This window comes from Amycolatopsis sp. NPDC114503 (assembly GCF_055633655.1).
Genome location: NZ_JBVKDT010000001.1, coordinates 246039 through 301111 on the forward strand (window position 1 = coordinate 246039; position 55073 = coordinate 301111).

Here is a 55073-nt window from a genome sequence, read left to right on the forward strand (position 1 = left end):
GGCGATCGGGAACGTGACGGTTCCCGATCGCCACGGTGGCGGCCGCTCTCTTCGAATCAGTACTGCTCGTACCTTCGCGGTTTTTCGTCGAGGTTCGAGTAAAGGCCCGCACTCCGGATCGGTGAGACAAAGTAGATGCGCTCGCCGAAGGCACCGGTCGGAAACGTGGCAGCCACGGCTTTGAAGTCCTCCGAAATTCAGCCAGCCGGCTGGCAGCTTGCACGCTGACCACCCCTTCCTCTCGGCAGCGGACCGCCCGCGTCCCCGCAACGGAACCACTTCTACCGCACCTTTAGCTCACCGCGGAGAAGAACGCTCGAAGATCTCCGATCAGCAGGTCGGGTTCTTCGAGCGCCGGGAAGTGCCCGCCGCTCGGGAATTCCGTCCACCGCACGATCCGATCGGTGCGCTCGGCCAGTGACCGCAGCGGAAGCCCGATGTCGTCCGGAAACACCGCGACGGCGGTCGGCACCGTCGACGACGGCAACTCGGCGCCCCACTGGACGTCCTGGTCGGCGTAGATCCGCGAGGACGACGCGGCGGTGCGGGTGAACCAGTAGATCGAAACGTTGGCGAGCAGATCGTCACGGTCGATCAGGTCGTGGTCGGTGTTCGAGAAGGCACGGAACTTCTCGGCGATCCAGGCCAACTGCCCCGCCGGGGAGTCGGTGAGACCGTAGGCAAGCGTTTGCGGCTTGGTGGACTGGATCATCGCGTAGCCGATGCCCGTCTGCTGGAAGGCCCGCGATTTCTCCAGCGACCGCTGCCCTTTCGCCAGCTCCGCCCCGCTGAGCCCGGCGAGGTCAGCCTCGTCGCGAGCGACCGCGGACGGCAGCATCGTCACGTGCGCGCCGATGATCCGGTCGGGGAATTGAAGGCCGAGTTCGCGGGAGATCAACGCGCCCCAGTCACCGCCGTGCGTGCCGAACCTCTCGTACCCGAGGCGAGTCATCAACTCGGCCCAAGCACGCGCCGTCCGCGCCGGGCCCCAGCCGCGGTCCGGTGTCGGCCCGGAGAAGGCGAACCCGGGCACGGACGGAACGACGACGTGAAACGCGACGGCCGGGTCGCCGCCGTACGAGCGAGGGTCGGCGAGGGGGCCGATGAGGTCGAGGAATTCGACGACGGAGCCGGGCCAGCCGTGGGTGAGCAGAAGCGGGACGGCGTCCGGTTCGGGGGATTTCAGGTGCAGGAAATGGACGTTGGCGCCGTCGATCGTGGTGGTGAACTGAGGGAAGCCGTTGATGCGTTCTTCCTGCGCGCGCCAGTCGAAACCGAGCCGCCAGTAGTCGACGAGGTCTTGGACTTCGGCCACCGGAATGCCCAGCTCCCATGCCGGGTCTTCGAAGGGGTCCGGCCAGCGGGTGTCGGCGAGACGACGGTTGAGGTCGGTCAGGTCGGATTGCGGGAGGTGGATCCGGAACGGGGTCTCGGTCATGAGGAAAAGCTACGAGGGATTGCGGACAGGTTCGGTCCTCGATCAGAACCCGGCCAGAACGTCCAGCACCCGGTCCACTCCCCGGCCGTCCACAGCAGACCGCCCGGCCTCCGAAAGCCGTGACCGCAGCGAAGCGTCCGACAGCAACTGCCGCAATGTCTCCGTCGCCTCCGGCAGCCGCGCACCCAAGGTATCCGCCGAACCCAAGCCACACGCCAGGCCTCGTTCCAGCGCCGCCCGATACCCGGCCGCCTGGTTGTCCACCAGCCGCACCGCGGCCGTCGGCACCCCGAGGCAGCACAGCTCCAGGAACGTCACCCCGGACGCGCTGATCGCGACATCCGTCCCGGCCAGCAGGTCCAACAGTCCGGCGTGCGGCGCGGCGACCCGGATCACCTGTCCATCCACAGTGGACGGCAAGGTCGGCGTACCGCGGACCAAAGCGTCTGCCGCGAAAGGCAATCCCGTGTCGGCAAGCGCCTGGAGCAACAGCGAAACCGTCGAAGCCCACTCGGCGCCGCCGCCCAGGACCACCGTCACCTGCAATGGCGACGAAGCGCTCCGCCGCGAACGCGCGCGCAGCACGACGTCTCGAAGCGGCGTGTACTCCACACCTCGCAGCAGCAAGCCCGAACCGTCCTCGGGACGCGGACCCGGCGCAAAGCCCGAATCCACCACCACATCCGCCGGACGACGGCCGAACACATCGTCCTCAATGGATACCAGACGAGCGCCGGCGGCGTTGACCTCGGCACGGACGTCGCCGATCCCGTAGTGGTCCACGAGCACCGCGTCGAAGCCGGAAACCAAGTCAGCCAAGGGAGAAACCGGCAACCGCGGTACCGAAAGCTCGTCGAATCGGGCGGACAGCCACTCCGCGTTGGTCGTGGAGCCGGCGAAGTGCACGTCCCAGCCCCGCGCGACCGCGCGCTCGGCGTAGGCGACCACCCGGGAGATGTGCCCAGCCCCGATGGTCGGCGAAGCGTCCGCCCGGAGCAGCAGCTTCACTGGCCGACCTTCTTCTGCTCGACGTGTGAGTTCAACGCCACCAAATCCGGCCGCGAGCGCAGCAGCGACACCACCGAACGCCACGAACCCGGTTGGTCGCCCAGCTCGGCCACGAGAGCCGAGATCAGCTCCCAGTCCTCCGCCGTGTCCAAAGTGACGCGCAGGTCGTCAGCCGCCGGGCTGACCACGACGCCGGTGCAGGAGTACCGGTCGGGCTGCCGGTAGATCGCCGACGTCACATGCTCGCGATCCGCCCCGGTCGCGGTCGCCACCTGCTCGGCCAGCACCTCCGCGCGCACCAGCTCCGCGTCGAAACCGCGCGGCAGGGTGCGGACGAGCGTGGTCGAGACGTAGTCCAGCGACGGTTCGGCCCGCCATACCGCGACCAGCCGGCCGATCAGGGCCGGGTCGAGCAGCGGGCAGTCCGCCGTGAGACGGATCACCGCGTCCGCCAGATGCTGCGACAACGCGAGCCCGAACCGGGCCACGACGTCGTCCAGCGGTCCCCGGACGACGTGCGCGCCACACCGCTCCGCCTCGGCGGCGACCGCGTCGTCGGAGGCGTCCTCCGAGGTCGCGACAACCACCTGGTCGACGCCGGGAGCAGCCGCCGCGGCCCGGACGACCCAGCCCAGCACGCTCCGCCCGGCGAGCGGCCGCAGCACCTTCCCCGGCAGCCGGGTGGACGACGACCGGGCCTGTATCACGGCGTTGACGCCAGGGCCTGCACGCATGGGTGACATGATGGCCTGCGGCGCCCCGCGCCGATCCACGAACCCCGATCGCGGAGGTCATCGATGTCCGAGCTGGATGGTTCCAGCATCCTGCTCACCGGCGGGACCGGCTCCTTCGGCAAGGCGTTCATCGCCTATGCGCTGGCCGAGCTGAACCCCAGCCGGCTCGTGGTGCTTTCCCGCGACGAGCTGAAGCAGTACGAAGCACGACAGCTGTTCAACGACGACCCGCGGCTGCGCTGGTTCATCGGCGACGTGCGCGACCGCCGCCGCCTCGAGCGCGCCATGCACGGCGTCGACTACGTGGTGCACGCCGCCGCGCTCAAGCAGGTCGACACCGGCGAGTACAACCCGTTCGAGTTCGTCCAGACGAACGTCACGGGCTCGCAGAACGTGATCGAGGCGGCGATCGACACCGGCGTGAAGAAGGTCGTCGCGCTGTCGACCGACAAGGCGTCCAGCCCGATCAACCTCTACGGCGCGACGAAGCTGTGCGCGGACCGGATGTTCATCAGCGGCAACCACTACGCGGCCGCGCACCCGACGCGGTTCTCCGTGGTGCGCTACGGCAACGTGATGGGCTCGCGCGGCAGCGTCATCCCGTTCTTCCGCAAGCTCGCCGAGCAGGGCGAGTCGCTGCCGATCACGCACAAGGAGATGACCCGCTTCTGGATCACGCTCCCGCAAGCCGTGCAGTTCGTGGTCGACTCATTCGACCAGATGTCCGGCGGCGAGCTGTACGTGCCGCGGATCCCGAGCATGCGGCTGGTCGACCTCGCGCAAGCGATCGCGCCGGGTTCGCCGATGCACGAGGTCGGCGTGCGGCCGGGCGAGAAGCTGCACGAGGAGATGATCGCCCCCGACGACGCGCGGCGGACTCTCCGGCTGACCGACCGGTACGTCGTCCAGCCGCACCTCGCCGGCTGGGGCTACGAATCGCCCACCGCCGGGGAGCAGGTGCCCGAAGGCTTCGCGTACCGCTCGGACACCAACGACCTGTGGCTCGAGGCCGACGAACTCCGCGAACTGGTCGAGCAATATGCCTGAATTTCTTCCGTACGGCCGCCAGTCTGTCAGTGAAGAAGACATCGAGGCCGTGGTTTCGGTCCTGCGTGGCGACTGGCTCACCACGGGTCCCGCAGTCGCGAAGTTCGAGGCAGACCTCGCGGAACACACCGGCGGCACGCCAGCCGTGGCTGTCACGTCCGGCACCGCGGCCTTGCACGTCGCGTACGCCGCAGCCGGAATCGGCGCGGGTGACGAGGTCGTGGCGTCGCCGATGACCTTCGTCGCCACCGCGGCGACCGCCGCGCTGCACGGCGCGAAGGTGGTGTTCGCCGACGTCGAGCCCGACACCGGCAACCTGTCCGTCGACGCCGCCGCGGCCGCGATCACGAGCCGCACGAAGGTGGTGGCCGCCGTCGACTACGCCGGGCACCCAGCCGAACTGGACGTCTTGGCGAAGATCGCGCACGACGCCGACGCGCTGTTGTTGGAAGACGCCGCGCACTCTGTCGGTGGTTCGTGGCAAGGACGGCCGGTTGGCTCTCTTGCCGATCTGACCACGTTTTCCTTCTTCCCCACCAAAAACCTGACCACCGCCGAGGGCGGCGCGGTCGTCACCGGGTCCGAGGAGTTGCTGGGGCGCGCACAAGCGTTCCGCAACCACGGCTTGGTCCGGGACAAATCGCGTCAGCGGTACCCGGACGAAGGCGCGTGGCACCAGGAGGTGCACGAGTTCGGCCTGAACTACCGGCTGCCGGATGTCCTGTGCGCCTTGGGAAGCAGCCAGCTCACGCGGCTGACGGAGTTCAAGCTGCGGCGCGCCGAGATCCACGCGAGGTACAACGCGGCGCTCGCGGATGTCGATGGGGCCCTGACGCCGCCTCGCCGCGAGGGCGCGGATCCGGTGTGGCACCTGTACCCGTTGCGGGTACTGGACGGCCGGCGGCGAGCGCTGTTCGATCACTTGCGGGGGCTGGGGATCGGGGTGCAGGTGAACTACATCCCGGCGTATTGGCATCCGGTGTTCGAGGATCTCGGCTATCGGCGGGGGTTGTGCCCGAATGCCGAGGCGTATTACGAGCAGGAGCTTTCGCTGCCGTTGTTCCCGTCGCTAAGTGATGCCGACGTGGACCGGGTGATCGACGGGGTGCGCGGGTTCTTCGGCATCTGACTACGGATCAGAAGGCCGGAGGCCCGAAAATTCGCCCGACAGAGACCGTAAGCGCAGGTCAGCAGGGTTCACGCTAGCTCGCGATGGCCCCGCTGCCCCGCGCTGTCTCACAATATTTCACAGCCTGCCGCGGTCTCCGCCGCCTGACTCCGACTCGGGGCCAGTACACGGTTTTCGGCAAGTGACGTTCAGCCAAACGCCGGCGCGGCCTAGCTCCGGTCCGACGCGGCTGCCAGCTCAGCGTTCAAGCTTTCCGCACCCCGACCGTCCCGAATCACCTTCGCGTGCCACAACAACACCCCCGGCACCACCGCCAGCTCCAGCACCGTCGCAGCCCGGAACACCGGATGCGGCACCCCAGCCCGCCGCGCCGAAAGCAGCCGCGGCAACCCACCCACAGCAGCAGTCCCCAACACAACCCGAGTAGTCGCCGCACGTTTCTCCGGCCGACGGATCGACCACCACAACGCGACCCCAGCCGCCGCCCAGAACGTGTTCACGAACCGGTACTCGCTGTCGACGCTAGGCGTCGTCGCGGCACCGCCCGGAGCGCGTTCCGGCCCGCCGAGAATGCCGGTGAGCCCAGAAGCGACCGGGATCGCCCCCAGCACCCCGAGCGTGGCCAGCAACGCCTTCCGGGACTTCTCGCCTGCCATGCAACCGAGCCTAGATCAAATCCCAAGTCAATGCGGTCCCCTTGGCGGCGTCCACCCGGAACGTCCGCCCAAGCACGTTCACGATCTCCGCCGGAGCGAGCCCGCCGGCCGGGCGGATCGAGCGGACGTTCTGCGCCGTAACCGGATCCCCGGCCCGAACGTCCTCCACCACGTACAGCGAACGCCGCAGCCGCAGCCCTTCTTTCTCGCTCTCGCGCGGGCCCAGCACCGGCGAACCGAGCGCTTCCCACGCCCGATGGGTCTCCGTCACCAACGCGGCCAATTCCGCCGGCTCCAGCGAAAACTCCGAGTCCACCCCGCCGTCGCTGCGCGCGAGCGTCACGTGCTTCTCGATCGCCACCGCGCCCAACGCGACCGCGGCGACCGGCGCGCCAAGACCCGGGGTGTGGTCCGACAAGCCGACCAGCGTCCCGGTAAGCCCGGCCAGCAACGGCAAACCGCGCAGATTGCTTTCCGTCGGCGACGCCGGGTAACTCGCCGTGCAGCCGAGCACGATCAGCTGGTCGTTGCCTGCCGAACGAGCCGTGCGGACGGCCGCGTCGATCTCCGCGACGTTCGCCATTCCGGTCGAAATCACCAGCGGTTTGCCGGTGCGCGCGCACAGTTCGATCAGCGGCAGGTCGACGATCTCCGACGAGGCGATCTTGTACGCCGGTGCGTCCAGCGACTCCAGCAGCTCCACCGCGGTCGGGTCGAACGGGCTGGAGAACACTTCCAGGCCGCGTTCGCGGGCGCGAGCGAAGATCGGCTCGTGCCATTCCCAAGGCGTGTGGGCCTTTTCGTACAGTTTGTACAGATTTTCCCCGCCCCACAGGGAATGCCCGTCGCCGATCCGGAACGCCGGGCCGTCGACGTCGACGGTGATCGTGTCCGGACGGTAGGTCTGCAGTTTCACCGCGTGCGCGCCGGAGTCGGCGATCGCGTCCACGATGGCCAGTGCGCGGTCCAGGTCGCCGTTGTGGTTGCCGGACATCTCCGCGATCACGAACGGCGGCTGCGCCGGGCCGAGCAGGTGCTTGCCGATGCGGACTTCGGACATGGGTGGCGTCCTTCCGGTGGGGGTCAGTGCAGAGTCTTGCGCAGCCGGCGGAAGCCGTCGGCGGGGGGCGCGACCTCCAGGTAACCAGCCCGCTCGAACAACGCCGCCGACGCCGCGTTCTCCTCGTGCACCGCGGCCAGCACGGCCACCGCGTCCGTCCGAGCAGCCAGGGTCTGCTCGCCCGCGTCGAGCACGGGCCGCGCCAGACCGCGGCCACGGCTTTCCGGAGCGAGCGTGATGCTTACCTCCCACTCGCGGTCGCCCTCGTCGTCGAACCGCACCGTGCCCACCGGCTTCCCGGCTTCCTCCAGCACGAGCAGGATCCGGCCGGACGCCGCGAGCACGCCGCGCAGCCAGCGCAGGTGACTGTCCAGATCGATCACGCCGGCAGACCGCGACGCCTGCCGGGTCGCCGGGTCGTTGCGCCAGGCCAGCAACAGCTCAGCATCGGCCTCGGTCGCGTCGCGGGCGATGACGGACGTCACTGCGCAGGCGTGAGTTTCGCGTTCTCGAGACGGCTCAACCGCTCCTCGTACCGGGCCATCCCGGCCAGCCGGACGCGGATCTGCGCGTGCTGCCGCTGGATCTCCTCGACCAGCGAACGCGCTTCGAGAGCGCCGGCGTCGTCCGTGCGCGGAGCCATCGCGAGCTTCTCCCGGAGCGTCTCCAGCTGCTCTTCCTGCGCGGCGACGTGCGGGATCATCCGGTCCAGTTCACCGCGGATCCAGCGGAGGTCGCCGAGCGCGGTGTCCAGCTTCTCGTCGGTCTCGGCGAGCCGGCGGCGGTGGTCGACCGTGCAGTGCTCGAGCTCGTCGATGCGGGTCTCGAAGTCCTGGAGCACGTCGCGCGTCCGCTCCTCGACGCGATAATCGACGATCCGGGCGATCCGGGAGCCGAACAGGTTTCTGAACTTGGTGAAGGGCATGGCGGGAGTTCCTTCGACGAGTGCCGGTGGGCTTCAGCGGAGCAAAGTGGTGGTGCCGGTGCGGGTCCACGACTCCAGCAGCCTGCCCTCGGCGGCGATCTGGTGCTCCGGTCCCACGATGCACGAATCCCCGGCAGCGTGTTCCCACGAGGTCTGCTCCGGGTTGTCGATGAACGAGAACCCGGTGAGCACCAGCTGCGCCTCGGGGAACGAGGTGCGGGCGATCCAGGCCGCGAGCGTACCCGTGGTCGACCAGGTGGGTTCGGTGCGCGTCGGCAGGCCGAGCGCGTCCGACAGCGGCAGCACGACGTCGCGGTTCGACACCGGGACGAACCCGAGGTCCGAGGGCCACCAGCCGGGCAGCGCCTCCGGCTCCCAGTGCAGGCGACCGGGCTCGACCAGCAGATACAGCCGGGAGCGGTAGTCGCGGAACACGTGCCGGGTGGCGCGCACGGCCCGGTTGAAGACGACCGTGTGCACCTTGCGGCCGGTGATGTCCGGTCCGTCCGGTTCGTCGACAACGAACCCGTTGACCCGAATGACCAGGTCGCAGTCGTCCACCGCCTTGGCGCGGGCCGGGTCCGGCTCCAGCGGCTGGTTGCCGACCACGGCGACCGAACGCGGGTCCGGCCGGTCCGCATACGCCGAAAGAAGGTCGACCATGAGGCTCGCCGCACCGAGAGCAGCAGTCATAAGGGAAGAAACTACCAGGACACCAGGAGACACCTGGCTCGTATCGCCCGCATCCGCACAGCGGCCGCCGTGCGGTCGGGCTGGGGCGAGCCGAGGCCGGTGCGTCCCATCGGTACCCTCGTCCACGTGCATGCCACCAGCACGGTTCACGCAGCCGAACCCGATGTCTCGACTCCGGTTCCACCGTCGTCGGACAGCAAGACGTTCGGGCGTGCGATCGACGACATCAAGACCGGTTTGGCCTCCCGCGAGCTGTGGACCCACCTCGGCTGGCAGGACATCAAGCAGCGGTACCGGCGGTCCATCATCGGGCCGTTCTGGATCACCATCAGCCAGGGTGTCATCGCGCTCGGCCTCGGCCTGCTGTACTCGCAGCTGTTCCGGACGCCGATCGAGGTGTTCCTGCCCTACCTCTCCACCGGCTTCATCATCTGGGGCTTCATCCAGGGCTGCCTCACCGAAGGCATGGAAACGTTCATCGCGAACGAGGGGCTGATCAAACAGGTCCCCGCGCCGATCAGCGTGTACGTGCTGCGCACGATCTGGCGGCAGACGCTGCTGCTGGCGCACAACATGATCGTCTACGTCGTGCTGCTGATCATTTTCTTCTCGGCGCTCGATTCCCCGTATTCGCTCGGGTCGAAAAACGGCGCGTGCGTACCGGACAAGTTCTGCCACCCCGGCCTGAGCTGGAACATTTTCCTCGCCATTCCCGGGTTCATGCTGCTCGCGCTCACCGCGGGCTGGGCGGCGCTGCTGCTCGGCATCATCTCGACGCGTTTCCGCGACATTCCGCAGCTGATCAACTCGCTGATCCAGCTGATGTTCTACGGCACCCCGATCGTCTGGCCGGTCGACCAGCTGCTGTCCGGCGGCCCGCGGGACGGCGCGTCGTGGGCGCTGCCGATCATCAAGCTGAACCCGCTTTATCACTACATGCAGGTGGTGCGGTCGCCGCTCATCGGACAGGCGGTGAGCTGGACCAGCTGGGTCGTGGTCGGCGGGCTCACCGTGGTCGGGTGGGCGCTCGCCCTCGTCGCCATGCGCAATTACCGGTCTCGCGTCTCGTATTGGGTGTGACAGATGGTCAGCATTGACGTCCACAACGCGTACGTGGACTTCCCGATTTTCGACGCGAAGACGCGTTCGATGAAAAAGCGCGTGCTCGGCAAGGTCGGCGGCAAGATCAGCTCCGACCAGAAGGTGCCGATCATCGAGGCGCTGCACGACGTGTCGATCAGCCTCCGCGAGGGCGACCGGGTCGGTCTCGTCGGGCACAACGGCGCGGGCAAGTCCACGCTGCTGCGGCTGCTCGCCGGGATCTACGAGCCGACCCGCGGATCGTCGCGGATCGTCGGCCGGATCGCGCCGGTGTTCGACCTCGGCATCGGCATGGACCCGGAGATCTCCGGCATCGAGAACATCCTGATCCGCGGCCTGTTCCTCGGCATGAGCGCCAAGGAGATGGAGAAGCGGGTCGACGACATCGCGGAGTTCACCGAACTCGGCGACTACCTGCAGATGCCGCTGCGGACGTACTCCACCGGCATGCGGGTGCGGCTCGCGCTCGGCGTGGTGACCTCGATCGACCCGGAGATCCTGATCCTCGACGAGGGCATCGGCGCGGTCGACGCGGCGTTCCTCAACAAGGCCCGCGACCGGCTCAAGGACCTGGTCAAGCGCTCCGGCATCCTGGTGTTCGCGAACCACTCCGACGAGTTCCTGATGGAGCTGTGCGACACCGCGATCTGGATGGACGAGGGCCACGTCAAGAAGCAGGGTTCGCTGCGCGAGGTGCTCACCCAGTACAAGGGCCGCGACCCGTTCGAGAACATGAGCCAGGAAGGTCTCGAGCGCCTCGGCATCGAGCCCGCGACCACGACGAACGGCGGGGAATGATGACCGGCGAGACGCGAGAGCTGCCCGAGGGCGCCGTCGTCGGCGTGGTGGTCACGCGGCACCGGCGCGAGCTGCTCGCGGACTCGCTGAAAGTCATCGCCGCCCAGACCCGGCCGGTCGACCACCTCGTGGTGGTGGACAACGGGCCGGACAAGTCCGCGCGGGACGTGGTGGAGGCCTACCCGCTGCCGTACACGTACCTGCCGTCGCACCGGAACCTCGGCGGCGCCGGCGGTTTCGCGCTCGGCATGCTGCACGCGCTGTCGCTCGGCGCGGACTGGGTGTGGCTCGCCGACGACGACGGCCGCCCCGCGGACGAGCACGTGCTCGAGATCCTGCTCGAGGAAGCCGAAAAGCGCGGGCTCGCCGAGATTTCCCCGGTGGTGGCCAACATCGACGCCCCGGCGAAACTGGCGTTCCCGCTGCGCCGCGGCCTCACCTGGAAGCGCTCGTCGGCCGAACTGGGCACGGACTTCCTGCCCGGCATCGCGTCGCTGATGAACGGCGCGCTGTTCCGTTCGTCCACTTTGGACGTCACCGGTGTGCCCGACCTGCGCCTGTTCTTCCGCGGCGACGAGGTGGAACTGCACCGCCGCCTCGTGCGGTCCGGCCTGCCGTTCGGCACGTCGCTGCGCACGACCTACCTGCACCCCGACGGCTCGGACGAGTTCAAGCCGATGCTGGGCGGGAAATTCCACGCGCAGGACCCGGAGAACGAGGTCAAGCGGTACTACACGTACCGCAACCGCGGGTATTTGCTGTCCCAGCCGGGAATGCGGAAGATCGGGGCGCTGGAGGTGTTGCGCTTCGGGCTGTATTTCGTGGGCGTGAAGCGGGACCCGAAGGCGTTCTTGCAGTGGCTGAAGCTGGTGCGACAGGGGCGCGCGGAGAAGTTTTACCGGTACTGAGCCGGTCAGTCCGTTGTGGACAGTGCGCTGACCCCACCGTCCACAACGGACTCCCGAGTTATTCCCCGATCACCGGCGGCGCGGAGCGATGTCCGCCGCCGAACACCTCGTCGTCGTCCTCGATTTCCATCACGAACGCGGGCTGGTTGAGGCTTTCGTCGTACGGGCGGGCTCCGAAGCCCATGCCCGGCCGGGCCGGAGCGCCGCCCATTCCCCCGGCCGCGACATCGGCCGCTCCCGGCTCCATCGCGCCGTCGCCGGGGCCGAACGAGCCACCGCCGCGGCCGACCTTGCTCTGGTGTTCCTCGTCGGCGCCGAACCCTCCGCCGCCTCCGCCCATCGGCATGCCGCCCATCGGCATCGCGCCCATTCCGGCGGACCCGGCGTTGCCGCCGCCTGCAGCGGCCTGTGCCGCGGCCGGGGCGTAACCGGCAGCGGTGGTCGAGCCCGAACTGTCCGGCATCGGCTGATGCACCGCACCGGTGAACTGGCTCGGGCCGCTGACCGTCGGAGCGCTGGCCGCCGCGTGCCCGGCCGCGGCACCGCCGCCGGCGTCCGTCGCCGAACCGACGGTGGAGGTAGCGGGCGCCGGGCTGGCCGGAGGAGCGTCCGCGTGCCCGGCCGGAGGAGCGGCGTCGTGGTGCGGCCCCGTCGGCATCGCCACCGCGGCGCCGCCACCAGCCGCGACACCGAACTTGGGCGGGTGCGCGAACGCCGGCTGCTTCGACCCTGTCTCGTGCAGCGAAGCGTCGTACTTCGACATCGTTTCCGCGGCCTGTTCGTGCGCGGAACGGCTGTCCTGCTGTTTCTTCAGCGTCGCGTCGATCTCATTGCTCATTTCGAGCGGACTCGCGTGCGACCATTTGTCGAATTCCTCAGACCAGTCGAACGGGACCGCGTCCGGCATCGAGTGCTTCGCCACCTGCGCGGCGGACGCCTGTTCCTCGACGATCTGCGCGGCCAGTTTCGCATTCTGGCCATTCGCCTCGGCCCATTCGGCGAGGCTCACGAAATACGCCTGCGCACCGGCCGCGGCCTCGCCGCTCCACGCGTGCGCGGCCTTCTTGACGGCCTCGCCCAGCTGCGTCGCGAAATCCTCGAAAGCCTTCTGCACCTCGGTGTACGCGTGCGAAACCGAGGAAACCTGCTCCACGTCGAGATTCGTCTCGACGTACGACTTCAGCTGCTGATGCGGGTGCCCGAGGTAGTCGGCGTCCGACGGCGCGAGCCCCGGCTGCGGCGTGCTCATTCGGTGCTGCCCTTCACGGTGCGGTGGGAGTCGATGGCCTGGCTCTCGTTCTCGGTGTAGACCCCGCCGGCGCGCGCGAGGGCCTCGTCGGCCTCCTTCAGGATCCGGCCGAACTGGTCCAGCACGTCCAGCGCCGCCCCGGGCGCGTCGGCGCCGCTCTTGCGGTCGTGCTCGGCCACGGTGTGCCCGTACGGGTGGCTGCCGAGCTTCGGCGCGGTCGTCAGCGCCTGTGTCTGCGGCTTGAGCCGTTCGAGGCGCGTGACCATGTCGGTGAGCGCTTTGCGCAGGTCACCGAGTGCGTCGCCGTCGATGCTGAACCCGCCGGCTTTCGCGGTGCCGGCCAGCTTGTGCGTTTCGGCCGCGGCTTCGGCGATGCCCTTGGCGTTTAGCCCGCCTGCCGCCAGCGGATCAGTGCTCATGCGCCGGAGTTTACCGACGCGAGCCGCTCCGGTCAGGCGTTTGCCGAATAGCCTTCAAGCTGGGTGAACAGTTGTTGGGCCAGACGGGCATTGTCCGCCGGGGCGTAGGTGAGCCAGCGGTTGCCGTCGCTGGAATCGCGCGTGCTGAGCAGGTAGCGGCCGAGTTCGGTGTCGAACCACGCGAGCGACGGCAGCGCCCGCTCGTGGCCGTTGCCGTCGCTGACGTACGGCGTGAACTGGCCGACCGCCAGCCGCGGCTTCTCGAAGATCCGCTGGACAGCCCTGAGCTGCGGATTGTGCGTGCGCGGGCCGCTGACGCCGGCGAACGGGTCGTAGGCGTCGCCCCGCACCGGCTGCTTCGACGGCCGCGCGACGGTCACCGACTGCCCCGCCGCGGCGGGCGTGAGCGGCAGCAGGTCGACGATCGCCGGGACGATGCCGGTCGGGCGGACCTCCTCGAAGGTGAACATCCCGTCCCGCTGGCAGACGAGCACCGCGAACTGGCCGTTGGACGCCACCCGCGCGAACAGCTGCTCGTCGCCGAGCTTGGCCGCCGCGGACACCGCGAGGCCGGGCCGGGCGAACGTGGCGAGCGCGATCTGGACGTCGTCGTCGACCGTCCCGCGCCGCAGCAGGCCGCGGCTGTCGAGGTCGCGGAAGACGGCGTCGCGCACCGCGGCGCGTTCCTCGCCGGTGATGCCGATGTGCGGCACCACGAACGGCACCGGCGCGCGGCCGAGGCCGAGTTCCGCCAGCAGGAGATCAACCGCTGCCGGTGACAGCGTCAACGTGTACGGCACGACCCACCCCTAAATCCGGTCTCTCCCCGGCGAAACCGTAGTCCACTCCGCACTGTCGCGGCCATCGGCGCCAAGGGCGCGTCATCCGGAGCGCGGTGTTCGGATTCCGTTCAGGAAGTAAGCGGTGCGCCGGTCGTAGGCGGCCCGGGGAGGCCGTTCGCCGTGTTTGAGGGCGAGGGCGGTGTCGACGACGAAGGCGTGCAGGTCGCCCGCCGTGAACTCCGGCCGCACCGCACCGGACGCCCGCGCCGCCGCGACGAGTTCTTCGTTGGCCTCGCTCCCGACCCGGCAGATCTCCATCAGCTGCGGCGAGTTCGGATAGGTCTGCAGCAGGACGTCGTTGACGGCGGGCTGGCGGTACTGGAGATCGCGCAGCTCGGTGAGGTAGCAGCCGATCCGCTCGCCGATGTCGTCGATGGTCCGCATGCGGTCGATGACCGCGAACAGCTCGGTCGCGACGACCTCTTCGACGACCGCCTCGATCAGCCCGATCCGACCGCCGAACCGGTTGAAGATCGTGGCTTTGCTGACTCCCGCCGCCTCGGCGACCTCCTCCAGCGGGACCGTCAGGCCGCGGCCTTGGAAGGCACCGATCGCAGCGGTTCGGATCTGCTCGGAATTGCGCCTGGCGTCGGCGCGCAGCCGGGATTCCGCGGGCACCGCGACCTCGTCTCTCAGCGTAAGTTGACTACCTTGGTCAGCTTACCTAAAGTCGGCGGCTGAAGAAGTTGACCCGGGTAGTCAACTTACACCCCGAGGAAGAGACCAGGAAAAATGATCGTTGTCACCGGCGCTACCGGCGGGCTGGGCAGTGCCACCGTCGAGCACCTCCTCAAGCGCCTACCCGCCGGCCAGATCGGCGTCAGCGTCCGCGACACCGCCAAGGCGCGGCACTTCGCCGACCGCGGCGTCCGCGTACGGCAGGGTTCCTACGAGGATCCGGGCGACTCTTTCGCCGGTGCCGAGCAGGTCCTGCTGATCTCCGGCAACGACCCCTCCGCTGACCTGGTCGGCCTGCACAGACGCGCCATCGACGCGGCCGTCGCGGCCGGTGCCCGGCGGATCCTCTACACGAGCCAGCACGGCGCCGCCCCCGGCAACCCGTACCGGCCGTCGGACCTCCACCTCGCCACCGAGGCGATCCTCGGCGACTCCGGAGTCGCCTGGACCGCGCTGCGCAACGGTGCTTACGGCCCGCTCGACCAGGTGCTCGGCCCGTGGCAGCGGACCGGCGAGATCGCGCAGCCGGCAGACGGCCCCGTCCCGTACACCGACCGCGCGGACATCGCCGAGGCCACCGCGGCCCTCCTCGCCGGCGACCGCTCCGTCGACGGCCCCGTCACCCTCGCCGCTCCGACCGCCGTCGCTTTCGACGATTTCGCCAAGATCGCTTCCGGCCTCACCGGTCGCACCGTCAATCGCGTCGTCCTGGACGACGAACAATGGGTTGCCGAACAGATCGCGAGCGGTGTCCCGGAGCCGATGGCCCGGTTCATGCTCACCTGGTATCAGGCCACCAGGGCCGGTTATTTCGCCGAATCGGGTCCGTTGCTGACTGAGCTTCTCGGCCGCGAGCCGCGCACTGTCGCGGACCGGCTCGCTGAAACCGCCTGACGCCCTTCCGCTCTGAGCGGATCCGCTGTCGGCGAACCGCTCTTGCCGCCGATGATCACCCGCTGCTGCCATGGAGGCATGGCAGATCCCAAACCAGCACTGGTCCTGCACCTCTCGGCAGGCGGAGAGCCGCTGATCTTCCCGCTCACCGCCGACAGTTCCGAGACAGTCCAGGAAAAGCTCCCCGACCTCCTCAAACACGGCGGCGTCCACTCGCTCGAAACCCGGGACGGCAACGCTGTTTCCGTGAATTTCGTCCACGTGGCAGCCGCTTATGTCGACGATCTGAGCCGAAAGGGCAAATTCGGCCTGTCCGTTTAGCGACGGGCGAGTTCGAGCAGCCCGGCGCGGATCTCCGGTCTGCTCGCGGCCACGAGCAGGAACGTCGCCTCGCGCACCAGCCGTCCGGCGTGCGCCCCGGCCAGCACCGCGCGGCTGCCCGTCGCGGCGGCGAGCGCGCCCGCTGACCGGTACGCCAGGTCGGCCCCGGCCGCGCGGGCGGCCGGGAGCATGGCCGGGTCGGCGAGACCAGCGTTGAGCCGACGCCGGATTTCGTCCTGTTCGGAACGCAACGCCGTCGCTGTTTCCTTCTCCCCTGCCGCCTCGATCAAAGTGGCGCAACGCTCGGCCAATCCGAGTGGCGCGCACCCGTTGAGCCGCGCCGCGAACGTATTGCCTGCCACGAATTTGTCGTGGCTGACCTTGGCGAAAGCCGATTCGTCGGGAATGAAGTGGTTGTCGAGCTTCAGCCGTACCGTCGCGGTGCCTTGCGCGGCCATGAGCGTCAACGGCTCGGCGACCAGGCTGTGCCCGACAATCGGCGACACCAGGGCATTGACCACCGTGTCGCCTTCGCGACCGGACAGCTGCAGCAGGTCGATCGCGTCCCATCCGCTCACGAACGGCGCTTCGCCGTCGAACCGATAGCCGCCGTCGACCCGCTCAACCCGCACCCTCGGCGGCGTCGGGATCACGCCCGCGTACGCGACTCCGGCGCGCAGCCGTCCGCTGATCAGGTCCGGCAAATACCGCTCGCGCAGGTCTTCCCGGTCCGTCGCGGCCAGCCCGGCGACGAGACCGTGGTGCTGCAGCCAGGTGAACGCCGTGCTCAGGCACCCGCCGGCCAGCGCTTCGAGCACGCCGACCAGTTGATCGAGGTCGACCCCGGAATCCGGCGCGGCGAGACCGTAGAAGCCTTCCTCGGCGAGCGCGTCGAAATGCGACCGCGGCACCACGCCCAGCCGGTCCACCTCGGCGGCCGCGGGAAACAACAGGTCGTCGGCGAGAGCGCGCGCACGGGAAACCAGGTCGGCCATGAAACCAAGCTACCCAAAAAGACAAAAAGGGCGTCTCGCCGAACGCGAGACGCCCTTCTTGAACCAGCTCAGAAAATCACAGCTCGTAAAGCCGCTTCCAGTTGTCGCGCGAGGTCAGTTCCGGCATGGCGCGCTTGTACTGCTCCTGCACGCCCGCGCCTTCCTTGCGCAGCCGGTTGATCACCTTCGCGCCGCGCTTGGCCAGGTCGAACATCTTGACCTTGTCGTAGGTGCGCACGCGCACGCCTTCCTGCGACGCGTCGGTGACCACGGCGGTGTCGAACAGCGCGATGTGCCACCAGTGCGCCTCGTCGATCGGCACCGCGCCGAGCCCGAAGCGGCTGCGGCCGAGCACCTTGTCGAGGATGCGCTTGATCAGCACGAGCCGCTGCATGCTCGGCCGCGGCGCGCTGTTGATGATGCCGATGTCGTTGGACGCGATGCCCGGCACGTCAGTGGCCTTGTGCCGCTTGGTCTCCGGGTAGGCGTCGCGGATCCGGCGGATCTCCTTCATCGCCTCGACGCCGCCGTCGCGCAGGACCTCCGGGCCCTCCAGGAAGTCCTCGACCGCCTTGATCAGCGTCGCGGACAGGCCGTACTGCATGCCGAGCAGGTAGCGCACCAGCTGCGCCATCAGCACGCGCGAGAGCAGGTTCAGGTTGAACGGCGAGTGCAGCGCGGCGGTGATGATCGAGTTGCGCAGGTTGAAGTACCGGTGCCACTCGTCCCAGTCCTTCCAGTGGAAGTCCGCGTGCCACACGCCGGCGCCCGGGAGGGTCACCGTGGGGAAGCCGTATTCGCGGGCGCGGTAGGAGTACTCCGCGTCGTCCCACTGGAAGAAGAACGGCAGCGGGTAGCCGATCGCCTTGACGACCTCGTACGGGATCAGGCACGACCACCAGCCGTTGTACCCGGCGTCGAGGCGGCGTTCCTGGCGGTTCGGGTTGCCGTCCTCGTCGACGCCGAGCAGGTCCGCGGTGGACAGCGAGTGCTGCACCGGCTGTCCCGGCTCCAGCGTGTTCAGCCGGGCGTACTCGGCGCCGACGTGCAGCTGGTTCGGGTGCAGCAGGTTGAGCATCTGGCCGCCGACGATGATCGGGTTGGCCGAGCGGTTGGAGAACGCCGTCATGCGCACGACGAGGTCCGGCTCGAGCAGCACGTCGTCGTCCATGAACAGCACGTTCGCGTGTTCGGTGGCGGTGTGCCCGGCCACCTCGTACAGGCCGCGGGTGAAGCCGCCCGCGCCGCCGAGGTTCGGCTGCTTGATGTAGTGCAGCTTCTCGCCGAGGTCCTTCGCGACCTGCTCGAAGCCCTCGCGGGATTCGACGAGGTCGGTGCCCTGGTCGGCGACGTAGATGGCGTCGAGGGTGTCCAGCGAGGACACGTCCGCGGCGAGCGCCTGGAGGTTCTTCAGGCAGTCGTCGGCGCGGTTCATCGTGCAGATGGTGACCGCGGTCGGGCGGATCGTCTCCGGCGCGTCGACGGTCCAGCGGACCTGCTCGACCCGCAGCGTCTGGCCGCCCTCGGTCTCGAGGTCGAGCCACAGCGCGCCGCCGTCGTAGAACTTGTCCAGCTTGCCGGTCAGCTCGACCTTGGCGCCCTTCGCGCCGGAGACCTGCTCCGCGTCGACCACGCGCGGGTCGCCGAGCATGTCGGAAGCGCCGAGCGACAGCAGCCCGTCGCCGGTGACGACGGCTTCGAGCTTCACCTCGGCCGCCGTGGTCCAGCGCTGCCAGTAGCTCGCCGGGAAGCGGCCGAAGTAGGTGTTGCCGGTGACCTTCGCGGACGGCTCCAGCGTCACGCTGCCGCGATCGCGCTGGGCGTTGCCCTGCACGACCTCGGCGTACATGTCCTTGCTGACGATGGGAGCCGGCCCGGCGTACAGCCCGCGCTGGGCCGTGAGCCTGCCTTCGGGGGCGTGTTCGGCGAACCGCGTCTGGCCTGCGGGGGCCGCCTCCGCGACCGGGGCTGCTTTACCGGGCATCGAACTCAGTTCTCCTTTACCGGCCGTACACGGAACACGACCCACTTGAGCATCACGAAATTGATCACGGTGGCCGTCCCCTGGGACACGACCCAGGCGAGAGTGGCCTTCCACGCCATCTCCGGCAGCACGTTCAGCATGAGCCGATTCACGCCGATCGTCACGAAAAAGGTCACCGCGTACAGCAGAACGAACCCGCCGACCTGGGCGTTCCCCTCGCGCTTGCCCGCAGCGAAGGTGAAGCGCCGGTTCAAGAAGAACGCGGTGGTCGTGCCCACGACGAAACTGATCGCGCGCGCGATGTCCACCCACGGCGTGGCGTCCATGCCGACCGCTCGCAACAGCGAGTACGTGCCCAGGTCGAGCAGCGCGCAGAAGCCGCCGATCAGGGCGAAGCGGATCAGCTGGCCCAGCAGTCCGGGGCCCCCGGGCGCCTGCTGCGCTTGGTCACTCTGCGGTTCTGTAGCCACCACTTGGAATACCTTCTCGGCCTATTGCGTCAGTGTCCGTATTACCCACTTCGACGCTCGGACGCTTGTGCCTTGATGCGCAAAGTGTAGAAGCGGGCACTTCAGGGTCACGTTCCGGGCGGTGTTCGGCGTGGCTACCCTGGTCCGCGTGACCCAAGCACCCGAGACACAGCGCCGCACGCTCACCGGCTGGGGCCGCACCGCCGGGACCGTCGCCGACGTGCTGAGCACGCGCGACGTCGACGCTATCGCCCGCGCCGTCGCCTCCGCAGGCCCGCGCGGGGTCATCGCCCGCGGCCTCGGCCGGTCCTACGGCGACCCGGCGCAGAACGCGGGCGGCCTGGTCGTCGACATGACCGTGCTCGACCGCATCCACTCGATCGACCCGGACTCCGGCCTCGTCGACCTCGACGCGGGCGTCAGCCTCGACAAGCTGATGCGCGAGGCGCTGCCGTACGGCCTGTGGGTCCCGGTCCTGCCGGGCACCCGCCAGGTGACGATCGGCGGCGCGATCGCCAACGACATCCACGGCAAGAACCACCACTCGGCGGGCAGCTTCGGCAACCACGTGGTGTCGATGGACCTGCTCACCGCCGACGGATCCGTGCGCACGCTCACCCCGGAGGGCCCGGATTCGGAGCTGTTCTGGGCGACGGTGGCGGGGATCGGGCTCACCGGGATCATCGTCCGCGCGACGGTGCGGATGAAGAAGACGGAAACGGCGTACTTCTACGTGGACGCCGACCGCACCTCGAACCTCGACGAGACCCTCGGGCTCTTCACCGATGGTTCGGACCTCAACTACGACTACTCGATGGCGGTGCCGGACCTGATCTCGTCCGACAGCCGCCTCGGCCGCGCCACGTTCTCCCGCGGTTCGCTCGCCACGCTCGACCAGCTGCCGCCGAAGCTGCGCAACGACCCGCTGCGCTTCGACGCGCCGCAGCTGCTGACGCTGCCCGACGTGTTCCCCAGCGGGCTGGTCAACAAGCTGACCTCGACCATGATGGGCAACTTGTGGCAGCAGACCGTGCCCAAGAAGGGCGCGCGCGGCAAGATCCAGAACCTCACGCAGTTCTACCACCCGCTCGACATGCTGAGCGAGTGGAACCGCGGCTACGGCAGCAAGGGCTTCCTGCAGTACCAGTTCTCCGTGCCGTTCGGCGCGGAAGACCAGCTCAAGGGCATCTGCCGAGCCATCTCGCGGTCCGGGCACTACTCGTTCCTGAACGTGTTCAAGCGGATGGGCGACGCGAACCCGGCTCCGATGTCCTGGCCGACGCCGGGCTGGATGCTGAGCGTCGATTTCCCGATCAAGAACGGGCTCAGCCGGTTCTGCGAGGAAATGGACGAGATGGTCCTTGACGCGAACGGCCGCCTCTACACCGCGAAGGACTCGCGCACCTCGCCCGAGACCTTCGCGAAGATGTACCCGCGGCTGGAGGAGTGGCGCAAGGTGCGCGCTTCCGTTGACCCCGAAGGCGTTTTCGCCTCTGACATGAGCCGGAGGCTCGCACTGTGATCGACGCGGTCGGTAACCCCCAGTCCCTGCTGCTGCTCGGCGGCACGTCCGACATCGCGCTGGCGATCGCGGAGAAGTACCTCGCGGAGAAGCCGCTGCGGGTCGTGCTGGCCGGTCGTCCTTCGCCGCGGCTGGAGGAAGCCGCGCAGCGCCTGAAGGATCTCGGCGGCGAAGTGTCCACTGTGGCCTTTGACGCGAAGGACCTGGCGTCGCACCCGAAGGTGCTGGACGAGGCCTTCGCCGGCGGCGACATCGACGTCGCGGTGGTCGCGTTCGGTCTGCTCGGCGAGGCCGAGGAGCTGTGGCAGGACCACGGCAAGGCCGTTGAACTGGCGACGGTCAACTACACCGCCGCGGTGTCGGTCGGCGTGGCGCTGTCGGAGAAGCTGAAGGCCCAGGGCCACGGCAAGGTCATCGCGCTGTCGTCGGTGGCGGGCGAGCGGGTCCGCCGGTCGAACTTCGTGTACGGCTCGACCAAGGCCGGTTTCGACGGCTTCTACCTCGGCCTCGGCGAGGCGCTCGCGCCGCACGGCGTGCAGGTGACCGTCGTCCGGTCGGGCCAGGTCAAGACCAAGATGACCGCCGGGATGAAGGACGCTCCGCTGACCCGGACCGCCGAGCAGGTCGCCGACGTCGCGGTCGAGGCCGCGCGCAAGGGCAAGGACCTCGTCTGGTCGCCGTCGGAGTTCCGGCTGGTGATGTCGATCCTGCGGCACGTGCCGCGGCCGATCTTCCGCAAGCTCCCGGTCTGACGTTTTCGCGGCCCGGCCTCCACCGTTCGGTGGATGCCGGGCTGACCAGCTCGACGATGCCCTGACGGCGCCCGCGCGCCGAGACTCGGGGCATGGGGAACGAATTCCGCTCGTCGCTGGCCGCGCTGCTGATCGACCTCGGCGCGCCAGTCGGCGGCTACTACCTGCTCCGGGCCTTCGACGTCCCGCCCGTGTGGGCGTTGCTGCTCAGCGGCCTGCCACCCGCGCTGCGCGTGCTGTACACGCTGGTCACCCGGCGTCGCGTGGACGGGATCGGCCTGCTCGTCCTGATGTTCCTCGCCGTCGGCTTGGCCACCACCCTGATGACCGGCGACGCCCGGCTGATGCTCGTGCGCGGTGCCTGGTTCAGCACGCTGGCCGGGGTCTGGCTGCTCGCGAGCCTGGTCGTCGGCCAGTATCCGACGACGTATCAGGCGGCCCGCGCCCTGCTGCCCGGCCGCGGCTCCCGGCTGGACTCGGCGTGGGAGGCCCGTCCGTCGTTCCGCCGGGCGTGGCGGGCACTGACCGTGGTGTGGGGCGTCGGCAGCTTGGTCCACAGTGGACTGAGCATCGGGATGGCGTACACGCTGCCGGTCGACGACGTCCCCGCACTCGACGCCGGGCTTTCGATCGCGTTCTTCGTCGGACTGCAGGTGATCACGCAGATTCTGCTGTTCCGCGAAGGCACGCTGCGTCAGGTGATGCGTCCGTCTACAGTGGACTGATCCTCGGACGGCGGGCGCAGGCCGTCCACCAGCCGAGCCGGATTTACCCCGAGACCGTCGGCGAATTTGAGCAGGTTGTGCAGATTGATGTTGCGCAGCCCGCGTTCGACCTGGCTCACGAACGTCCAGTGCACTCCGGCCAGTTCGGCCAGCTGTTCCTGGCTCAGCCCCGCGTCGGTGCGGAATTCGCGCACGCGTTCGCCGATGATGCGAGTCGCGGCGGAGAGCGGAGGCTTGGCCATCGTCGGTTAATCACACACGTCTACCGCCGCCAAGGCCAGAGCAAGAATGATCAGAGCATTCATGCCTATAGCGTCTGCGTCTAGTCATCGGCGGCTTTTTCGCAATTGCTACCTGTTCTCAATTGCAGACACCAACACCACGCGGGTAATCAATCGGCTACCGTGCTAATGGCGATTGGAAGAAGGGGGCGCGGGTGGACGTCGAGCAACCGGTGACCCTGCCCGTCGAAGCACTCTCGGCCGTCTGGGACATGCTCGACCTCGGCGAACAGCATCCGATGCTGCGCGCGAGAAGAGTCTGGGTCAAAACCGGCGCACACCGCGAACTTCACGCCGCAACCGTCACTCTCCTCGCCCGGCTCGGTCTCGCGGACAACGACGCGCCGTCCGCGTATTTGCGCACCACTCTGCGAGTACTCGCCGACGCCGAGCGCGAGTACTTCGCCTGGTCGGCATTACGCGGCGGAATCCAGCGAACCGTCATAGTCGCGCAACGAGAAGAAGCCGCGATTCTGGTATCCGCGCAGGACGGCCTGATAGAAATCCGGCCGGCCGCCCCGACTCGGCTGGCCACGACACTTTTCGACAAGCTTCCGCAAATCCCCGGCGCGCCCGTGCGGTCCGTTTCGGTCACGTCCGCGGCCGACTCGGCCCCCGACCCGTTCGACGAGACCAACAGCCACGAATATCTCGCCTCGACCCTGAACCAGCCCGCCGACGCCACGCACGAGCTCTATGTCGCTCGCCGCGCGAACGGCCGGCACCTCACCGGCGGCCCGATTCTTGCCGCAGATGTGAAATCCGGCCGAATTCTCACCTACCGGACGACCGACGGTCGGACCGAACTCATCCCCGGCACCCCGCGAGCGATCGTGAAGATCCTGAACGACACCTTCGCCGCGCTTTAGCCCAGCACGACCGGACAATGCGGATTCGGTGCCTCCGCCAATTCGATCATCGCCTCCAGCCGCTCACGAGTGCGTTCGAGACCGGAGATGTATTCGTCCAGCCGGGCTTTCTCCGCGCGCAGCCGATCGCGCGACTCCGGCGTACTGACGCCCGCGTGCAGGCACGGCATCAACTCGCGGATAGTCGCGCTGGACAGCCCGGCCGCGTAAAGCTGCTGGATCAGCCCGACCCACGACACCGCGTCCTCGCCGTACCGGCGCTGCCCGCCGGACGTGCGCGTCGACTCCAGCAGCCCCTGCTGCTCGTAGTAGCGCAGCGAACGCACGCTGACCCCGGCGCGCTCCGCCACCTCGCCGATCCGCATCTTCGAACCTCCGCAGAGTGATCCGCACAACAAACACGAGAACCTGACACCGACGTCAGGATCCAGGATAGCCGTGTCCCCTTCCGACGGCTTTTCCCAGGAGAACCCTCATGCAGATCGCAGGCTCAACCGCACTGGTCACCGGTGCCGCACGCGGACTCGGCACCCACTTCGTCCGCGCCCTGCTGGACCGCGGCGCGGCGAAGGTCTACGCCACCGCTCGCCGCCCGGTCGACCTCGACGGCGCCGTGTCCCTGCGGCTAGACGTCACCGATCCCGGCTCGATCGCCGCCGCCGCGGCCGCCGCCCCGGACGTCGACCTGCTGATCAACAACGCCGGAATCGCCGGCTTCACCGACCTGGTGACCGGCGACCTCGCCGAGATTCGCCGGGAAATGGAGACGAATTTCTTCGGCCCGCTGCGGGTAATCCGCGCATTCGCGCCAGGATTGAAGGATGGCGCGGTTCTGAACGTTCTGTCCGCGCTTTCCTGGGCGAGCTACCCGGGCTCGGCGGGATACGCGGCGTCGAAAGCGGCGGCGTGGAGCCTGACCAACTCGGTGCGGCTGGAACTGCTGGCCCAGCGCACGCTGGTCAGCGGCCTGGTCATGGCCAGTACCGACACCGACATGATGGCGGGCTTCGACATCCCCAAGAACGACCCGGCCGAGGTCGTCCGGCTCGCGCTGGACGGCTTGGAAGCGGGGGAAATCGAGATCATCGCGGACGCGGACAGCGCGACGGCGAAAGCCGGGCTGTCCGAGCATCCGACCGTGTTGTACCCGGCCCTGCGGAGCGAATGAGGTCCCGAGGGCAGGGATTCTGCGCGAAAGGCTCGATCAATTCCCGGAGCCGATGTTGCCGCCATTCCCGTTGCCGAACCCGGGGCCGTTGTTCTGGTTGCCGAAGCCGGGGCCGTTGTTCTGGTTGCCGCCGTTCTGGCCGTCCGGAACGCGGTGGCGCTGGCCGGGACCGCCGTCGTTGAAGCGGTGGCCGCCCTGGTGCTGGCTCATGCCGGGGCGGCCGGGGTGGTGCGTCGCGGCCATGACGCCGCCGACGATTCCGCCGCCGACCGCCAGTCCCAGGACACCCACCGCGACCAGCTGCGTCGCCCGGTGGGCTACGAACCGGCGGAAACCGCTCTGCTTCGGCGGCGGCAGCGGCATGCCCCACGTGCCGGGTTGGGCGAATTGGCCAGGTTGGCCGGGCTGAGCGGGCTGGGCGGGTTGCTGAGCGGCCGGTCCGGCCTGCTGACCCGCTTGAGCCGCCTGTTCGGCAGACGACGCCGGTTGGCCCGCCTGCTCGGCGGACGGCCCAGGCTGGCCTAGTTGGCTGGTCTGCTCGGCAGACGTCCCGGGCTGGCCTAGTTGACTGGTCTCCCCGGCGGACGGCCCAGGCTGGCCCAGTTGGCTGGTCTGCCCGGCAGGCGGCCCGGGCTGGCCCAGTTGACTGGTCTGCTCGGCAGACGGCCCAGGCTGCCCCGACCGAGCGGCTTCCTCGGCCGACCCTGGCTGACCAGCCGAAGCGGCCGAGCCCGGCTGACCAGCCGAACCAGCAGAAGCTCCGCCCAGGTCCCCGGCCCGGCCGAACTGTTCAGTCGGCTCCTGTCCGGCGCGCTCGCCGGACGAGGGGTTTTCGTTGTCGTTCATCGTCGGTCCTCCGGGCTGAGCGGGTGGGAGGCGGGGTGTCCCGGCTCCCACCCCTGAGGGTGACCGTCGATGCTGTGGAGAAGCTGAATCCCAGCTGTTTAAATCCGCGCGCCGTTCACAGGTAGAACGACAGGAACAGGGTCACGACCCAGGTCGCGCCGAGCACCTGCAGCACGCGGTCCTTCAGGGCGATCTCGTCGGGCGCGCCTGCGGTGCCGCCGTCCACGTCGACCGCGTAGCGGAGCACCGCGATCACGAACGGGATCATCGACACCACGGCCCACACCGAGTTGTGCTCGGCCTGCCGGATCTCGAACGCCCACATGCAGTACGACATGATCAGGATCGCCGCGGACGTCGCCCACACGAAGCGCAGGTAGCTCGCCGAATACTTCTTCAGCGAGGACCGGATCTTCGCCCCGGTGCGCTCGAACAGCATGATCTCCGCGTACCGCTTGCCGGCCACCATGAAGAGCGACCCGAACGCCGTGACCAGCAGGAACCACTGCGACATCGCGATGCCGCCCGCGACACCGCCCGCCACCGAGCGCATCAGGAAGCCCGAGCCGACGATCGCCAGGTCCACCACCGGCTGGTGCTTCAGTCCGAAGCAGTAGCCGAGCTGGACGGCTTCGTAGACCGCCAGCACGATCGCGAGGCGCCAGTCCGCCGCGAACGACACGGCGAGACCGGCCAGGAAGAACACCACGGCCGAGGCGTAGGCCACCGGGACCGGGACGATGCCCGCCGCGATCGGGCGGTTGCGCTTCGTCGGGTGGGCCCGGTCGGCCTCGACGTCGACGGCGTCGTTGATCAGGTAGACCGACGAGGCGGTGAGCGAGAACGCCACGAAGGCGATCAGCGCGTCGATGACCAGCTCGGTCCGGTTCGTCGCCTTGGAGAAGGCGAAGAACGGCGCCGCGAAGACGAGGACGTTCTTCACCCACTGCTTCGGCCGCGCGGTCTTGATCACCCCGAGCACGAGACCCACTGGGCTCGGGCCGGAGCTGACAGCCGGGGCAGCCGGGGTCGAAGCCGGAGCCTCGGCCTTCTCGGACTTCTCGGTTTCTTCGGCCACGTCGGTCTTTTCGGCAGCCGATTCCGTCGCTTGCGCGGATTCGGCCGTACCGGACGCGTCTTCGGTTCGCTCGTCGGTCGTTTCGCTCATCGCTTCTTGGTCAGCTTCCGTCGGATCAGACCGCCGACGACGCCTCCCAGGGCGGCTCCGGCCAGAACGTCTGTCGGATAGTGAACGCCGAGCAGCAGCCTCGAGGCGAGCATCGGCGGTACCAGGGCGGGGACCAGGTTACGCCCGGTCAATCCGGAGTAGAGCACCGCCGCCGCTGTCGTCGACGTCGCGTGCGACGACGGGAAGCTCAGCTTGCTCGGCGTGCCGACCAGAACCTCCACGCTGGGATGGTCCGGACGGCGCCGCCGCACGACGCGCTTCACGGCGATCGACGCGGCGTGCGCGCCCACCACTCCGGCCGACGCGACCAGCCAGTCCTTGCGCCGGTCGCGGTCCACCGCCGCTCCGAGCAAGCCCAGCGCGAACCATCCCGCGCTGTGCTCCCCGAACAGCGACATTCCCCGCGCGACCTGCACCGTGCCGGGCTTCTTCAGCACCTTCTGGGTGCGGGAGAGCACGGCCACTTCACCTTGCGCAGGGGGGTCCAGGGGGGCTTGCCCCCCGGCTGGGGTCCGGGGTTCGACCCCGGAGGTCGCAGTCTTCTCAAGCATCGATCGACCCGTCCAGCGGCGCACCGTCGGTGAAGTGCGGGGCGATCTTGTTGTCGAACACCGAAAGCGCCGACCCGATCGCCATGTGCATGTCGAGGTACTTGTACGTGCCCAGCCGTCCGCCGAACAGCACGTTCTTCTCGCGCGCCTCGTTCTTCGCCAGCTCGCGGTAGCTTTCCAGCTTCTCGCGGTTCTCGGCGGTGTTGATCGGGTAGTACGGCTCGTCGTCTTCCTTCGCGAAACGCGAGTACTCGCGGAAGATGACCGTCTTGTCCTTCGGGTAGTCCCGCTCCGGGTGGAAGTGGCGGAACTCGATGATCCGGGTGTAGGGGACCTCTTCGTCGTTGTAGTTGACGACCGAGGTGCCCTGGAAGTCCCCCGTCTGGGCGACCTCGGACTCGAAGTCGACGGTGCGCCAGGTGAACCGGCCCGCCGAGTAGTCGAAGTAGCGGTCCAGCGGCCCGGTGTAGACGGTCGGGATGCCCGCCGGGAGGTGCTCGCGGACGTCGAAGTAGTCGACGTTCAGCCGGATCTCGATGTTCTCGTGCTCGGCCATCTTCTCGAGCCACGCGGTGTAGCCGTTGACCGGCAGACCCTCGTAGGTGTCGTTGAAGTACCGGTTGTCGAAGGTGTAGCGGACCGGCAGCCGGTTGATGATGTTCGTGCCGAGGTTCTTCGGGTCGTTCTCCCACTGCTTCGCGGTGTAGCCGCGGATGAACGCCTCGTAGAGGGGGCGCCCGATCAGGGAGATCGCCTTCTCCTCGAGGTTCTGCGCGTCCTCGGTCCGGAACTCGGCGGCCTGCTTCGCGATGAGCTCGCGCGCCTCGTCCGGCGTGTGCGACTTGCCGAAGAACTGGTTGATCAGGCCGAGGTTCATCGGGAACGAGTAGACCTGGTCCTTCACCCGGGCGAAGACCCGGTGCTGGTAGCCGGTGAACTCGGTGAAGCGGTTGACGTAGTCCCACACCCGCTTGTTGGACGTGTGGAACAGGTGCGCGCCGTAGCGGTGCACCTCGATGCCCGTTTCGGGCTCGACCTCGGAGTAGGCGTTGCCCCCGAGGTGGTGGCGGCGCTCGAGGACCAGGACCTTCTTGCCCAGCTCGGCCGCGGCCCGTTCGGCGATGGTCAGGCCGAAGAAACCGGACCCGACGACGACGAGGTCGTAACCGCGAAAGTCGTCTTCAGTAATCTTGGCGGAGTTCGTGTGCTCGCTCACGGGCGCTCAGGGTACGCAGTCGTGCGACCGCCTCCCGAACCGACCTCGGCATCCCGCCGGGTTTTACCCGCACTACACAAGTGAGAAGCATGCCTGCACCAGACACCTTCTGGACTTATTTCGGCGCGGTCGCCACTTACCTGGCCGTGCTGGTGGTCCCGGGCGGCATCATCGGGAGGGCCGCGGGAGCGCGCGGCTGGGCCCTGGCCGGACTAGCGCCGCTGCTCAGCTACGCCGTCACCGGTCTTGGCGGGCCCTGGCTGGCGGCTGTCGGCCTCCGCTACAACGTCCTCACCGCCGCGGCCTGCACTCTGCTGCTGGCGGGGATCGCGTGGGGGATCCGCAGGCTCTGCCTCGTGCGCGGCTGGATCAAGCCCGGCGCGGAGGAGCCCCCGGTCGTCTGGAGCAAGCGGGCGCACTGGTCGGTCGCCGCGTGCGTCGTGGTGGCGACCGCGCTGTCGATCGCCGTGGTGCTGTCCGCGCGCGGCGGGACGACGGCGGTCTTCCAACGCTGGGACACCGTCTATCACGCGAACGGCATCCGCTACATCGCCGACACCGGCGACGGCTCGCTCATCGGCATGAGCAAGGTCAACTGGTACCCGGACGGCTCGTTCTACCCGAACGGCTATCACCTGGTCGCCGCGCTGGTGTACCAGATCTCCGGCACGAGCATCCCGGTCACGCTGAACGCCGTGACCATGCCGGTCGCTGGCATCTTCGCGCTGTCGATGGTCGCGCTGGTCCGCCAGATGGGCGGCCGTGCGGTCTTCGCGGGCTGCGCGGCTCTCATCGCCGCCGCGGCCACCACGGGCGCGTACGAGTCGGTGTCGAGCGGCCTGCTGCCGTACGCGCTGGGCGTGGTCCTGACACCGCTCATGGTGGTCTCGCTGCAGCGCTTCCTCGTACGTCCGGGCGTCGACACCGGCATAGTGCTCGCGCTCACCGTCGACGGCTTGCTCGTCGCGCATTCGAGCGCGCTGTTCGGCGGCACGCTCTTCGCCGCGCCACTGGTGCTGCAGCGCTGGTATCGGTCGCTTCGCAAGCTTCCCGTCGACGGTGTGCCCGAGGGACGGAGCGGGCTGCGCGTGATCGGCGGCGACATCGTGCGCACAGTGCCGGTCATGGTGATCGCGCTCGCGCTCGCCTCGTTGCAGATCCTGGGCGCGATCGGCTTCACCAACGGCGCGTACCCGTATCAGCCGTGGAACTCGGATCTGCCGGTCATGTCGGCGCTGAACATGCTCGCCACCTTCCAGCAGGTGCTGCACAAACCGCAGCTCTGGCTCACCGTGCTGCTCGTGGTCGGCGTGCTGAGCTTCCGCTCGCTCGGCAGGCTGCGCTGGCTGATGATCTCCGCGATCGGGTTGTCCGGACTGTTCGTGCTGGTCACGTCCTACGGCGCGTCGCCGCTGGTGATTTCGCTGTCGCGGCCGTGGTGGAACGACCGGTTCCGGCTGATGGCGCTGGCCGCGATCCCGCTGTGCCTGCTCGCCGGGCACGGCATGGCGGAACTGCAGCGCTGGATCGCGCAGCTGATCCGCTCGGTCAGCTGGGCGAAGGCGCGGCCGAAGGTGGTGTCGCGGCTCGGAGTCGCGGCGGCGGCGGTCGTCGTGGCCTTGACCGCGGTGTTCACCGGCGGTTTCTACCGCACCGCGAACGCCACCGCGGTGTCGTTCCTGTACTACAACGGGCCGGAGGGCGAGGTCACGCCGCCGGTCAGCCCGGACGAGATCGCGGCCATGGACTTCCTCGGCCGGATGGGCATCCCGGCGGACCAGAAGGTGCTGAACGACCGGCTGGACGGCACCGCGTGGATGTACGCGCTGACCGGCGTGCACCCGGTGGCCGGCCACTACGACGGCGGCGGCCCGATCTCGCCGGACGCGGCATACCTGGCGCTGCACTTCCGCGATTACGACCTCGATCTGCGCGTTCGCGAGGCGGTGCAGCGGCTGAAGGTGCACCACGTGCTGGTGGGCAGCGGCTCGATCGCCAAGGACGCGCCGCTCTCCCCCGGGCTGCGCGACCTGCGGGGCAGCGATTTCCTGCGCCTCGTCTACGACAATCCCGGCGCGCAGATCTACACGATCATCAGGTGAACCTCGTGACCGCGGCCTCCCCGCCGCGGTCACGAGGCATTACTCGGCCTTGAGGCCCGGAAGCACTTCTTCGACGACCTTTTCCAGCACCGACTCGTGGCCCTCGTACGGCCCGCTCGAGCGCGGCCAGTGCACGATGACGTCGGTGAAGCCCAGCTCACGGGCCCGCTCGGTGGCCTCGCGGAACGCCGCGACGCTGCTGAGCGAGAACACCGGCGCCGCGTCGAGGCTCAGGTACCGCTGGATGCCCGCCGGCTCGCGACCGGCCGCTTCGAGCCGCTGGTCGAACGTGCGGACCAGCTCCTCGATACCGGTCCACCACTCGTCGAGGGTGTCCCCGCCGCGGCCGGTGGTGACCCAGCCCGCGCCGAACCGCGCGGCCAGCGTCATGGTGCGCGGGCCGTTGGCCGCGACCAGGAACGGCAGCCGCGGGCGCTGCACCGTGCCGGGCAGATTCCGCGCGCCGCGCGCGGAGTAGTACTCGCCGGAGAAGTCGAATTTGTCGGTCATCAGCAGCCCGTCGAGGGCCTCGACGAACTCGGTGAAACGGTCGACCCGCTGCCGCGCCGTCAGCTCCGGCGCGTCGAGCACCTGCGCGTCGTAGCGCGAACTGTCCACGCCCGCGCCGACGCCCAGCACGAACCGTCCGTCGGACACGTCGTCGAGGGTGATCAGCTCGCGCGCGAACGGCACGGGATGCCGCGCGACCGGCGAGGCGACGAAGGTGCCCAGCCGGATCGTGGAGGTGACCATGGCGGCCGCGGTGAGGGTGGGCACGGCGGAGAACCACGGCCCGTCGACCAGCGATCGCCAGCCGAGATGGTCGTAGGTCCACGCGTGGTCGAAGCCGTACTCCTCGGCCGCGCGCCATTTCGGCTCGGCCGCCCACCAGCGGTCTTCAGGAAGAATTACGATGCCTGCTCGCACGCGGCTGACCGTAACGTCCAGCACTGACATTCGCTCGAACGGGCGGCGACCGGGAGAATGGGACGCGTGGAGAAACCCCGGTTGATCGCGTCCGATGTCGACGGCACCCTGCTCGGCCCCAGTGAACAAGTGACGCCGCGCACAGTGTCGGTCGTCCAGCGGGTCCTGGCCGACGACGTCCCGTTCGTGCTGTCCACCGGCCGCCCGCCGCGCTGGATCGCGCCGATCGCCGGGCCGCTCGGGCTGACCGGGTACGCGGTGTGCGCCAACGGAGCCGTGCTGCTCGACATCGGAGCCGACACGGTGGTCGCGGTGCACGGCGAACTCGAGCCGGTGCTGCTGCACGACCTGGCCTCCGCGCTCGACAAAGCACTGCCCGGCTGCCGGCTGGCCGCGGAACGCGTCGGCACCGGCTCGGTGGACCACGAACTGCGCAATTTCGTGATCGAGCCGGAGTACCACAACCCGTGGGGCGACGAGGAGAGCCGGATCGCGCCGCGCGCCGAGGTGCTCGGGAAAACCGCGATCAAGCTGCTGGTCAGCCGGCGCGGGATGACGTCGGAGGAGATGGCCGAAGCGGTGGGAGCGGTGCTCGACGGCGCGGTGGACGTCACGTACTCGTCCTCGGGCGGGCTGATCGAACTGTCCGCGCACGGCGTGACCAAGGCGACCGGGCTCGCGGACATCGCCGAACGCTTCGACGTGCCCCAGTCGTCGGTGATCGCCTTCGGCGACATGCCCAACGACGTCGAGATGCTGCAGTGGGCCGGGCACGGCGTCGCGATGGCCAACGGCCACCCGACGGTGCTGGCGGTGGCGGACGAGATCACCGGACCGGCCGCGGAGGACGGCGTGGCGCAGGTGCTGGAGCGCTGGTTCTAAGCGCCCGCAGAAAGTCCCTCAAGGAGCCCTTCACGGACCACCTGCGTCGCGCAAGTCCGGAGCGGCACGAGAGCGCTCGCTAGCGGCGGTCGAGCTCGGCGGCTTCCTCGGGCGTCGGCGCGCTGCCGCCGAGGTGCGCGGGCAGCCACCAGCGTTCGGCGTCGGTCTCCGGCGCCTCCGGGTACTCCGCCTGCGCCTTCTCCAACAGCTCCGACATCCGGGCGCGCAGGTCCGTCGTCAGCGCTTCGCACGAGTCGTCCGGGCCAGGACGCATCGGCTCGCCGATCACCACCGAAATCGGCACGTGCCGGTGGGTGAGGTCCTTCGGGCGGCCCTTCGTCCACAGCCGCTGCGTGCCCCACAGCGCCATCGGGATCACCGGGACGCCCGCCTCGGCGGCCATCCGGACCGCGCCGGTCTTGATGTCCTTCACGGTGAACGACCGGCTGATCGTGGCTTCTGGGAAGACGCCGACGACCTCGCCCGCGCGCAGCCGGGCCACCGCCTCGTCGTAGGACGCCTGCCCGGCGGCGCGGTCCACCGGGATGTGGTGCATGCCGCGCATCAGCGGCCCGGCGACCGGGTTGCTGAAGATCTCCTGCTTGGCCATGAACCGCACCAGCCGCTTGGCCGGACGGGCGCCGAGGCCGCAGTAGATGAAGTCCAGGTAGCTGACGTGCGTGCAGGCGAGCACCGCACCGCCGCGGGCGGGCACGTGCTCGGCGCCGGTCACCCGGAGGCGGTTGTCGAGCAGCCGGAACATCAGCCGCGCGGCAACCAGGACGGGCGGGTACACGAGATCAGCCATGCGACCCAGGTTACGGGACCGTAGGTTTCCCGCCGGTAAGTCGCGCGGGTCGGCTCCGCCACACTTCAGGGGCAGGACACGTAGTGGAAGTCCGGGGCGCGGTCGAGTTCGTCGACGAGCCGGCTGGCGTCGTCGGCGCGCGGGTAGACCGAGATCCAGAACGGCGTCCCGATGCGCCGGAAGGTCGCGACGCGGTACCAGGCGGGCAGGTCGTCGGCACAATCCTGGCGACTGGCGTACCCCGATCGACCGGGCACGGCGAGCGTCGACCGTTCCGCGTCGAGCCCGACCACCAGCACCTTCGTCCCGGCGCGGCTCGCGAGCAATCCCGGCGATCCGGCGCTCACGACGGACCCCGGCGGCAGGTAGCGGGCAAGCCAGTCGCCGACCTCGGCCAGCTGCGCTCCCTGAGTGCTCCAGGCCTGTACGCGCGCCAGCACCTCGGGACTGAGCACAGAGACCGCCACCGCGACCCCGGTGAGCGCCGCGGTCGCCACCGGAACCGCCCGGGAAACCGCTCGCGGCCTCGGCGCCCCGGTGAGGACGCCGCATCCGGCTACGGCGGCGACCGCCAGCAACGGCGGTACCGGCACGAGCAGTCGCCACGAAAGCCCCGGATCCTCCTCGAAGAGGACCACGAACGCGGTATGCCCGGCGGCGAGCGCCAGCAGCAGCCACAACGCGGGCCGGGCTTCCGCCGCGCGTCCCCGGTTCGCCGCCAATCCCGCCACGGCCACGGCCGGGACGAGGAAACCCAAGTGCGCCAAGGCGAAGCCGCCCAGGTACGGCCAATCCGGGCCGGGCGGCAGGCCCGTGTCGGGCACGAACCGGTCGTAGTAGGTGACGCGCCAAGCCGTCCACGGAGCCAGGAACACCAGCGCGCCCAGCACGAAACCGACCGGGGCCCACCAGGTGTGCCGACCGCGCGCCGCCGCGAAAACGAGCCATCCCGCGCCGACGACAGCGAGCACGAGCCCTTCCGGCCGCGTCATCACCGCGCTGGCCACGAGCACCCCGGCCACCAACGGGCGGCCCGCCACCAGCGCGTACGAGACACAGAGCACGAGCAACGCGAACATCGGCAGCTCAGTGCCCGAAAGCCCGTACACCGCGAGCCCGTTCGCGCCCGCGGTCAGCAACGCCGCCGCGACCCCGACCGCTCGCCGCGGCTCGATCCCGTCCGGCAACGCGAGCGCGGCAATGCGATTGGCGAGGAAATACGCCATCAGCACGCATCCCAACGCGGCCGCGCTGCTCAACACGACAGCAGAGGACGGCACTTCCGCACCGAATGCGCCGCGCGGCAATGCGATGACCACGAGCCAGAGGAAATTCGCGTACGTCTCGCTGCGATCGCCAGTGTTGAAAACCGGCCCAATACCGTCGGCGATGTTCTGTGCGTACCGGAAACTGACGTACGCGTCCTCGGTGGCAGTGGCGAACAACAGCTGATGCGACAGCGAAAACGCGAGAACGAGAAGGAGAACCCCGACGCGCCACCGCCGGTCGTGTCCCATCCGCCGCCAAGCGGCGACGACCAGCGCGGCCAGCGCCAGCCATCCCCCCACGACCGCGTAAACCACGCGCCCCCTGCCTCCCGCGCCCCTCACCCGTCCGGCCGACCCCTGGCGGACCGCTCCTCACCAGTTCCAGTCAAGCGCGCGGCCGCGCTCCGCCGACATCAGCCGTTCGGGTGTATATGGGTGCCCGCTAGTCTGGGGTTTGATTCCAATCCGCCACTTCGGGGGCCGGCGGATGTCCCGTGACCTGAGGAAGACTGTGCCGAGCGAACCCACCCTGCTGTCCGTGGCAGCCAGCATTGCCTGCTGCCTGCTCGTGCTCGGAATCCCCGGGCTCATCACCGGTGTCGCCGCCGGTCTGCGCGGCTGGCTGCTCGCCGGTCTGACGCCGTTGCTGAGCTACGCCATCGCCGGTCTCGCGGGTCCGTGGACGGCGGCGATCGGGCTGCCCTTCAACGCCTGGACCTTGGCACTGACCACGGTGATCTTCGCGGCTGTCGCGTTCGGACTCCGACGCCTGACCGTGCGCCGGTGGCCGTACGAGCCGGAGCCCCGGGTCTGGGAGCCGCGGGCGAACTGGGCGGTCGGCGCGTGTGTCGTCCTCGCGACCGCGATCGGGTTCTACACCGCTGTGCACGGCATGGGCCACCTCGGCGCGATCGCGCAGGGCGGCGACGCGCCGTACGCGGCCAACGGCATCCGCTACATCGCCGAAAGCGGCGACGGCAGCCTCTTCGGCATGAGCCGGCTGAACTGGTACGGCGACGGTTCACCGCCCTTCTACCCCAACGCCTACCACCTGCTCGCCTCCGTGCAGTACACGCTCAGCGGCGGTTCGATCCCGCTGACCCTCGACGTGAACACCGCGCTGCTGCCGGGATTGCTGGCGCTTTCGCTCGCGGTGATGGTGCGGGCGTTCCGCGGCCGCGCCGTGCTGGCCGGTGCTGTCGCGCTCGCGTCGGCCGCGCCGGTGATGGGCCTGTACGAGTCGATGAACCGCGGGCCGCTGTTCCCGTTCCTGGTGGGCATCGCGCTCACCCCGCTGGCCGCCGTGGTGCTGCGCCGCTACCTCGACCGGGTCGCGCTGGACACCGGCTTCGTGCTGATGCTCGGGGCGATCGGCCTGTTGTGCGTCCACTCGTCCGCGTTGTTCGGCGCGATCCTGTTCGCCGGGCCGCTGCTGGTGCAGCGCTGGATCGAGCGGTGGCGTTCGATCGGCAAGGACCTGCTGGCGCTGCTGCCGATCGCGGCGGTGTCGGTTCTCGTGGCGTCGATGCAGTTGTTCGGCGCGCTGGGGCAGGCGAGCAGCTGGGGCTATCTCGGCTGGCCCAGCGAATGGCGGGCGACGACCGCACTTGGCGCGCTGCTCGGGTTCCAGCACTTCGAACCGCATCCGCAGATCTGGCTGTCGGCGGCGCTGTTCGTCGGTTTCATTTTCTTCGCGAGGCTGCGCGGCCTGCGCTGGATGGGGCTGACCGCGCTGATCACCGGCCTGTTCTACATGGCGGTGGCGTCCTCGGACTCGCCGCTGGTCATGGCGCTGTCGCGGCCGTGGTGGGACGACCCGTACCGGTTCATCACGATGGCGATCGTGCCGCTGTCGTTCATCGCGGGCCACGGCGTCGCGGCGCTGCACGAGTGGCTGAAGGAACGACTGCCCTCGCGCGTGCCGCCGGCCGCGCTCGCCGCGGTGGTGCTGCTCGCGTTCGTCGGGGTCACGAAGGGCCTGTACACCCGCACCAACAGCGAAGTAGTCGCGGGCGGCTACCACAGCCCCGACCCACGCACCCAGAACATCACGCCCGGCGAAGAACGCGCGATGGTGGAACTGGGCAAGCTGGCCAAGCCCGGCCAGTGGGCGATGAACGACCGCTACGACGGCACACCGTGGACCTACGCACTCAGCGGTGTCCGGACCGTCGCCGCCCACGACGACGGCTCCAACCCGCCCTCGGACGCCGTGCTGCTCGCCGCGCATTTCCGCGACTACGAAACGAATCCCGCGGTCCGTGCCACGGTGGAGCGGCTCAACGTCCGCTGGGTGATCCTGGGCCGCCCGGCTGCGCCGCCGAAGCCCGCGTACGCGAATGAAGGCCTGATCGGACTGGACGGGCTTCCGTTCCTGAAAGAGGTCTACCGCAACGAGGACGCGGTGATTTACCAGCTGAATCGCTGAGGCTATTCGATTGCAGCGGCAGGATTTTTCGAAATCCTGCCGCTGTTTCTTTTTGGTGCCGTTTCCCGATGACCGGAACAGTGTTTCGCGTCACACTTCTTCCCGGTAATGCCTGCGCACACCCATCGATAGTCAATCCGGTCAATCGAAAAGAATTGACTCGTGCAGACGACTTCGAGGGGGAAGCCATCGACACAGCAGCCGAAATTGCGCCATTCAGTCTATGGACAACGCATCCGCAGTCAATTATCGCTCGGTGAAGGAAGAAACGTCTGTGCCTCGAAGAACCAGCAGAATCCTGGTCCTTTCCGCCGCCCTGGTCACCGGCAGCGTGCTCACCTCGCTCCCGGCGCACGCGGTCTCCGGCGGAACCACTGTGCCCGTCGGCACTTCCAGCTATCTCGCGCGAATCGCCACCCCCACCAAGGCGTGCTCGGCCGCGCTGATCGACCCCTCGTGGGTCATCACCTCGGCAAGCTGCCTGACCGCGAACGCCAACGGCGCGCCGACGGAAAACGCGACGGTCAGCGTCGGCGCGGTCGATGTCAGCACCGGAGCCGGAACGAACGCCAAGGTCGTCCGCGTGGTCAGCAGGGCCGATCGCGACGTCGCGCTGGCGAAACTCGACAAGCCCGCCACCGGAATCACGCCGGTCGCGCTGGCCACCACCGCACCGAAGAGCGGCGACACCCTGCAACTGGCCGGATTCGGCCGCACCGCAACCGAATGGGTGCCCGCCCGGCCGTCCATCGCGTCGTTCTCCGTCTCGTCGGTGAACGCCACCGACATGTCGATGACGTCCGCCAACGGCGCGGACACCTGCCTCGGCGACGCTGGCGGCCCCGCATTGCGCACGGTGGGCGACAAGGCGGAGGTCGTGGCCGTCAACAGCCGGTCGTGGCAGCACGGGTGCCTCGCGGTGACCGAAACGCGCCAGGGCAGCATCGAAGCACGGGTCGACGACCTCGCCGGCTGGGTCCGGCAGAACACCGTCCCGACCCCGGTGAGCTGCCCGAACGGAGCGGTCATCTGGAACGACACGACGACCTTCAACCTGCGCCGATTCATTCACAACGACCCGGCGAACGGCACGCCGAGCTGGGTGGAACCGACCGGTTCCAGCGGCAACGGCTGGTACGGCCGTCCGGTCGCCGGCAAGGACGGCGTCCTGTGGGACATCCACCGCAAGCTTGTCCCGACCGATCCGGCAGGCAACGGCATCCTCAGGCGCTGGAAGTGGGACGGCACGAAGCTGACCGGCGGCCAGCAGGTCGGCTCCGGCTGGGAACGATTCCTCAAGGCCGATTTCCGGAACCTCGTCACGGCCGATCAGGCCGGCCGCCTCTTCATCGTCGATGACCAGGGCCAGCTGCGCGTCTACGTCTGGGACGACGCCGCGAACACGTGGGTCAACGCCAACGGCCAAACTGTCGACACCGGCTGGGCGAAGTACGACTCGATCACCGGTGCCGGCGACGGCGTGCTCTACGCCAGGACGCCGGACGGCAACCTGTACCGCTTCCAGTACGACTTCGCCGCGGCGAAGTGGACTCAGCGGGACAAGCTCGTCGGCACTGGATGGCAGATCTTCAACCAGATCTTCTCGCCCGGGGCCGACATCCTGTACGGCCGAGGAGCCAACGGCCCGAGTCCGTGGGACGGCACGGACGGCCCGGTCCTGCGCTGGTACCGGTATTCCGCGAACACCGACACCTGGCTGCCGACGGGCACGAACGGCACCAGCATCGGTACGGGCTGGAACACCGAAATCCACGTGACAGCGGCACCGGACTCGTGCCGGCTCGTTCCGTGAGCTGAACTCGTCTGCTGAAAAATGAGGAGGCCGCCCGGGTTCGGGCGGCCTCCTTTTCAGTACCTCTGGATCCGATCAGGACGAGGGCGGGGCCTGGCCGGTGTAATCCCGGCTGGCGTACGGGGGATCCCGGTGCCAGCCAGGCTGATCGGCCGTGGTCTTGCGGACGTCGTACCCGCCGACCGGGTACCGGTAGTCGACCGCGAGCAGCAAACCGGAGAGCTCCGGGTCGTTGATCAGCCGCGACGGCAGTTCGCGGTAGGCGGCGACCTTGGTCATCGGGGCGAACGCGCCGCCGTGCGGCTTGGCGATGCGGCTGAGGTCGCCGTCGAAGCGGTACGGACCCGGTGCGACGACGACGGTCGCCGGCGGTTCGAGCAGACCGTCGGCGAGCTGCGGAAGCCGCGCGCACGGGAACCAGAAGGAAATGGGCCAGTCCACCAGCGTCGGTCCGTCCTGCTCGGCGAGGACCTGGCTGAGCGGCCGGTCGGCGCCGTCGCCGTCGACCCGGACGGCGTCGGCCGCACCGCACGTCGAACCGGTCACGGAATGGAGATTGGCCGCGACCGTGGACCAGGCTCCACGGTCGTGCTGGTTCACCGCGGCCTTGGCGAGCAGGCCGGCGGTGAGCGGCGGCATCAGCAGGACGGAAAGCCCGGCGATGGCGACCGCGGTCCAGCCGATCCAGCGCACCGGGGCCGGAGCGGCGTCGCGCGCCCTGCCGAAATACCGGCGGCTGATCAGCATGAGCACACCCGCTGTCGCCGCACCGGCCGCCAGAATCAGCGCTGGATTGGCGAGGACGCCGTGCAGGAGTTTCTTGTTCAGCTCGGGCATCCCCAGGCGGCCGTAGGCCCACCACGAGTTGATGCCGCTGAACGAGACGCTGGTCAGCAGCAGAACGAGGAACAACGCGCTGAGCCGGACGACCCAGCCGACGTCCTCGCGGGCGAATGCGCGCGGAAGCCCGGAAAGCCCGAAGGCCAGGACCAGCACGGTGAAGAACGCGAGCGCGAAGAAGTGCGAACCGATCTTCGTCGGCGTGAACACCAGCGTCGCGAGACCGAGGCCGTACCAGGCGAACGGCCAGCCGAACGGACCGGAGAAAGTGCTCCCGCCCCGGTGCCGCAGCCGCAGCGCCAGCACGATGACCGTCAGGCCGATGGCGAGCAGGACGGGAAGCCTGCGCATGGGGTGCTGCTCGAACAGGAACTCGTCGGAGATGCCGCCGCCGAGCAGCATCTGGTACCGGTTGAACTCGTGGTACCAGCTCAGGTCCGCGCCGTACCAGTAGCGCGCGCCGGCGGAGTCGAGGAAGCCGCCGAGACCCGTGGCCTGGAAAGCGATCGGCACCGCGACGGTCATGGCGGCCACAGCGAGGACGACCAGGGAGACCCGGTCGCGCAAGCCGGTCAGCCGGCGGCACGTTTGCACCAGGCCGATGGCGAGCGGGATCACCGCAAGGAATCCGGTGGACGTGACGGTGAACGACAGCCCCGCCGCCACCGCGCCGACGAGAAGCCAGGCAGGAGCGTTCGTCAACAGCGCTCGAACGGCGGCGTAGCCGCTCACCGCCACGCACAACGCCACGAACGGTTCCGGCCGGAGTCCCGCGCCCCCGGGCATCCAGGCGACGAAGAACGCGGCGGCGAGCAGCCAGTGCGGCACCCGCGGCCGGTCGGTATAGCGGCGCACCAGGCGCACGATGCCCAGCACCAGCACCCAGATCCCGAGACCGGCCAGCATCGCCGGGACCCGGACCCACAGCGGAGCCCAGGAGAACTGGAACAGCGGCGCGAACAAGTACTGCAGTCCTACCGCGGGAGTTTCCGCCGCGTTGAAGGACATGTAGTAGTCACCGGCGAATCCGGCGGCGTCGAAGTTCCGGTGCATGCCGAGGAACCAGCCGTCGTCCACGCTCTGCGGACCGAGAATTCCCCACGCCACGATCCCGGCCGCGACCAGCCCGGTCCACACCAGATCGGCCGCACGCCGCCTGCGCGAGTCGACCTCGCGGGGCCGGTCGCGCTTGCCGAAGAAGCGGAATCCGGCGATCAGGCAGGCGAGCACGCCCAGCGCGCAGCCGATCATGAGGATCAGCTTGAGCGGCGTGGGAGAGGTCTGGAATCGCGCGTCAGCCTGCGCGTGTGCCGAAACCGCGCCCGCTGCCCGCTCGGGCGGCAGGTCGGTGACGAACGCGACCACCTGCGGGACCAGGGTGTCGATCCGCGTCAGTTCCCGTGTCTGAGCACCGTCGGCCACGGAAACCGTCAACTGCCGGTCTTCGGCGTGCACCCGATAGGAGCAGTCTGCGGACGGTGCCTTTCCCAGCGCGTGTTCACCGTCGGCGACCGAAAGGAACAGCTGCTGGTCGCGCACTACCAGCGACATTCCCCATTGACGCGCACCGTCCGCGTCCGGCGGGAACGTAGCGAACGCCGTGACCGGGGCCGATCTCCCGGAGGCCGACACAGCCGCACAGGACAGCGACACGTCCAGTTGCAACGGCCGGTAGGGCATGAACATCGCGACCGTGGACGCGGTCGGCTGCCCAGCCTTCGGCCAGCTCACGTCGACCTGGTCGGACCGCACCGGGGCGAGCGGAACGGCCAGCGCGAGCGAGATCGTCACCGCGCCAAGCGCCAGCAACCATCGCCAGGAAGGCCTTCTTCGCGAGGTTCTCCCGGCCGGATCTTCCTCGGCCGCGTGGTCGCCAGCGGTTTCATGGGGAGTCTCGGTACGCCGGTCTTCGACGCCCGAGCCGGCATATTCTTCGTATCTCAAAATTTACCCGTAAGTTAGCCATAGGATGTAACGGCACCGGAAATACGCTTTCGATGCCGCCTGCGAAAACAGATGGGCTCTTCGCGCTATTGCGCCCTGCCCACACCCTTGTGGGCGTCCGACCGCCCCGAAGCGGACGGCCAGAGCACACCGCGCCGAAAATATTCCCCTTGACAAGGGATGATACGCACGTCAGAGCCACCCTCCCCAGAGCTGCCACAGACCAGTCGAGCCGGGAAGCGTACTGCTCCCTCTCTCCAGTCTATCCACATTACCGAATGTCATGGGCGGCAGAGGGGCGATCACGGACGACCAAGAGCCGGACAGTTCCACACCGCGCAACAACACCGGAAGCCGATTAATCAAAAACAGGATGCGGGCACGGTCCAGGACCGTTCCGCGTTCACCGCCGTCAGATCTCGGAGTGCCGACAGATGCCCCGGGCGCAGGCGAAACAGGCCATCTCGACTGCGACATTCGTCACTAATTTTTCCGGTAACAGCCGAACCTTGCCCTCGATAGAGGATCGACGATAAGCCAGATTCTGCCGAACGGGGCGAAGATGCGAATAAGAGTCACTAGCGTAGTCGTCGTCGGCCTGGCCGCAGCCATTGCGACATTTGGCGCATGGACAGCCCAGGCAACGTCTGATAAAAGCGCGAAAGCAACCGATGAACCGCAGCCCATTGTCGAGAACTACGCATACCCGGGTGCCGCGTCAATTGAGGCGCAGTACCACGTGACCCTTATTTCCGGTGACGGGCACATTGTTTTCGCGGACTGCGCGACGCCGCCGGCCGGAAATATCGGTGTCCTCAAGGTGCACTCCACCGAAAACGTAGGAACGGACGGCCTGGTCTGCTTCAAGGTCCTCGCCCCCACCGGGCATCTCGAACTGCGGATCCCCGCCGTCTACGAAATCCGCGGCGACGGCCAGGCGAGCGGGACTGGCCACCGGGTCAAGGCCGAGGTCACCACCGACGCCGGTCAGCACTCCACGGTCGACGTCAATCCCAGCGGAAGCACCCAGGTCGGCATCGGCGCGGGTCCCAACAACGCCCCCACCACGCTGCTTCAGCTCAGCGTCGCGGCATGAGCAGGCTCAGCAACGAGAGGACCCCTGTGCACAGACCAACCGCCAGATTCATAACGCTGTCAGTCGCTCTGCTCAGCGGCGGAGCGCTCGCCGCCGTACCCGCGAACGCCGTCTCCGGCGGCACTGTGGTGCCTGTCGGCACAGCGGGCTATCTCGCCCGCATCTCCGCGCCCGGCAAGGCGTGCTCGGCCGCGTTGATTGACCCGTCATGGGTCATCACCTCGAAGGGCTGTCTGACCGCCGGCGTCAACGGGACTCCGACGGAGAACGCGACCGTCAGCGTCGGTGCCGTCGACGTCAACACCGGTGCGGGCACCACCGCCAAGATCGTCCGGGTGGTCAGCAGGACCGACCGCGACGTCGCGCTGGCGAAGCTCGACAAGCCCGCCACCGGCATCACGCCGGTCGCGGTGAGCACCACCGCGCCGACGAACGGGGAAACGCTTCAGCTGGCCGGTTTCGGCCGCACCGCAACCGAATGGGTCCCCGCCCGGCCGTCCATGGCGGCGTTCGCCGTGTCGTCGGTGAACCCCACCGAAGCGGCGATGACCTCGGCCAGCGGCTCGGACACCTGCCTCGGCGATTCCGGCGGACCGGCCCTGCGCACAGTGGGTGGCAAGGTCGAACTGGCGGCAGTCAACAGCCGCTCGTGGCAGCACGGCTGCCTCGCGGTGACCGAAACGCGCCAAGGCAGCACCGAAGCGCGCGTCGACGACCTGGCCGACTGGATCCGGCAGAACACCGTCCCGACGCCAGTGGCCTGCCCGGCCGGAGCCGCGATCTGGGCCGCGCGGACCGACGGAAGCCTGTGGCGGTACGTGCACAACACGCCGGCCACCGGGCAGGCCAGCTGGCAAGAGCCCGCTCACTCGGTCGGCTCGGGCTGGTTCGGCCGTCTGCTCGCCGGCAAGGGCGGCGCCATCTGGGATCTCCATCGAAACAACGGCTCGGGCGACCAGTTCCCCAACGGCGCGCTCAAGCGCTTCGTGTGGACCGGCTCGACCTGGAGCGGCGGCAACGGGGTCGGCGGCGGCTGGGAACGCTATCTCACGCCGGAGTACCAGAACCGCGTGACCGTCGACCAGGCCGGTCGCATCATCTCGATCAACGACAAGGGCGAGCTTCGGGCGTTCATCTGGAACGACGCCACCAACTCGTGGGTCAACGGCGTCGGCGATGTCCTCGACACCGGCTGGAGCAAGTACGACTCCATCACCGCGGCAGGCGACGGCGTGCTTTACGCCCGGACTCCCGGCGGAAACCTGTACCGCTTCCAGTACGACTTCGCCTCCGCACAATGGGTTCAGCGAGACAAACTCGTCGGCACCGGCTGGGGAGGATTCAGTGAGATCTTCTCCCCCGGAGCGGACCTTCTCTACGGCCGCGGTTCCTACGGGCACAGCCCGTTCGACGGCAGTGTCGGCCCGGTCCTGCGGTGGTACCGGTACTCGGCCAACACCGACACCTGGGCTCCCGGCTCCGCTGACGACAGCGCCGGCGTCCCGGTCGGCGCCGGCTGGAACACCGAAATCCACGTGACCGCGGCACCGGATTCGTGCCGATTGGTTCCGTAGGCTAACCCCGCAAAAAAAGAGGCCGCCCGAGCGATAAGCCCGGGCGGCCTCCCTTTTTCTCAAGTCTGAATCAGACCGCCGGCACTTCCCGTCGAGCCGCCAGCTTCGCCGCCAGCGCCGCGAACCCGGCCGTCAGCAGGTCCGCCACCGTGAACATCACCCGCGAAGCCACCGCGAACGCCGTTGCCTGTCCGACCGTCAAGCCGCTCGCCGTCAGCACCGCGACCTGGGCGACCTCGCGGACGCCGACGCCGCTGGGCAGGATGAACGCGAACGTGCCGACCGTCATCGCGACGGCCATCGCGCCGATGCACAGGATCAGGCCGTTGAAGCCGGGCGCGCCGACCGAGTTCGCCAGCAGCCACAGGTGCACGCCCTGGAACACCCAGGCGCCCATGGACGCGCCGAATGCCTTGAGCACCACGCCCCAGCCGAGCGGTTCGGCCAGCGGCGGGCGGCGCAGGATTTTCAGGACCAGCGACGTGCCCCAGCTCAGGATGCGCGGGTGCAGCAGCGCGAGGCCCACCGGGATCAGCACGAACAGCCACATCGCGCGCGGGCTGTTGCTGAACAGCGCCGGGGCCGCGAGCAGCGACACGACCAGCGCGGACACCACGCCGAGGCCGAGCTGGATCAGCGAGCCGGTGAAGATCCGGGCTCGCGCCAGGCCCGCCTTGCGGCCCAGCTCCATCTGCAGCAGGTACGCCCACACCGAACCGGGCACGTACTTGCCGAGCGAGCCGACCAGGCAGATCTGCGCGCCGCGGGCGTAGCCGACCGGCTTGCCGCCCAGGTGGTCGACCAGCACCTGCCAGCCCCACACGGACACGAGGATCGCCACCATCAGCGCCACGAGGCTGAGCACCGACGACTGCCAGGCGACGTCCGCCAGGGTGTGCCAGAACTCGTTCCAGTTGGACGCCAGGCTCTTCGCCGCGAAGCCGATCACCAAGAGGATGGCGACCCAGCGCACGACGTCGAGCACCCGCGCCTTGGTGGACTTGCGGGCTTTTCCGGTGGTCGGGGCGTCCTCAGCGGACGGGGCGTCGTCCCCCGGGCTCTGCGTACGAACGGTCGTCACTGCCTCTCAGCTCCTCAGGCCTGCACCGTGACCAGCCGGCTGAACTCGGACAGCAGATCGTAGCCGTCCCAGACCCCGGCGAACGTGAGGGCCGACCCGAAGGGCACGACCCGGTCCACCCCGCGTCCGGCGAGCGCCGTCACGAATCCGGTCAGTTCCTCGCGGGTGAACCCGAACTGGCTCACCGTTTGGTCTTTGCGCTGGACGATCGGCACCAGCTCGTCCAGCGACGCCACCGAGGCGTTCGCGAACGTGCCCGCGCCCAGCCATTCGCGCGGCATCACCTTGGCGTCGGCCAGCTCGAGCGTCGCCAGCGCGTTGCCGTCGAAGCGGATCGACGACACCAGCCCGTCGACCGCCGCGCCGTACGCCGACACCCGCTTCTGCACGGCCATCGCCGGCTCGGTGACGTGCTGTTTCGCTACCAGCACCTGGGCGAGCAGCTCGCGGAACTCCTGTCCGGCGGCCCGCGCACCCGAAGAATCGCCGACCCAGAACACCGCGCGCGGCGACGAGCAGGCGGCCTGGTCGAACCAGTACGAGTCGTTGTAGAAGCCCTCGGCGGCGGCCCGGCGCTGCTCCGGCGCGGCCTCCTGCCAGCCGCGCACCGACGCGATCGCGAACGACGAGCGGTCCGGGAACGTCAGGTCGCGCGCGTGCGGGGCCAGCGGGTACTTCCGCAGCGCCGCGACGGAAGCGTCGCCGCCCCAGATCACCCGCAGGTCCGCGGCCAGCGACAACGCGCCGCTGACCTCGTCGCTGCGGTCGTAGGTGACCATTCGCTGGGTGGCCCGGATGGCGGCCGCGGTTTCCGGCGACACGTCTTCGAGCGCCGCGTTCAACGCTTCCAGCACGGCTTCCGCGGCACCGGCCGAGCGCGACGAAACCCGCACGACGTTGCTGTTGCCCGCCAATGCCGACAGCGCCCACGAGTACACGAAAATGGTGTCCACATTGGCCGGCGGCACGTGGAAAACGAGCCCGCGCGGGAACCGCAGCGAATCGCCGCTGGTTTCCAAAGTGGACAGTGATTTAGCGAGTTCTCCCTTGCGCAGGAAGAAACCCAGCGAGGCCAGCTCCGGGAACCGGCGGGCCAGCGCGGGCGCGAGCAGCTTGCGCGCGAACTTGGTGACGAACTCGACCACCCGCGGATCGCCGACGGTCAGCCTGCCGCCGGACGGTTCCTCGCGCAGCTCGTTCAGCAGTGCGTCGACCGAAACCGAGTCGCCGAGCGGAAAACGCTGTTCCAAGGCACTCACGCGGCGGCTCCGGTGAACGTGTCCGAGCATCCGCGGGCCTCGGCCTTCGGCAGCCTGCCCAGCACGGAGAAGTGCTTGCCCGGCCAGTCGCCGTCGTCGATTCCGTTGCAGACGCCCAGATCTTCGGTGAGCAGCACGTGTCCCGGGTACGACCGCGGCAGCGTGCTCACCACCTCGATGACGCCCGGCTTGCCGACCGGCTGCTCTTCCCACGTCTCCGGGTCGCGGATCACGACGTCGGCGAAATCGGGGCAGTACAAGGAGTTCCCGGACGGTCCCTCGAGGAACACGGTGCCGATCTGCTCGATCATCCCGTAGTAGTTGTGGATCCGGGTGAGCCCGGTGTCCTCTTTGAACCGGCGGCGGAACTCGCTGTTGTCGACCGCGCGGTCGATCAGCTTCTTCCAGCCCCCGGAGTGGATGAGGATGCCGTTCGACAGGTCGAGCTTGTGCTCGCGGGCGACCTCGTAGAGGTACTGCCACACCATGAAGGTGAAGCCGAAGATGAGGAACGGCCGGTCCCCGTACTCGGCGAGGAACTTCCGCACGGCCTCGACGTCCGGCTTGTCGTTCTCGTCCAGCACGTAGGTGTGCTTGCGGCCGAAGTTCGCCATGCCGAGCACGCCGGCGCCGCGCGCGGAGAACGACCGGCGGTTCTTGATGATGCCGATGGTGTCGACCATCAGCATCGGCAGCCGCTCGCCGCCCAGCACCTCCTGCAAGGTGGCGCCGAGCTGCTTCGTCTGCGCGGCCGCCGCTTCCTTGTCCAGGTAGATCCGCGACGCACCGGCCCCGGTGGTCCCCGAGGACGTGAGGGTTTTGAAGACCTCGGCGTCCGGAATGGACTTCAGGTCGTGCGTTTTGAACATCCGCACCGGCAGCCACGGCAGGTCGGCGATCGTGGCGAACGACGCGTCCGGCGCGAACCCGAGCGAGGACAGGATGCGCTCGTACCCGGCGGAATTCGCCCGGTGGTGCGCGGTCAGCTCCGCGAGCTCGGGAAGCAGCGCCGCCTCCCGCTGCGCTAACGAGCGCGTGAACACACTCATACCCGTCCTTCCAGCGACCGGTAGTCGATCTTGCCGCTGGCCAGCAACGGCACCGTGTCGATCGGACGCACGTCGAACCCGCTGGCGTGCAGGTGCAACCGCTCCGCCAGCGCCCGCGACGCGTCCTTGCAGATCGCCTTCGCGCCGTCGCCCTCGGGCAGTTCGGCGAACAGCACGACCTTGTCGCCCGCAGCCACCGCGGCCACCACGTCGATGCCCACCGCGGCCGTGCGCACGGCCTGCTCGAGGTCGTCCAGGCTGACCCGGTTGCCGAACACCTTGCCGATCCGCTTGAGCCTGCCGGTGATGTACAGGTATCCCTCGTCGTCGAGATACCCGAGATCCCCGGTGGCCAGCGTGCCGCCGTATTCGTCGCCCGCGCTCAGTCCCGCTTCGTCCTCGGCGTAACCCATCATCACGTTGGGCCCACGGTAAAGGACCTCACCGACAATTTTGGGGTGCGTCGTTTCCTCGCCGTCGTCGCGGCGGATGGCGAACGCGCCGCCGGGCAGCGCCGGGCCGGCCGAGCCGATCTTGTCCGCGAGCCGCTCCGCGGGCACCGTGGTCATCCGCGGGGACGCCTCGGTCTGGCCGTACATGACGTACATCCGGCCGCCGACCGCGAGCATTTTGTCGTTGAATTCCGCGACCAGTTCGTCCCGCAGTTTCCCGCCCGCCTGGGTGAGAGTGCGCAGAGTCGGATACTTCGCCGGGTCGAACTTGAGCCGGCGCAGCATTTCGTAGTGATAGGGCACGCCGGACAGCGAGGTCACGCCGTGTTCCTTCACTGCGTCCCAGAATCCACGACCCAAAACACCAGAAGGTTCGATAACCACAGTCGCACCGCGCAAAAGGTGCGAATTCAGCACCGAAAGGCCGTAGCTGTAGTGCAGCGGCAGACAGGTCGGCGCGACCTCGTCCGCGTCGATCTCCAGCACCTGCGCGATGGCCTCGGCGTTGGCCAGCAGCCCTTCACGGGACAGCCGGACGAGCTTCGGGTTGCCGGTCGATCCGCTGGTCGGGAGCAGTACGGCCAGGTCGGGGTGCGGCTCGACGCCGTCGGCGGAGTCGCGCACCCAGTCGGTGCCTCGGGTGGTGTAGCCGGACGGCGCGTCGCCGGACGCCGCGAGCACGGCGGCCGGACGGAACCGCTCGACCAGCCCGGTCAGCACGTCGGCGTCCAAAGCGGGGTCGATCAGCGCGATCGCCCGGCCGCCCTCGAACGCGCCGAGGTAGGTCAGCACGCTGTCGAGATCGACCGACATCCGCGCGAAGACGACGCCCGCCGGCAGCTTGGCCAGCTCGTCGGTCTTCCGGCTCAGCTCGGCGGACAGCTCCGCGTCGTCCAGCGTGCGGCCCCCGGCCACGTCGACCAGCCGGGAACCCGCACCCACCAGCGTCACAGCACCAAGCCTCCGTCGATCCCCAGTACCTGCCCGGTCACGAACGACGCCTCGTCGCTCGCCAGGAACCGGATCACCGCCGCGACCTCCGCGGCCTGGCCGAGGCGGCCGAGCGGGGTCTTGGCGACGTTCGAGGCGCGGGCGTCCTCGCTCAGGCTTTCGGTGAGGGCGGTTTCGATCACGCCGGGGGCGACCGCGTTGACCCGGATGCCGGAGCGGCCGAGTTCCTTCGCCGCCGAGCGCGCGATGTTCGCGACCGCCGCCTTCGAGGCCGCGTAGACCGTCTGGCCCGCGCTGCCGTATTCGCCGACCACCGAGGCCAGCACCACGATCGCGCCGGTCTTCTTGCGCATCATGGCTCGCGCGGCCGCCTGCACGGTGTGCAGCGTGCCTGCGACGTTCGTGGACAGCGTCCGGTCGACGTCGTCCGGGCGGATCATGCCGAGCAGACCGCCCTCCATGATCCCGGCGTTGGCGACCGCGACGTCCAGCTTGCCGTGCTCCTTGGTCACTTCCTTGACCAGTGCGGCGACGGCTTTCGCGTCGGTGATGTCGAGCGCGCGGCCGCTGACCGAGGGCCCCACCGAAGCGGCGGCCTCCTTGGCGGCGGTCTCATCGCGGCCGGTGAGCACCACGGTGGCCCCAGCCTCGGCGAGCGCGTGGACGGTGGCCAGGCCGATGCCCCTGGTACCACCGGTGACCAGGGCGACCTTCCCCGCGAACGTGCTCACGCCTTCTCCTGCAGCTCCTTGACCATGTCCACGGCCACCTTGAAGCTGCTCATGTCGATCACCTGGTCGGTGTCGAACTCGACCTCGAACTCGTCCTCGATCGCCGCCACCAGAGCCATGTGGCCGACCGAGTCCCACGCCTCGATGTCGCGGTACTTCAGGTTCTCGACGTCGACCCCGTCGTCGAGCTGGAGAGCGTCGATGAAGACTTCCTTCAGCTTGTCCTGCACAGCCATGTCTACCCGGCACTTCCTTCTCGAATGGGGGTGGTGACCACTATCGACGGTACCAACCGTGGGATTTCAGCCCGCGCGTGCGGGCAGCAGTTCACGCAGCGTCCCGACGTAATGGTCCGCGCCCTCGGGACGGAACTTCAGCGAGTCGTTGCGCACGACCACGCTGAGCACGCCCGCGGCGTGCGCGGCCTCCACGTCGTGGAAGGTGTCGCCGACGAGCACCGCCTCCTCCGGAGCCGCGCCGAAGTGCCGGAGCACCGCGGTCACGCCCTCCGGATCCGGCTTGAGACGGCGGACGTCCTCCCGCCCTATGACGTGCAGGCCCCCGGCGAGGTTGCCCAGCGCGTCCTCGACGCACAGCCGTGAGTTCCTCGTCACCACCGCGAGCCGGTAGCCGGAAGCCAGCTCCGCCAGCACTTCGCGGGCGCCGTCGGTGAATGCCCCGTCCGCCACGGAGGCGCGTTCGAACCGCGTCACCACGTCGAGCCGGGCGGTATCGCCTTCGTCGAGCCAGCGCTGGAACAGCTCGCCGAGCTTGTCCTCAGCGGACAGTCCCAGCTCGGCGCGCAGGCCTCCGAAGTCGACCGGCAGCCGGAACAGCGTGCCGTCGAAGTCGAAGGCCAGCACCTTCCGCCCGGTCAGATCCGCTTCGAGGCCCATTCGCCTTCCTTGACCAGCTTGTAGCCCATGTCGATCATGCGGACCCAGTACAGGTCGTCGGGCAGCGGGTTGTAGACCTCGGGGCGCTCGGGCAGTTCGTTGCCGAGGCCGAGCTGGATGTACATGTCGGGCATGTTCAGCCCGGCGTGCGCGAAGAAGTTGCTGGTGGTGAAGAAGCGGCCGACGTTGATCTCGGTGACCATCGGCACCCCGGCGGCGTTCTCCTTCATGTCCACGCAGAACACGCCGTGCGGCTTGTCGGACACCGCGCGCACCGCGGACTCGCCGATCTTGTTCACGTCGTCGCGGTTGACCGTCTTGGCCACCGACGGCGACGAGCTCTGCCCGCTCGGGGTCAGGTTGCCGAAGATGTATTCGATGCGGGAGCGCGCCTGCGAGGTGATCAGCTCGCCCTCGTGCCACAGGCTCTGCCACGCGAACTCCTCGCCCGGCAGGTATTCGCTGGCCATGAAGTCGCCGTAGTCGAGGCCGCGGAAGCCGCGCCAGTAGTCGATCCAGGCGTCGCCCTGGTAAAAGGAGTTGATCGGGAGGCTGCCCCGGGAGCCGGCGCCGCGGATGGCGCGCAGCCAGACCCGCGGGTTGATCTTGAGCAGCTCTTCGAGCCCGCCCTTGAGGTCGTCCGGCGAATCGATCTTGATGGCTTCGGGCACCGAGACGCCGTTCGCCTTCATGTGCGCGTTGAACGCCATCTTGTCGTGGCACAACGCGATCGCGCGCGCGTCCGGCAGGAACGTCGGCGCGTTCAGCTTGTCGCGGTTCTCCGCGAGGTAGCCGACCTCGACGTCCGGCTGCGGGTGCACGAAATCGATGCGCTCGGCTTCGATGACGCGGTTGATCGCGTCGGCGTACCCGGGGTCGCTCACCGGCGGGACCAGGTATTTGGCCTCGACGTCGAGAAGTTCGAGGTGGAAGGGCTTCACGTCGGTGCCGACGACTTCGTAGTCGTTTCCGGCGACGGCGAGCGCGTCCCGGAAGTTGTAGGCGGCAGATCCGCCGGCGCCGGTGATGAGGATGCGTGCGCTGCTCATTCGCGTGTTCTCAGCCTTACCTGTTCAGTTCCCGCCGGAGCCGGGACGGTAGCCGGAAGCCCACTTGTGGTCGGCGAGTATCGTGACGCCCGCGTCTGTGCTGACTGCACCGAACTCGGGGGCTCGTGCCATGCCGAGGCAAGACTGTACCGGACGCGCCGAAAGTGCCCGCCGAGAGCGAGAGACTGCAGATGATCCCCATTACCGTGGTCGACGTCCGTGCTGCGGAGGACCTGGTCGTCGAAGTGCTGCGATCCGGCGCTATCGCCCAGGGCCCGATGGTCAAACGTTTCGAGGACGCGTTCGCGCACGTCTCCGGGACGAAACACGCCATCGCCGTGAACAACGGGACGACCGCACTGGTCGCGTCACTGCAGGCACTCGACCTGCAGCCCGGAGACGAGGTCGTCACCTCGCCGTTCACCTTCGTCGCGACGCTGAACGCGATCCTGGAAGCAGGCGCGACCGTGCGGTTCGCCGACATCCGCCGCGACGACTTCGCGATCGACCCGGACGCCGTCGCGGCCGCCGTCGGCCCGCGCACCAAGGTGCTCATGCCGGTGCATCTGTACGGGCAGACCGCCGACATGGGCAAGCTCGCGCCGCTGGCCGCGGAGCACGGGCTGCACGTGGTCGAGGATTCCGCGCAGGCCGTCGGCGCCTCGTTCGAGGGCCGCAAGGCCGGTTCGTACGGCATCGGCTGCTTCTCGCTGTACGCGACGAAGAACGTGACCACCGCCGAGGGCGGCGTGATCACCACGGACGACGACGCGCTGGCCGACAAGCTGCGCGTGATGCGCAATCAGGGCATGAAGGCCCGCTACCAGTACGAGATGGCCGGCCACAACTACCGGATGACCGACCTGCACGCCGCCGTCGGCATCCCGCAGCTGGAGAAGCTCGACCAGCTCACCGCGGCCCGCCAGGCCAACGCGAAGCGGCTTTCCGAGGGTCTCGCCGGCACGCCGGGCCTCGAGGTGCCGCAGGTGCTGCCCGGCCGCGAACACGTGTGGCACCAGTACACCGTGCTGGTCGGCCCGCACGCGATGCTCTCGCGCGACGAGTTCGCCTCCGCGCTGACCGAAAAGGGCATCGGCAACGGGATCTACTACCCGAAGATCGTGTTCGACTACGAGTGCTACCGCGGGCACCCGCTGATTCCGGACGCTCGCGTCGAAGACTTCCCGGTGGCCGGAGCCGTTGCCGCGCAGGCGCTTTCGCTGCCGGTGCACCCGCACCTGACCGAGTCCGAGCTGGACCAGATCATCGAGACTGTTCGCGAGGTACTCGGCGCATGACGCACCGCATCGCACTCGTCGGCACCGGCAACATGGGCTCGCTGCACGCGCGTGTCCTGTCGCAGAACGACCGGGTGGACCTGGCCCGCGTGATCGACCCGCGCGAGGAAGCCGGCCGCGCGGTCGCCGACCGCTACGAAACCGAGTGGACGCCGGAAATCGGCTCACTGTCCGATGTGGACGCGGTGGTGCTCGCCTCGGCCACCGAGGTGCATTACGAGCTGGCACAGGAGATTCTCGGCCAGGGCAAGCCGATGCTGGTCGAGAAGCCGGTGTGCAACAGCCTCGAGTTCTCACAGGAAATCGTTGCCCTGTCGGCGAAAAAGGACGTCCCGCTGATGTGCGGGCTCCTGGAGCGCTACAACCCGGCCGTGATGACCGCGCGGGCGCTGGTGAACGAACCGGTGCACCTGATGGCGCGCCGGCACGGCCCGTACGCGCCGCGGATCAAGACCGGTGTCGCCTGGGACCTGCTGGTGCACGACGTCGACCTGGCGATCCAGTTCTTCGGCGGGGCGACGCCGGGTCGGGTCACCTCCAGCGCGGGCTACTTCCACCCGCAGTCGGTCTCCGGGGCCGAGGACACCATCGAAACGGTGCTGTCGTTCCCCACCGGCCTGGCCACGGTGTCGGCTTCGCGGCTGGCGCAGCGGAAGGTCCGGTCGCTGATGGTGTCCGAACTGGACCGCATGGTGGAGATCGACCTGCTGCGCCGCGACGTGACGATCTACCGCCACATCTCGCACGATTCGGTCACCGAGGACGGTCTCGGCTACCGGCAGCAGACCGTCATCGAGATCCCGGAACTGATCACCGCGCGCGAGCCGCTGGCGACCCAGCTGGACCGCTTCGTGGATCTGTTGGAGGGCAAGGTCGACGCGGACGTCGAGCGCGCGCTGATCCTGCCGTCGCACGAGGTTGTCGCGCAGGTTCTGACCGAAGCCGCCTGATTATTTGGTGAGGCGTTTGCCGTCCGCGGAGTAGGCGACCAGCGGGGTCGCCCGCTCGGCGGACGGCACGTCGTCCTGGTCGAACCAGAACACGACCACCTCGGGATCCTCGCTCCAGCGCGCCGTGTGCGCCGGAACCGTGCGACCGTCCACTGTGGTCTCGATGCGGGCGGCGGGGCCGCTGAAGTAGCCGTACACCGGCACCCAGATGTCCGAGACGGTCGTGCCGCCGGACGTCGCGTGGAAGCCGAACGAGCGGTCCTTGCCGTCGGCTTCGTTGGCGAGGTAGAGCGGACGCAGGTCCCCGTCCGGCTCGTACAGGCTCGCCATCACTCCGAATTGGACAGCCGGCAGATTGTCCGGGTCGTCGATTTTCGTGGCGTAGAAGACAAGTTCCGCGCCGTCGGTGTAGGTGCCGGTGGAAATCACCTCGCCGAGCGGCCGCGATTCAGCGGATGTCGGAGCCGCGACTGGTGTCGACGAAGCCACGCTCGTCACCATTGGCGCGGGTGACGCCGCCGCGTGCACCTGCTCCGGCGCACCGCCCGGCGAACGCAACCAAGCCGCGCCGAACACCACGGCGACCACAGCCACCGCCGCGCCGGAGGAAGTCAGAAACCGCCGCCTACGCCGAATCCGGCCGCCTTCTTTGATGATCCGGTCGAGATCGGGCTCGGCAAAGGGTTCCTCGGGCGCTTCCTGAAGCGCGGCGCGCAACCGCTCGAGTTCGTCGGTCACGCGCTCACCTCCCCGACCAGCGCGTCACCGTCGACGCGCAACTTCGCCAGCGCGCGGGAATTGGTGCTCTTGACCGTGCCGACGGACACGCCCAATTCCTCGGCCACTTGGTGTTCGGGCAAATCGAAGAAATGCCGGAGCACGACCACGGCGCGTTCCCGGGCGGTGAGCCGGGCCAATGCGTCGGAAAGCCATTCCCGATCGGTGACAGCGTGCGAGATGTCCGGCACCTTCGGCGGTTCCGGCATCTCCTCGGTGGCGTATTCGCGGATCGGCCGGCGCCAGATGTCGATGACGTGATTGGCCAGCACGCGGCGGGCGTAGGCGTAGGGGTTCTTCCGCCGCACCCTGGGCCAGGCCGCGTACGTGCGGGTGAAGGCGGTTTGCGCGGCGTCCTCGGCCTGATGACGGTCGCCGGTGAGCAGGTAGGCCGCGTGCGTGAGCCGGGCGGAACAGGACCGCACGAAGT

The 55073-nt window shown here is 68.7% G+C and carries 55 protein-coding genes (1 of these 55 only partly in view); 20 read left to right on the forward strand and 35 right to left on the reverse strand.

Annotation, left to right across the window (positions count from 1 at the left end; genetic code table 11):
• Positions 1-292 precede the first annotated feature (292 nt).
• The 3 genes from ACZ7OI_RS01285 to ACZ7OI_RS01295 are packed head-to-tail and all read right to left on the reverse strand — an operon-like array spanning position 293 to position 3180.
• Complete coding sequence (locus tag ACZ7OI_RS01285; RefSeq protein ID WP_470262248.1) at positions 293-1438, reverse strand: epoxide hydrolase family protein; 1146 nt, start codon at positions 1436-1438, stop codon at positions 293-295.
• A gap of 42 nt (positions 1439-1480) precedes the next feature.
• Positions 1481-2446, reverse strand: coding sequence for a spore coat protein (locus tag ACZ7OI_RS01290; protein ID WP_470262249.1), 966 nt, complete (start codon positions 2444-2446; stop codon positions 1481-1483).
• On the reverse strand, positions 2443-3180 hold the full coding sequence (locus ACZ7OI_RS01295) for a cytidylyltransferase domain-containing protein (RefSeq protein ID WP_470262250.1): 738 nt from the start codon (positions 3178-3180) through the stop codon (positions 2443-2445). The genes ACZ7OI_RS01290 and ACZ7OI_RS01295 overlap by 4 nt, the downstream gene beginning before the upstream one ends.
• A 63-nt stretch (positions 3181-3243) precedes the next feature.
• On the opposite strand from ACZ7OI_RS01295, the gene pseB reads away from it, so the two are divergent.
• Positions 3244-4227, forward strand: a complete 984-nt coding sequence (gene pseB / locus ACZ7OI_RS01300) for a UDP-N-acetylglucosamine 4,6-dehydratase (inverting) (RefSeq protein WP_182893700.1) — start codon at positions 3244-3246, stop codon at positions 4225-4227.
• The gene (locus ACZ7OI_RS01305) at positions 4220-5356 is read left to right on the forward strand and encodes a DegT/DnrJ/EryC1/StrS family aminotransferase (protein WP_470262251.1); all 1137 of its coding nucleotides are present in this window, start codon (positions 4220-4222) and stop codon (positions 5354-5356) included. Before pseB ends, ACZ7OI_RS01305 begins: the two co-directional genes overlap by 8 nt.
• A 209-nt stretch (positions 5357-5565) precedes the next feature.
• On the opposite strand, the gene ACZ7OI_RS01310 is transcribed toward ACZ7OI_RS01305, so the two are convergent.
• Genes ACZ7OI_RS01310 through ACZ7OI_RS01330 form a run of 5 tightly spaced genes read right to left on the reverse strand, consistent with a single transcriptional unit; the run spans position 5566 to position 8660 of the window.
• The gene (locus ACZ7OI_RS01310; RefSeq protein ID WP_470262252.1) at positions 5566-6012 is read right to left on the reverse strand and encodes a DUF4345 domain-containing protein; all 447 of its coding nucleotides are present in this window, start codon (positions 6010-6012) and stop codon (positions 5566-5568) included.
• A gap of 10 nt (positions 6013-6022) precedes the next feature.
• Positions 6023-7072: a pseudaminic acid synthase gene (pseI, locus tag ACZ7OI_RS01315; RefSeq protein ID WP_470262253.1), complete on the reverse strand. Its 1050-nt coding sequence runs from the start codon at positions 7070-7072 to the stop codon at positions 6023-6025.
• Positions 7073-7095: 23 nt separating this feature from the next.
• Positions 7096-7557 carry a GNAT family N-acetyltransferase gene (locus tag ACZ7OI_RS01320; protein ID WP_470262254.1) on the reverse strand — a complete coding sequence of 154 codons (462 nt, stop codon included), beginning with the start codon at positions 7555-7557 and terminating at the stop codon, positions 7096-7098.
• Positions 7554-7997 carry a hypothetical protein gene (locus ACZ7OI_RS01325; RefSeq protein WP_470262255.1) on the reverse strand — a complete coding sequence of 148 codons (444 nt, stop codon included), beginning with the start codon at positions 7995-7997 and terminating at the stop codon, positions 7554-7556. Before ACZ7OI_RS01325 ends, ACZ7OI_RS01320 begins: the two co-directional genes overlap by 4 nt.
• 33 nt (positions 7998-8030) lie before the next feature.
• Positions 8031-8660 carry a hypothetical protein gene (locus ACZ7OI_RS01330; RefSeq protein WP_370940605.1) on the reverse strand — a complete coding sequence of 210 codons (630 nt, stop codon included), beginning with the start codon at positions 8658-8660 and terminating at the stop codon, positions 8031-8033.
• A gap of 156 nt (positions 8661-8816) precedes the next feature.
• Here ACZ7OI_RS01330 and wzm point away from each other — a divergent pair, with 156 nt between their 5' ends.
• The 3 genes from wzm to glfT1 are packed head-to-tail and all read left to right on the forward strand — an operon-like array spanning position 8817 to position 11497.
• A complete protein-coding gene (gene wzm, locus ACZ7OI_RS01335; RefSeq protein ID WP_470262256.1) occupies positions 8817-9770 on the forward strand; it encodes a galactan export ABC transporter permease subunit Wzm/RfbD in 954 nt (317 codons plus the stop codon).
• A gap of 3 nt (positions 9771-9773) precedes the next feature.
• Positions 9774-10589 (forward strand): galactan export ABC transporter ATP-binding subunit Wzt/RfbE, encoded by an 816-nt coding sequence (wzt, locus tag ACZ7OI_RS01340; RefSeq protein ID WP_470262257.1) that lies wholly within the window; start codon positions 9774-9776, stop codon positions 10587-10589.
• Positions 10589-11497, forward strand: a complete 909-nt coding sequence (glfT1, locus tag ACZ7OI_RS01345; RefSeq protein ID WP_470263417.1) for a galactofuranosyltransferase GlfT1 — start codon at positions 10589-10591, stop codon at positions 11495-11497. Before wzt ends, glfT1 begins: the two co-directional genes overlap by 1 nt.
• A 58-nt stretch (positions 11498-11555) precedes the next feature.
• Here the strand turns inward: glfT1 and ACZ7OI_RS01350 are convergent, their stop codons facing one another.
• The 4 genes from ACZ7OI_RS01350 to ACZ7OI_RS01365 all read right to left on the reverse strand — a co-directional run bounded on the left by ACZ7OI_RS01350 (position 11556) and on the right by ACZ7OI_RS01365 (position 14625).
• Positions 11556-12746 carry a hypothetical protein gene (locus ACZ7OI_RS01350; RefSeq protein WP_470262258.1) on the reverse strand — a complete coding sequence of 397 codons (1191 nt, stop codon included), beginning with the start codon at positions 12744-12746 and terminating at the stop codon, positions 11556-11558.
• A complete protein-coding gene (locus ACZ7OI_RS01355; RefSeq protein WP_116200765.1) occupies positions 12743-13165 on the reverse strand; it encodes a hypothetical protein in 423 nt (140 codons plus the stop codon). The genes ACZ7OI_RS01350 and ACZ7OI_RS01355 overlap by 4 nt, the downstream gene beginning before the upstream one ends.
• A 32-nt stretch (positions 13166-13197) precedes the next feature.
• Entirely contained in the window at positions 13198-13965 is a 768-nt protein-coding gene (locus tag ACZ7OI_RS01360) for an ESX secretion-associated protein EspG (RefSeq protein WP_470262259.1), read from the reverse strand.
• Between the two features lie 81 nt (positions 13966-14046).
• A complete protein-coding gene (locus ACZ7OI_RS01365) occupies positions 14047-14625 on the reverse strand; it encodes a TetR/AcrR family transcriptional regulator (RefSeq protein WP_470262260.1) in 579 nt (192 codons plus the stop codon).
• Between the two features lie 114 nt (positions 14626-14739).
• Between ACZ7OI_RS01365 and ACZ7OI_RS01370 the strand changes: the two genes are divergently transcribed.
• Both ACZ7OI_RS01370 and ACZ7OI_RS01375 read left to right on the forward strand, forming a co-directional pair.
• On the forward strand, positions 14740-15579 hold the full coding sequence (locus ACZ7OI_RS01370; RefSeq protein ID WP_470262261.1) for an NAD(P)H-binding protein: 840 nt from the start codon (positions 14740-14742) through the stop codon (positions 15577-15579).
• A 78-nt stretch (positions 15580-15657) separates the two neighbouring features.
• On the forward strand, positions 15658-15900 hold the full coding sequence (locus tag ACZ7OI_RS01375; protein WP_470262262.1) for a hypothetical protein: 243 nt from the start codon (positions 15658-15660) through the stop codon (positions 15898-15900).
• Here ACZ7OI_RS01375 and ACZ7OI_RS01380 read toward each other — a convergent pair.
• The 3 genes from ACZ7OI_RS01380 to ACZ7OI_RS01390 all read right to left on the reverse strand — a co-directional run bounded on the left by ACZ7OI_RS01380 (position 15897) and on the right by ACZ7OI_RS01390 (position 19352).
• Complete coding sequence (locus tag ACZ7OI_RS01380) at positions 15897-16895, reverse strand: acyl-CoA dehydrogenase family protein (RefSeq protein WP_470262263.1); 999 nt, start codon at positions 16893-16895, stop codon at positions 15897-15899. The genes ACZ7OI_RS01375 and ACZ7OI_RS01380 overlap by 4 nt on opposite strands.
• Positions 16896-16971: 76 nt before the next feature.
• A complete protein-coding gene (locus tag ACZ7OI_RS01385; RefSeq protein WP_470262264.1) occupies positions 16972-18879 on the reverse strand; it encodes a glycosyltransferase in 1908 nt (635 codons plus the stop codon).
• A 5-nt stretch (positions 18880-18884) separates the two neighbouring features.
• Positions 18885-19352, reverse strand: coding sequence for a GtrA family protein (locus ACZ7OI_RS01390; protein ID WP_470262265.1), 468 nt, complete (start codon positions 19350-19352; stop codon positions 18885-18887).
• Between the two features lie 145 nt (positions 19353-19497).
• Between ACZ7OI_RS01390 and ACZ7OI_RS01395 the strand changes: the two genes are divergently transcribed.
• From ACZ7OI_RS01395 to ACZ7OI_RS01405, 3 genes are all read left to right on the forward strand, one after another.
• Positions 19498-20871 (forward strand): FAD-binding protein, encoded by a 1374-nt coding sequence (locus tag ACZ7OI_RS01395; protein WP_470262266.1) that lies wholly within the window; start codon positions 19498-19500, stop codon positions 20869-20871.
• A complete protein-coding gene (locus ACZ7OI_RS01400; protein ID WP_470262267.1) occupies positions 20868-21623 on the forward strand; it encodes a decaprenylphospho-beta-D-erythro-pentofuranosid-2-ulose 2-reductase in 756 nt (251 codons plus the stop codon). Before ACZ7OI_RS01395 ends, ACZ7OI_RS01400 begins: the two co-directional genes overlap by 4 nt.
• Positions 21624-21715: 92 nt before the next feature.
• The gene (locus ACZ7OI_RS01405) at positions 21716-22348 is read left to right on the forward strand and encodes a VC0807 family protein (RefSeq protein ID WP_470262268.1); all 633 of its coding nucleotides are present in this window, start codon (positions 21716-21718) and stop codon (positions 22346-22348) included.
• Here ACZ7OI_RS01405 and ACZ7OI_RS01410 read toward each other — a convergent pair.
• Positions 22318-22590 (reverse strand): helix-turn-helix domain-containing protein, encoded by a 273-nt coding sequence (locus ACZ7OI_RS01410; protein ID WP_470262269.1) that lies wholly within the window; start codon positions 22588-22590, stop codon positions 22318-22320. The two genes, ACZ7OI_RS01405 and ACZ7OI_RS01410, sit on opposite strands and share 31 nt — an antisense overlap.
• Positions 22591-22784: 194 nt before the next feature.
• Here ACZ7OI_RS01410 and ACZ7OI_RS01415 point away from each other — a divergent pair, with 194 nt between their 5' ends.
• Positions 22785-23498, forward strand: coding sequence for an ESX secretion-associated protein EspG (locus ACZ7OI_RS01415; protein WP_470262270.1), 714 nt, complete (start codon positions 22785-22787; stop codon positions 23496-23498).
• Here the strand turns inward: ACZ7OI_RS01415 and ACZ7OI_RS01420 are convergent.
• Positions 23495-23863: a MerR family transcriptional regulator gene (locus ACZ7OI_RS01420; RefSeq protein WP_470262271.1), complete on the reverse strand. Its 369-nt coding sequence runs from the start codon at positions 23861-23863 to the stop codon at positions 23495-23497. The two genes, ACZ7OI_RS01415 and ACZ7OI_RS01420, sit on opposite strands and share 4 nt — an antisense overlap.
• Positions 23864-23973: 110 nt before the next feature.
• Here ACZ7OI_RS01420 and ACZ7OI_RS01425 point away from each other — a divergent pair, with 110 nt between their 5' ends.
• Complete coding sequence (locus ACZ7OI_RS01425; protein WP_470262272.1) at positions 23974-24666, forward strand: SDR family oxidoreductase; 693 nt, start codon at positions 23974-23976, stop codon at positions 24664-24666.
• 36 nt (positions 24667-24702) lie between these two features.
• Here ACZ7OI_RS01425 and ACZ7OI_RS01430 read toward each other — a convergent pair whose 3' ends face one another.
• The 4 genes from ACZ7OI_RS01430 to glf form a co-directional block, all read right to left on the reverse strand.
• On the reverse strand, positions 24703-25512 hold the full coding sequence (locus ACZ7OI_RS01430) for a hypothetical protein (RefSeq protein WP_470262273.1): 810 nt from the start codon (positions 25510-25512) through the stop codon (positions 24703-24705).
• A 115-nt stretch (positions 25513-25627) separates the two neighbouring features.
• The gene (locus tag ACZ7OI_RS01435; RefSeq protein ID WP_470262274.1) at positions 25628-26680 is read right to left on the reverse strand and encodes a decaprenyl-phosphate phosphoribosyltransferase; all 1053 of its coding nucleotides are present in this window, start codon (positions 26678-26680) and stop codon (positions 25628-25630) included.
• Positions 26677-27165, reverse strand: a complete 489-nt coding sequence (locus ACZ7OI_RS01440; protein WP_470262275.1) for a phosphatase PAP2 family protein — start codon at positions 27163-27165, stop codon at positions 26677-26679. Before ACZ7OI_RS01440 ends, ACZ7OI_RS01435 begins: the two co-directional genes overlap by 4 nt.
• 79 nt (positions 27166-27244) lie before the next feature.
• Complete coding sequence (gene glf, locus ACZ7OI_RS01445; protein WP_470262276.1) at positions 27245-28468, reverse strand: UDP-galactopyranose mutase; 1224 nt, start codon at positions 28466-28468, stop codon at positions 27245-27247.
• An 89-nt stretch (positions 28469-28557) separates the two neighbouring features.
• On the opposite strand from glf, the gene ACZ7OI_RS01450 reads away from it, so the two are divergent.
• Positions 28558-30570: a DUF6541 family protein gene (locus tag ACZ7OI_RS01450; protein ID WP_470262277.1), complete on the forward strand. Its 2013-nt coding sequence runs from the start codon at positions 28558-28560 to the stop codon at positions 30568-30570.
• A 39-nt stretch (positions 30571-30609) separates the two neighbouring features.
• Here ACZ7OI_RS01450 and ACZ7OI_RS01455 read toward each other — a convergent pair whose 3' ends face one another.
• Entirely contained in the window at positions 30610-31497 is an 888-nt protein-coding gene (locus ACZ7OI_RS01455) for an LLM class flavin-dependent oxidoreductase (RefSeq protein WP_470262278.1), read from the reverse strand.
• 57 nt (positions 31498-31554) lie between these two features.
• On the opposite strand from ACZ7OI_RS01455, the gene ACZ7OI_RS01460 reads away from it, so the two are divergent.
• Positions 31555-32379, forward strand: a complete 825-nt coding sequence (locus ACZ7OI_RS01460; protein ID WP_470262279.1) for an HAD family hydrolase — start codon at positions 31555-31557, stop codon at positions 32377-32379.
• 79 nt (positions 32380-32458) lie between these two features.
• Here the strand turns inward: ACZ7OI_RS01460 and ACZ7OI_RS01465 are convergent, their stop codons facing one another.
• Positions 32459-33187: a lysophospholipid acyltransferase family protein gene (locus ACZ7OI_RS01465; protein ID WP_470262281.1), complete on the reverse strand. Its 729-nt coding sequence runs from the start codon at positions 33185-33187 to the stop codon at positions 32459-32461.
• A 65-nt stretch (positions 33188-33252) separates the two neighbouring features.
• Positions 33253-34770, reverse strand: a complete 1518-nt coding sequence (locus tag ACZ7OI_RS01470; RefSeq protein WP_470262282.1) for a hypothetical protein — start codon at positions 34768-34770, stop codon at positions 33253-33255.
• Between the two features lie 223 nt (positions 34771-34993).
• On the opposite strand from ACZ7OI_RS01470, the gene ACZ7OI_RS01475 reads away from it, so the two are divergent.
• Positions 34994-36883: a DUF6541 family protein gene (locus ACZ7OI_RS01475; RefSeq protein WP_470262283.1), complete on the forward strand. Its 1890-nt coding sequence runs from the start codon at positions 34994-34996 to the stop codon at positions 36881-36883.
• 274 nt (positions 36884-37157) lie between these two features.
• Positions 37158-38696, forward strand: a complete 1539-nt coding sequence (locus ACZ7OI_RS01480) for a tachylectin-related carbohydrate-binding protein (RefSeq protein ID WP_470262284.1) — start codon at positions 37158-37160, stop codon at positions 38694-38696.
• 75 nt (positions 38697-38771) lie between these two features.
• On the opposite strand, the gene ACZ7OI_RS01485 is transcribed toward ACZ7OI_RS01480, so the two are convergent.
• On the reverse strand, positions 38772-41327 hold the full coding sequence (locus ACZ7OI_RS01485; RefSeq protein WP_470262285.1) for an arabinosyltransferase domain-containing protein: 2556 nt from the start codon (positions 41325-41327) through the stop codon (positions 38772-38774).
• 715 nt (positions 41328-42042) lie between these two features.
• On the opposite strand from ACZ7OI_RS01485, the gene ACZ7OI_RS01490 reads away from it, so the two are divergent.
• Together ACZ7OI_RS01490 and ACZ7OI_RS01495 are read left to right on the forward strand one after the other, a co-directional pair.
• Entirely contained in the window at positions 42043-42576 is a 534-nt protein-coding gene (locus ACZ7OI_RS01490) for a hypothetical protein (protein ID WP_470262286.1), read from the forward strand.
• 128 nt (positions 42577-42704) lie between these two features.
• Positions 42705-44150 (forward strand): tachylectin-related carbohydrate-binding protein, encoded by a 1446-nt coding sequence (locus ACZ7OI_RS01495; RefSeq protein ID WP_470262287.1) that lies wholly within the window; start codon positions 42705-42707, stop codon positions 44148-44150.
• A 70-nt stretch (positions 44151-44220) separates the two neighbouring features.
• Here the strand turns inward: ACZ7OI_RS01495 and ACZ7OI_RS01500 are convergent, their stop codons facing one another.
• From ACZ7OI_RS01500 to ACZ7OI_RS01535, 8 genes are all read right to left on the reverse strand, one after another.
• Positions 44221-45231, reverse strand: a complete 1011-nt coding sequence (locus ACZ7OI_RS01500) for a lysylphosphatidylglycerol synthase transmembrane domain-containing protein (protein WP_470262288.1) — start codon at positions 45229-45231, stop codon at positions 44221-44223.
• Positions 45232-45245: 14 nt separating this feature from the next.
• Positions 45246-46490: an acyl-CoA reductase gene (locus tag ACZ7OI_RS01505; RefSeq protein WP_470262289.1), complete on the reverse strand. Its 1245-nt coding sequence runs from the start codon at positions 46488-46490 to the stop codon at positions 45246-45248.
• Entirely contained in the window at positions 46487-47539 is a 1053-nt protein-coding gene (locus ACZ7OI_RS01510) for a LuxE/PaaK family acyltransferase (protein ID WP_470262290.1), read from the reverse strand. The genes ACZ7OI_RS01505 and ACZ7OI_RS01510 overlap by 4 nt, the downstream gene beginning before the upstream one ends.
• Entirely contained in the window at positions 47536-48942 is a 1407-nt protein-coding gene (locus ACZ7OI_RS01515) for an AMP-binding protein (protein WP_470262291.1), read from the reverse strand. Before ACZ7OI_RS01515 ends, ACZ7OI_RS01510 begins: the two co-directional genes overlap by 4 nt.
• Positions 48939-49673 (reverse strand): SDR family NAD(P)-dependent oxidoreductase, encoded by a 735-nt coding sequence (locus ACZ7OI_RS01520; protein WP_470262292.1) that lies wholly within the window; start codon positions 49671-49673, stop codon positions 48939-48941. The genes ACZ7OI_RS01515 and ACZ7OI_RS01520 overlap by 4 nt, the downstream gene beginning before the upstream one ends.
• Positions 49670-49909, reverse strand: a complete 240-nt coding sequence (locus tag ACZ7OI_RS01525) for an acyl carrier protein (RefSeq protein ID WP_409183877.1) — start codon at positions 49907-49909, stop codon at positions 49670-49672. Before ACZ7OI_RS01525 ends, ACZ7OI_RS01520 begins: the two co-directional genes overlap by 4 nt.
• 66 nt (positions 49910-49975) lie before the next feature.
• Positions 49976-50569 (reverse strand): HAD family hydrolase, encoded by a 594-nt coding sequence (locus ACZ7OI_RS01530; RefSeq protein WP_470262293.1) that lies wholly within the window; start codon positions 50567-50569, stop codon positions 49976-49978.
• The gene (locus tag ACZ7OI_RS01535; protein ID WP_470262294.1) at positions 50548-51618 is read right to left on the reverse strand and encodes an ATP-grasp domain-containing protein; all 1071 of its coding nucleotides are present in this window, start codon (positions 51616-51618) and stop codon (positions 50548-50550) included. The genes ACZ7OI_RS01530 and ACZ7OI_RS01535 overlap by 22 nt, the downstream gene beginning before the upstream one ends.
• A gap of 191 nt (positions 51619-51809) precedes the next feature.
• Between ACZ7OI_RS01535 and ACZ7OI_RS01540 the strand changes: the two genes are divergently transcribed.
• On the forward strand, positions 51810-52916 hold the full coding sequence (locus ACZ7OI_RS01540) for a DegT/DnrJ/EryC1/StrS family aminotransferase (RefSeq protein WP_470262295.1): 1107 nt from the start codon (positions 51810-51812) through the stop codon (positions 52914-52916).
• Complete coding sequence (locus tag ACZ7OI_RS01545; protein WP_470262296.1) at positions 52913-53866, forward strand: Gfo/Idh/MocA family protein; 954 nt, start codon at positions 52913-52915, stop codon at positions 53864-53866. Before ACZ7OI_RS01540 ends, ACZ7OI_RS01545 begins: the two co-directional genes overlap by 4 nt.
• Here the strand turns inward: ACZ7OI_RS01545 and ACZ7OI_RS01550 are convergent, their stop codons facing one another.
• Entirely contained in the window at positions 53867-54604 is a 738-nt protein-coding gene (locus ACZ7OI_RS01550) for a hypothetical protein (RefSeq protein ID WP_470262297.1), read from the reverse strand.
• On the reverse strand, positions 54601-55073 hold the 3' portion of the coding sequence (locus ACZ7OI_RS01555; RefSeq protein WP_470262298.1) for a SigE family RNA polymerase sigma factor. 25 nt of this gene lie beyond the right edge of the window; 473 of the gene's 498 nt are visible here — the last part of the coding sequence; its start codon lies beyond the right edge, outside the window; the stop codon is at positions 54601-54603. Before ACZ7OI_RS01555 ends, ACZ7OI_RS01550 begins: the two co-directional genes overlap by 4 nt.

What these genes read in the sequence shown, in the direction of transcription:
- ACZ7OI_RS01535 (WP_470262294.1), bottom strand. Translation starts at nt 51,618, where the DNA reads ATGAGCAGCGCACGCATCCTCATCACCGGCGCCGGCGGATCTGCCGCC.
- ACZ7OI_RS01490 (WP_470262286.1), top strand. Translation starts at nt 42,043, where the DNA reads ATGCGAATAAGAGTCACTAGCGTAGTCGTCGTCGGCCTGGCCGCAGCC.
- ACZ7OI_RS01405 (WP_470262268.1), top strand. Translation starts at nt 21,716, where the DNA reads ATGGGGAACGAATTCCGCTCGTCGCTGGCCGCGCTGCTGATCGACCTC.
- ACZ7OI_RS01540 (WP_470262295.1), top strand. Translation starts at nt 51,810, where the DNA reads ATGATCCCCATTACCGTGGTCGACGTCCGTGCTGCGGAGGACCTGGTC.
- ACZ7OI_RS01425 (WP_470262272.1), top strand. Translation starts at nt 23,974, where the DNA reads ATGCAGATCGCAGGCTCAACCGCACTGGTCACCGGTGCCGCACGCGGA.
- ACZ7OI_RS01450 (WP_470262277.1), top strand. Translation starts at nt 28,558, where the DNA reads ATGCCTGCACCAGACACCTTCTGGACTTATTTCGGCGCGGTCGCCACT.
- pseI (WP_470262253.1), bottom strand. Translation starts at nt 7,072, where the DNA reads ATGTCCGAAGTCCGCATCGGCAAGCACCTGCTCGGCCCGGCGCAGCCG.
- ACZ7OI_RS01410 (WP_470262269.1), bottom strand. Translation starts at nt 22,590, where the DNA reads ATGGCCAAGCCTCCGCTCTCCGCCGCGACTCGCATCATCGGCGAACGC.
- glfT1 (WP_470263417.1), top strand. Translation starts at nt 10,589, where the DNA reads ATGACCGGCGAGACGCGAGAGCTGCCCGAGGGCGCCGTCGTCGGCGTG.
- ACZ7OI_RS01350 (WP_470262258.1), bottom strand. Translation starts at nt 12,746, where the DNA reads ATGAGCACGCCGCAGCCGGGGCTCGCGCCGTCGGACGCCGACTACCTC.
- ACZ7OI_RS01285 (WP_470262248.1), bottom strand. Translation starts at nt 1,438, where the DNA reads ATGACCGAGACCCCGTTCCGGATCCACCTCCCGCAATCCGACCTGACC.
- ACZ7OI_RS01305 (WP_470262251.1), top strand. Translation starts at nt 4,220, where the DNA reads ATGCCTGAATTTCTTCCGTACGGCCGCCAGTCTGTCAGTGAAGAAGAC.
- ACZ7OI_RS01330 (WP_370940605.1), bottom strand. Translation starts at nt 8,660, where the DNA reads ATGGTCGACCTTCTTTCGGCGTATGCGGACCGGCCGGACCCGCGTTCG.
- ACZ7OI_RS01310 (WP_470262252.1), bottom strand. Translation starts at nt 6,012, where the DNA reads ATGGCAGGCGAGAAGTCCCGGAAGGCGTTGCTGGCCACGCTCGGGGTG.
- ACZ7OI_RS01375 (WP_470262262.1), top strand. Translation starts at nt 15,658, where the DNA reads ATGGCAGATCCCAAACCAGCACTGGTCCTGCACCTCTCGGCAGGCGGA.
- pseB (WP_182893700.1), top strand. Translation starts at nt 3,244, where the DNA reads ATGTCCGAGCTGGATGGTTCCAGCATCCTGCTCACCGGCGGGACCGGC.
- ACZ7OI_RS01530 (WP_470262293.1), bottom strand. Translation starts at nt 50,569, where the DNA reads ATGGGCCTCGAAGCGGATCTGACCGGGCGGAAGGTGCTGGCCTTCGAC.
- ACZ7OI_RS01380 (WP_470262263.1), bottom strand. Translation starts at nt 16,895, where the DNA reads ATGGCCGACCTGGTTTCCCGTGCGCGCGCTCTCGCCGACGACCTGTTG.
- ACZ7OI_RS01465 (WP_470262281.1), bottom strand. Translation starts at nt 33,187, where the DNA reads ATGGCTGATCTCGTGTACCCGCCCGTCCTGGTTGCCGCGCGGCTGATG.
- ACZ7OI_RS01435 (WP_470262274.1), bottom strand. Translation starts at nt 26,680, where the DNA reads ATGAGCGAAACGACCGACGAGCGAACCGAAGACGCGTCCGGTACGGCC.
- ACZ7OI_RS01385 (WP_470262264.1), bottom strand. Translation starts at nt 18,879, where the DNA reads ATGCCCGGTAAAGCAGCCCCGGTCGCGGAGGCGGCCCCCGCAGGCCAG.
- ACZ7OI_RS01295 (WP_470262250.1), bottom strand. Translation starts at nt 3,180, where the DNA reads ATGCGTGCAGGCCCTGGCGTCAACGCCGTGATACAGGCCCGGTCGTCG.
- ACZ7OI_RS01370 (WP_470262261.1), top strand. Translation starts at nt 14,740, where the DNA reads ATGATCGTTGTCACCGGCGCTACCGGCGGGCTGGGCAGTGCCACCGTC.
- wzt (WP_470262257.1), top strand. Translation starts at nt 9,774, where the DNA reads ATGGTCAGCATTGACGTCCACAACGCGTACGTGGACTTCCCGATTTTC.
- ACZ7OI_RS01325 (WP_470262255.1), bottom strand. Translation starts at nt 7,997, where the DNA reads ATGCCCTTCACCAAGTTCAGAAACCTGTTCGGCTCCCGGATCGCCCGG.
- ACZ7OI_RS01460 (WP_470262279.1), top strand. Translation starts at nt 31,555, where the DNA reads ATGGGACGCGTGGAGAAACCCCGGTTGATCGCGTCCGATGTCGACGGC.
- ACZ7OI_RS01430 (WP_470262273.1), bottom strand. Translation starts at nt 25,512, where the DNA reads ATGAACGACAACGAAAACCCCTCGTCCGGCGAGCGCGCCGGACAGGAG.
- ACZ7OI_RS01420 (WP_470262271.1), bottom strand. Translation starts at nt 23,863, where the DNA reads ATGCGGATCGGCGAGGTGGCGGAGCGCGCCGGGGTCAGCGTGCGTTCG.
- ACZ7OI_RS01545 (WP_470262296.1), top strand. Translation starts at nt 52,913, where the DNA reads ATGACGCACCGCATCGCACTCGTCGGCACCGGCAACATGGGCTCGCTG.
- ACZ7OI_RS01355 (WP_116200765.1), bottom strand. Translation starts at nt 13,165, where the DNA reads ATGAGCACTGATCCGCTGGCGGCAGGCGGGCTAAACGCCAAGGGCATC.
- ACZ7OI_RS01525 (WP_409183877.1), bottom strand. Translation starts at nt 49,909, where the DNA reads ATGGCTGTGCAGGACAAGCTGAAGGAAGTCTTCATCGACGCTCTCCAG.
- ACZ7OI_RS01510 (WP_470262290.1), bottom strand. Translation starts at nt 47,539, where the DNA reads ATGAGTGTGTTCACGCGCTCGTTAGCGCAGCGGGAGGCGGCGCTGCTT.